This window comes from Pantoea sp. PNA 14-12, assembly GCF_004364735.1.
In the GTDB taxonomy this organism is placed as follows: Bacteria; Pseudomonadota; Gammaproteobacteria; order Enterobacterales; family Enterobacteriaceae; genus Pantoea; species Pantoea stewartii.
This window is the reverse complement of the sequence record NZ_SOAJ01000002.1, coordinates 1-57,671: the sequence shown is the minus strand read 5'-3', so window position 1 is coordinate 57,671 and position 57,671 is coordinate 1. Positions and strand designations below refer to the sequence as shown.

At 54.5% G+C, this 57,671-nt stretch carries 44 protein-coding genes (1 of these 44 running past the window's edge); 41 read left to right on the top strand and 3 right to left on the bottom strand.

What is annotated here, in order from left to right:
- The 5 genes from phnP to phnE (C7434_RS07990) form a co-directional block, all read left to right on the top strand.
- On the top strand, positions 1–561 hold the 3' portion of the coding sequence (phnP, locus tag C7434_RS08010; RefSeq protein ID WP_033739489.1) for a phosphonate metabolism protein PhnP. Its footprint begins 210 nt before the window's first position; the window shows 561 of its 771 coding nt (coding positions 211–771); the start codon falls outside the window, past its left edge; it ends in the stop codon at positions 559–561.
- A 200-nt stretch (positions 562–761) separates the two neighbouring features.
- Positions 762–1,592: a phosphonate ABC transporter ATP-binding protein gene (phnC, locus tag C7434_RS08005; protein WP_006119631.1), complete on the top strand. Its 831-nt coding sequence runs from the start codon at positions 762–764 to the stop codon at positions 1,590–1,592.
- A 25-nt stretch (positions 1,593–1,617) separates the two neighbouring features.
- Positions 1,618–2,547, top strand: coding sequence for a phosphonate ABC transporter substrate-binding protein (gene phnD, locus C7434_RS08000; protein WP_006119630.1), 930 nt, complete (start codon positions 1,618–1,620; stop codon positions 2,545–2,547).
- Positions 2,548–2,666: 119 nt separating this feature from the next.
- Positions 2,667–3,521, top strand: a complete 855-nt coding sequence (gene phnE, locus C7434_RS07995; RefSeq protein WP_033739498.1) for a phosphonate ABC transporter, permease protein PhnE — start codon at positions 2,667–2,669, stop codon at positions 3,519–3,521.
- A gap of 2 nt (positions 3,522–3,523) precedes the next feature.
- Positions 3,524–4,408: a phosphonate ABC transporter, permease protein PhnE gene (gene phnE, locus C7434_RS07990; RefSeq protein ID WP_033739486.1), complete on the top strand. Its 885-nt coding sequence runs from the start codon at positions 3,524–3,526 to the stop codon at positions 4,406–4,408.
- Here the strand turns inward: phnE (C7434_RS07990) and C7434_RS07985 are convergent.
- On the bottom strand, positions 4,362–6,962 hold the full coding sequence (locus C7434_RS07985; protein WP_133745467.1) for an ATP-binding protein: 2,601 nt from the start codon (positions 6,960–6,962) through the stop codon (positions 4,362–4,364). The genes phnE (C7434_RS07990) and C7434_RS07985 overlap by 47 nt on opposite strands.
- 146 nt (positions 6,963–7,108) lie before the next feature.
- Between C7434_RS07985 and C7434_RS07980 the strand changes: the two genes are divergently transcribed.
- From C7434_RS07980 to C7434_RS07955, 6 genes are all read left to right on the top strand, one after another.
- Complete coding sequence (locus C7434_RS07980) at positions 7,109–8,623, top strand: sugar ABC transporter ATP-binding protein (protein ID WP_033739484.1); 1,515 nt, start codon at positions 7,109–7,111, stop codon at positions 8,621–8,623.
- A 10-nt stretch (positions 8,624–8,633) separates the two neighbouring features.
- Positions 8,634–9,614, top strand: a complete 981-nt coding sequence (locus C7434_RS07975; RefSeq protein ID WP_033739482.1) for a ribose ABC transporter permease — start codon at positions 8,634–8,636, stop codon at positions 9,612–9,614.
- Between the two features lie 71 nt (positions 9,615–9,685).
- On the top strand, positions 9,686–10,624 hold the full coding sequence (locus tag C7434_RS07970) for an ABC transporter substrate-binding protein (protein ID WP_133745327.1): 939 nt from the start codon (positions 9,686–9,688) through the stop codon (positions 10,622–10,624).
- Between the two features lie 47 nt (positions 10,625–10,671).
- The gene (locus C7434_RS07965) at positions 10,672–11,364 is read left to right on the top strand and encodes a D-lyxose/D-mannose family sugar isomerase (RefSeq protein ID WP_033739480.1); all 693 of its coding nucleotides are present in this window, start codon (positions 10,672–10,674) and stop codon (positions 11,362–11,364) included.
- Positions 11,364–12,224 carry a ketose 1,6-bisphosphate aldolase gene (locus tag C7434_RS07960; protein WP_033739478.1) on the top strand — a complete coding sequence of 287 codons (861 nt, stop codon included), beginning with the start codon at positions 11,364–11,366 and terminating at the stop codon, positions 12,222–12,224. The genes C7434_RS07965 and C7434_RS07960 overlap by 1 nt, the downstream gene beginning before the upstream one ends.
- On the top strand, positions 12,225–13,277 hold the full coding sequence (locus C7434_RS07955; protein ID WP_133745326.1) for a carbohydrate kinase family protein: 1,053 nt from the start codon (positions 12,225–12,227) through the stop codon (positions 13,275–13,277).
- Here C7434_RS07955 and C7434_RS07950 read toward each other — a convergent pair.
- Positions 13,214–13,957, bottom strand: a complete 744-nt coding sequence (locus tag C7434_RS07950; RefSeq protein ID WP_033739476.1) for a response regulator transcription factor — start codon at positions 13,955–13,957, stop codon at positions 13,214–13,216. The two genes, C7434_RS07955 and C7434_RS07950, sit on opposite strands and share 64 nt — an antisense overlap.
- A 437-nt stretch (positions 13,958–14,394) precedes the next feature.
- Between C7434_RS07950 and C7434_RS07945 the strand changes: the two genes are divergently transcribed.
- Positions 14,395–15,693 carry an NCS2 family permease gene (locus tag C7434_RS07945; protein WP_199227855.1) on the top strand — a complete coding sequence of 433 codons (1,299 nt, stop codon included), beginning with the start codon at positions 14,395–14,397 and terminating at the stop codon, positions 15,691–15,693.
- A 397-nt stretch (positions 15,694–16,090) separates the two neighbouring features.
- A complete protein-coding gene (locus C7434_RS22175; RefSeq protein WP_226374534.1) occupies positions 16,091–17,113 on the top strand; it encodes a hypothetical protein in 1,023 nt (340 codons plus the stop codon).
- Between the two features lie 77 nt (positions 17,114–17,190).
- Here C7434_RS22175 and C7434_RS07935 read toward each other — a convergent pair whose 3' ends face one another.
- A complete protein-coding gene (locus tag C7434_RS07935) occupies positions 17,191–18,645 on the bottom strand; it encodes an AMP nucleosidase (RefSeq protein ID WP_033742179.1) in 1,455 nt (484 codons plus the stop codon).
- A gap of 389 nt (positions 18,646–19,034) precedes the next feature.
- Between C7434_RS07935 and C7434_RS07930 the strand changes: the two genes are divergently transcribed.
- From C7434_RS07930 to C7434_RS07795, 28 genes are all read left to right on the top strand, one after another.
- A complete protein-coding gene (locus tag C7434_RS07930; protein WP_033742240.1) occupies positions 19,035–20,450 on the top strand; it encodes an EmmdR/YeeO family multidrug/toxin efflux MATE transporter in 1,416 nt (471 codons plus the stop codon).
- Positions 20,451–21,528: 1,078 nt separating this feature from the next.
- Positions 21,529–22,125 carry a hypothetical protein gene (locus C7434_RS07925; protein ID WP_033742175.1) on the top strand — a complete coding sequence of 199 codons (597 nt, stop codon included), beginning with the start codon at positions 21,529–21,531 and terminating at the stop codon, positions 22,123–22,125.
- Between the two features lie 23 nt (positions 22,126–22,148).
- Positions 22,149–22,652, top strand: a complete 504-nt coding sequence (gene tssJ, locus C7434_RS07920; protein ID WP_133745325.1) for a type VI secretion system lipoprotein TssJ — start codon at positions 22,149–22,151, stop codon at positions 22,650–22,652.
- A 21-nt stretch (positions 22,653–22,673) separates the two neighbouring features.
- Positions 22,674–24,014 carry a type VI secretion system baseplate subunit TssK gene (gene tssK / locus C7434_RS07915; protein WP_033742173.1) on the top strand — a complete coding sequence of 447 codons (1,341 nt, stop codon included), beginning with the start codon at positions 22,674–22,676 and terminating at the stop codon, positions 24,012–24,014.
- Between the two features lie 16 nt (positions 24,015–24,030).
- A complete protein-coding gene (locus tag C7434_RS07910) occupies positions 24,031–25,278 on the top strand; it encodes a DotU family type VI secretion system protein (RefSeq protein WP_080752842.1) in 1,248 nt (415 codons plus the stop codon).
- Between the two features lie 3 nt (positions 25,279–25,281).
- The gene (tssM, locus tag C7434_RS07905; RefSeq protein WP_033742169.1) at positions 25,282–28,908 is read left to right on the top strand and encodes a type VI secretion system membrane subunit TssM; all 3,627 of its coding nucleotides are present in this window, start codon (positions 25,282–25,284) and stop codon (positions 28,906–28,908) included.
- Between the two features lie 14 nt (positions 28,909–28,922).
- On the top strand, positions 28,923–29,639 hold the full coding sequence (gene tagF / locus C7434_RS07900; RefSeq protein ID WP_033742168.1) for a type VI secretion system-associated protein TagF: 717 nt from the start codon (positions 28,923–28,925) through the stop codon (positions 29,637–29,639).
- Between the two features lie 10 nt (positions 29,640–29,649).
- The gene (gene tssA, locus C7434_RS07895; protein WP_033742167.1) at positions 29,650–30,675 is read left to right on the top strand and encodes a type VI secretion system protein TssA; all 1,026 of its coding nucleotides are present in this window, start codon (positions 29,650–29,652) and stop codon (positions 30,673–30,675) included.
- Positions 30,676–30,755: 80 nt separating this feature from the next.
- Positions 30,756–31,286 carry a type VI secretion system contractile sheath small subunit gene (tssB, locus tag C7434_RS07890; RefSeq protein WP_033742165.1) on the top strand — a complete coding sequence of 177 codons (531 nt, stop codon included), beginning with the start codon at positions 30,756–30,758 and terminating at the stop codon, positions 31,284–31,286.
- Positions 31,286–32,785: a type VI secretion system contractile sheath large subunit gene (tssC, locus tag C7434_RS07885; protein ID WP_033742163.1), complete on the top strand. Its 1,500-nt coding sequence runs from the start codon at positions 31,286–31,288 to the stop codon at positions 32,783–32,785. Before tssB ends, tssC begins: the two co-directional genes overlap by 1 nt.
- Before the next feature lie 540 nt (positions 32,786–33,325).
- Positions 33,326–33,808, top strand: coding sequence for a type VI secretion system tube protein Hcp (locus C7434_RS07880; RefSeq protein WP_033742159.1), 483 nt, complete (start codon positions 33,326–33,328; stop codon positions 33,806–33,808).
- A 121-nt stretch (positions 33,809–33,929) separates the two neighbouring features.
- Positions 33,930–34,805 carry a peptidoglycan-binding protein gene (locus tag C7434_RS07875; protein WP_033742157.1) on the top strand — a complete coding sequence of 292 codons (876 nt, stop codon included), beginning with the start codon at positions 33,930–33,932 and terminating at the stop codon, positions 34,803–34,805.
- Between the two features lie 12 nt (positions 34,806–34,817).
- Complete coding sequence (locus tag C7434_RS07870; protein ID WP_033742155.1) at positions 34,818–35,219, top strand: lysozyme inhibitor LprI family protein; 402 nt, start codon at positions 34,818–34,820, stop codon at positions 35,217–35,219.
- A 628-nt stretch (positions 35,220–35,847) separates the two neighbouring features.
- On the top strand, positions 35,848–37,698 hold the full coding sequence (tagH, locus tag C7434_RS07865; RefSeq protein WP_133745324.1) for a type VI secretion system-associated FHA domain protein TagH: 1,851 nt from the start codon (positions 35,848–35,850) through the stop codon (positions 37,696–37,698).
- Positions 37,695–38,486, top strand: coding sequence for a protein phosphatase 2C domain-containing protein (locus C7434_RS07860; protein ID WP_039338221.1), 792 nt, complete (start codon positions 37,695–37,697; stop codon positions 38,484–38,486). Before tagH ends, C7434_RS07860 begins: the two co-directional genes overlap by 4 nt.
- A gap of 10 nt (positions 38,487–38,496) precedes the next feature.
- A complete protein-coding gene (locus C7434_RS07855; protein WP_033742236.1) occupies positions 38,497–39,501 on the top strand; it encodes a hypothetical protein in 1,005 nt (334 codons plus the stop codon).
- Positions 39,502–39,517: 16 nt separating this feature from the next.
- On the top strand, positions 39,518–40,345 hold the full coding sequence (locus C7434_RS07850; protein WP_033742153.1) for a type VI secretion system accessory protein TagJ: 828 nt from the start codon (positions 39,518–39,520) through the stop codon (positions 40,343–40,345).
- On the top strand, positions 40,335–40,910 hold the full coding sequence (tssE, locus tag C7434_RS07845; RefSeq protein ID WP_033742150.1) for a type VI secretion system baseplate subunit TssE: 576 nt from the start codon (positions 40,335–40,337) through the stop codon (positions 40,908–40,910). Before C7434_RS07850 ends, tssE begins: the two co-directional genes overlap by 11 nt.
- 2 nt (positions 40,911–40,912) lie before the next feature.
- Positions 40,913–42,790 carry a type VI secretion system baseplate subunit TssF gene (gene tssF, locus C7434_RS07840; protein ID WP_033742148.1) on the top strand — a complete coding sequence of 626 codons (1,878 nt, stop codon included), beginning with the start codon at positions 40,913–40,915 and terminating at the stop codon, positions 42,788–42,790.
- On the top strand, positions 42,787–43,833 hold the full coding sequence (gene tssG, locus C7434_RS07835) for a type VI secretion system baseplate subunit TssG (protein WP_033742145.1): 1,047 nt from the start codon (positions 42,787–42,789) through the stop codon (positions 43,831–43,833). Before tssF ends, tssG begins: the two co-directional genes overlap by 4 nt.
- A gap of 55 nt (positions 43,834–43,888) precedes the next feature.
- Complete coding sequence (gene tssH, locus C7434_RS07830) at positions 43,889–46,498, top strand: type VI secretion system ATPase TssH (protein ID WP_033742143.1); 2,610 nt, start codon at positions 43,889–43,891, stop codon at positions 46,496–46,498.
- Between the two features lie 29 nt (positions 46,499–46,527).
- Positions 46,528–48,018: a serine/threonine-protein kinase gene (locus C7434_RS07825; protein ID WP_033742141.1), complete on the top strand. Its 1,491-nt coding sequence runs from the start codon at positions 46,528–46,530 to the stop codon at positions 48,016–48,018.
- A gap of 11 nt (positions 48,019–48,029) precedes the next feature.
- Positions 48,030–50,636: a type VI secretion system tip protein TssI/VgrG gene (gene tssI, locus C7434_RS07820; protein ID WP_033742138.1), complete on the top strand. Its 2,607-nt coding sequence runs from the start codon at positions 48,030–48,032 to the stop codon at positions 50,634–50,636.
- A 2-nt stretch (positions 50,637–50,638) separates the two neighbouring features.
- Positions 50,639–51,409: a hypothetical protein gene (locus C7434_RS07815; RefSeq protein ID WP_133745322.1), complete on the top strand. Its 771-nt coding sequence runs from the start codon at positions 50,639–50,641 to the stop codon at positions 51,407–51,409.
- Positions 51,410–52,138: 729 nt separating this feature from the next.
- Positions 52,139–52,849: a hypothetical protein gene (locus C7434_RS07810; RefSeq protein ID WP_050504997.1), complete on the top strand. Its 711-nt coding sequence runs from the start codon at positions 52,139–52,141 to the stop codon at positions 52,847–52,849.
- A 231-nt stretch (positions 52,850–53,080) separates the two neighbouring features.
- Positions 53,081–53,881 (top strand): hypothetical protein, encoded by an 801-nt coding sequence (locus tag C7434_RS07805; protein WP_226374533.1) that lies wholly within the window; start codon positions 53,081–53,083, stop codon positions 53,879–53,881.
- A gap of 11 nt (positions 53,882–53,892) precedes the next feature.
- Positions 53,893–54,333: a DcrB-related protein gene (locus tag C7434_RS07800; protein WP_033742127.1), complete on the top strand. Its 441-nt coding sequence runs from the start codon at positions 53,893–53,895 to the stop codon at positions 54,331–54,333.
- A 3-nt stretch (positions 54,334–54,336) separates the two neighbouring features.
- Positions 54,337–57,671 (top strand): DUF6531 domain-containing protein (locus C7434_RS07795; RefSeq protein ID WP_133745321.1); only part of this gene is annotated, 3,335 nt, incomplete at its 3' end.

The window sequence follows — 57,671 nt, the reverse complement described above, 5'->3', positions numbered from 1 at the left end:
CTGCTGACGCACTATCATATGGATCATGTGCAGGGCTTATTTACCCTGCGATGGGGCAAAGGGAAACCGATTCCCGTCTGGGGGCCGCCGGATGAAAAGGGCTGTGACGACTTGTTTAAACATCCCGGCTTACTGGATTTCCGGTCCGCGTTAACCCCCTTCGTGGCCCAGTCATTTGGCGACCTGCGGGTGACACCTTTACCGCTGCAGCATTCACGGCTTACGCATGGCTATCTGTTTGACTGGCACGGTGCCCGGCTGGCCTGGCTGTGTGATACCTGCGGTCTGCCGCCGGATACAGCGGATTTCCTTCGTGGACAAACGCTGGACCACCTGGTGGTGGACTGCAACGATCCCCCCGGTCAGGGCGGGCGTAACCATAACGATGTGACCGCGGCCCTGACCATCATCGAGGCACTGAAACCCCACCAGGCCTGGCTGATTCATCTGAGTCACGATATGGACAACTGGCTGGCCGAGCATCCGCTACCGGCCTCGGTGCAGGCGGCGCATGACGGCCTGTCGCTGTCTCTGGACGCCGTTTTGCCTGTCATCGTTTAATCACATAACCGTAATACAGCTTTCATCCCCGGTGTTCTTAATATAGCGGTCTCTCGTCAGGTTCCTGCTGCGTGAGCAGGGCCTGCTGTCCCTGCTGCCAGCAAAGGCACTGAGCAAACAGGTACGGGCCAGACAGGGTAATGAAGCCCCGGATTCAGCGTCGGGTGCACAGAACGTTAACTGGAACAACGGAGAACATCATGGCACAGGCACTGCTGAAAACGGTGGTCGATAACGTCACGTCGTTGACCCACTCCGGCGGGCAAAAAGTGTTATCTGTTCAGGGATTGAGCAAAGCCTACGGTAGCAACAAGGTCCTCGATAATGTCAGTTTCGATTTGCATGCGGGTGAATTAGTGGCGGTGATTGGTCGCTCTGGCGCAGGCAAATCGACATTGCTGCATATGCTGAACGGCACCATTTCGGCCTCGCAGGGCGCAATCATCAGCCTGCATCACGGCGAAGCCGATCGCAATGTGGTCAACCTCAGTAGCCGCCAGATGCGCGAATGGCGTGCGCAGTGCGGCATGATTTTTCAGGATTTCTGCCTGGTGCCGCGTCTTGACGTGCTGACCAACGTGCTGCTGGGTCGTCTCAGCCAGACGTCGACGCTGAAATCGTTTTTCAAAGTCTTCTCTGACGCCGACCGCGCCCGCGCGATTCAACTGCTGGAGTGGATGAACATGCTACCGCAGGCGTTACAGCGTGCCGAAAACCTTTCAGGTGGACAAATGCAGCGCGTGGCGATCTGTCGGGCGCTGATGCAAAACCCCAAAATTCTGCTGGCCGACGAACCGGTTGCCTCTCTCGATCCCAAAAATACCACCCGCATTATGGACGTTCTGCGCCAGGTGAGTGAACAGGGCATCAGCGTGATGGTTAACCTCCACTCGATCGAGCTGGTGAAAAGTTACTGCACCCGCGTCATCGGGATTCAACGCGGTGTGGTGCTCTTTGACGGCCATCCTTCTGACCTGACCGACGGCCTGCTGCATCAGCTGTACGGCGATGAATTCAACCAGATCCACTAACTATCACAGCAAGAGAACAAGGCTAATGAAAATCAAAGCTTTCGCGTTATTGACTACGGCACTGCTTACCTTTGGCGTTAATGCAGCGGATGCACCTAAAGAACTGAATCTGGGCATTTTGGGCGGTCAGAACGCCACCCAGCAGATTGGTGATAACCAGTGTGTGAAATCCTTCTTTGATAAAGAACTGCACGTGGATACCAAAATCCGCAACTCGTCCGACTATTCCGGCGTAATTCAGGGCCTGCTGGGTGGCAAAGTGGATCTGGTGCTGAGCATGTCGCCGTCGTCTTACGCCTCGGTGTATATTCAGGACCCGAAAGCCGTCGATTTAGTCGGCATTGTCGTGGATGACAAAGATCAGTCTCGCGGTTATCACTCTGTCGTGATTGTGAAAGCTGACAGTCCTTACAAAAAGCTGGAAGATCTGAAAGGCAAATCGTTTGGGATGGCCGATCCGGATTCCACGTCAGGCTTCCTGGTACCCAATCAGGCCTTTAAAAAGCTGTTTGGCGGCAACATCGACAACAAATACAACAATTTCTTTTCCAGCGTAACCTTCTCCGGTGGTCATGAGCAGGACATCCTGGGCGTACTGAATAATCAGTTCGACGGCGCCGTCACCTGGACCTCCATGGTGGGGGATTACAATAAGGGCTACACCTCCGGTGCGTTTGGCCGCCTGATCCGTATGGATCATCCTGACCTGATGAAACAGATCCGCATCATCTGGCAGTCACCGTTAATTCCTAACGGGCCTATCCTCGTGAGCAATAAACTGCCCGCCGACTTCAAAGCGAAAGTGATTGCTGCCATCAAAAAACTGGATAAAGACGACCACGCCTGTTTCACCAAAGCCGTAGGCGGCCAGCAGCACATTGGCAAAACCTCTGTGGCTGACTTCCAGAACATCATCGACATGAAGCGCGAGCTGATGAAAGGCGCGCGCGGCTAACGGTACAGCCGTTGGCGTTGAGCCAGCGAGCCGCCCGCTGGGGTGCGGGCGGCCCGTTATCACAGACAGATTTCCCTTTCTCTGCTGACTTTGCCACACATCAATCTGAGAACACCGCCGTGACCGACTTCGAACGCTATTATCAACGCATCCGCCGCCAACAGAAGCGTGACTCGCTCGTCTGGTCACTGGTGCTGGTGGGGCTTTACCTGGCGGCGGCGAATATGGCCGAGTTCAATCTCGTGACCATCTGGCAATCCTTACCGCACTTTTTTGATTACCTGCACGAGATCATGCCCGTATTGCATCTGCCGGTGTTATTTGCGGATGGCAAGACAGAAGGATCGCTGGCTTACTGGGGCTATCGTCTGAATATCCAACTGCCGTTGATATGGGAAACATTGCAGCTGGCGCTGGCCTCCACGCTGATTGCGGTGGTGATAGCGGGCGTGCTGGCCTTCTTTGCGGCCGATAACACACAAACGCCAGCCAGTCTGCGCATGGCGATTCGCGCTTTTGTCGCCTTTCTACGCACCATGCCGGAACTGGCCTGGGCGGTAATGTTTGTGATGGCATTTGGCATCGGAGCGATTCCCGGCTTTCTGGCGCTGGCGCTGCACACCATTGGCAGCCTGACCAAACTGTTTTATGAAGCCATTGAGTCCGCCTCGGATAAACCGGTGCGCGGGCTGGCGGCCTGCGGTGCCAGCAAACTGCAACGGATGCGCTATGCCTTCTGGCCGCAGGTGAAGCCGGTTTTTCTGTCATACAGCTTTATGCGCCTGGAAGTTAATTTCCGTTCGTCGACCATCCTGGGGCTGGTGGGGGCGGGCGGCATTGGTCAGGAGTTAATGACCAATATTAAACTGGATCGCTTTGATCAGGTCAGCATGACGCTGCTGCTGATTTTGATTGTGGTCTCGCTACTGGACACCGTTTCTGGCCGCCTGCGCCGTCGCGTTGTGGAGGAATAACCATGGTTACGCTTGCGCCCGATATCAGCGCGATGAAACAGCAGCATCCCGCGCTGTTTGCTGCACAAAACCGCTATCTGCGTCGCCTTGCCATGCTGGCCCTGGCGCTGGTGCTCTATTATGTCTTTTTCTTTATGGTGTTTGGCATCGAATGGAACCGCCTGCTTACAGGATGCCAGCAACTGGGCCGCTATTTTCTGCGCATGTTTGTCTGGCAGGACTTCGTGAACTGGCCGTTTGGCTACTATTTCTCTCAGGTCGGCATTACGCTGGCGATTGTGTTTGCCGGCACGCTGACCGCCACGCTGCTGGCGCTGCCGCTCTCGTTTCTGGCGGCGCGTAATGTGATGCATGACAAGGTTGCCCGTCCCATTGCGTTTGTTGTGCGTCGCCTGTTCGATATGCTGCGCGGCATTGATATGGCGATCTGGGGCCTGATTTTTGTTCGCGCGGTCGGCATGGGGCCGCTGGCCGGGGTGCTGGCGATTATCCTGCAGGACATTGGTCTGTTAGGTAAGCTCTATTCCGAAGGCCACGAAGCGGTTGAGCGTTCACCCAGTCGCGGCCTGGGCGCGCTGGGCGCCAACAGCCTGCAGAAGCACCGGTTTGGTATTTTCACCCAGTCCTTCCCACAGTTTCTGGCACTGAGCCTGTATCAGATCGAGTCCAATACCCGCTCAGCGGCGGTGCTTGGCTTTGTCGGCGCGGGCGGTGTCGGCCTGGTGTACGCGGAGAACATGCGCCTGTGGAACTGGGATGTGGTGATGTTCCTGACGATTATTCTGGTTGTCGTGGTCATGGTGATGGATGCCATCTCCAGCCGCCTGCGTAAACGTTATATCATCGGGAAGCCGGTGCCGTTGTGGCAGCCTGGCGGGCACGATTAAGCCGCGCGCTGCGCTGCCAGGCGCGCTGAAGCGCCTGCACCAGTTGCGCTGCCTGCCAGGGTTTCGCCAGTCGTTCACACAACGGCAACGTGACGGGCTGGTGACGCAGATCCTGGCCGCTGATGAGCAATGTAGCCAACTGCGGCCACTTTTGCTGTGCCTGACGAATCACCTCCGCACCGTTAATCTCACCCAGCAGCATCAAATCGCTGATCAGCAAATCGATATCCGGCGTCTGGTGCAGCAGCGCCAGCGCCGCTTCGCCCGTGTCACACTCCAGCGTCAGGTAACCCAGTTGGTGCAGATGTTCACACAGGGTTTGCCGCACAGCCGGTTCATCATCCAGCACCAGAACTAACCGGTCCTGCGCGGCATCCGGCTGCGCCGGGTGCGAGGCGACGGATCGGACCGCCGGGACATCGGGCGCGCGGGGCAGCAACAGCCGTACGGTGGTGCCCTGGCCCGGCGCGGTTTCCAGCTCTACCTGTCCGCCCGACTGACGAACAAAACCGTAGACCATCGACAGGCCCAGGCCGCTACCGGTACCGGTTGTTTTGGTGGTAAAGAAGGGTTCAAACACCTGCGCACGCACTTCTTCTGACATGCCGCAACCGTGATCGATGACCTCAATGGTGACCCGGTCTCGCTTTTCACCGCGCTCAGTGCGGCGCTGGTTCCAGATACGCAGACGGATCTCGCCGCTTTGTCCGGCCATCGCATCTCTGGCATTCACCACCAGATTTATGACCGCATTCTCTAACTGACTGGCATCAATCCAGGCAGGCCAGCCGGGCCGTTGGGCATCAATAATCAGGTGTTGACCGGGCAACAGCGAATGTTGCAGCAGCCCCTGCAGGTTTTCCACTAACGACACGACCGACACCGCATGCGGATTCAGGGTTTGCTTACGCGAAAAGGCCAGCAGTCGCTGGGTCAACAGAGCTGCCCGATCCGCCGCCTGGCGGGCGCGTTCTATCCGGCTCGCAAGAGGGCCGGGCGGCAGTTGCCCCTCGGTTAACGCCAGGCTGCCGATAATGACGGCCAGCAGATTGTTGAAATCATGCGCGATGCCGCCGGTCAGCTGACCTACCGCTTTCATTTTCTGGCTGTGTACCAGCGCTTCTTCCAGCACCTTCCGTGAGGTGCGCTCCAGCACCGTATTCACGCTACCGCGCCGGGGGACCGGGCTGAAGCGCAGTTCTACGGTGCGGCCATCGGCCAGCCTGACTTCCTGTGGTTCCGCCAGATCGTGCAGGTGTATATCAAGCTGCGCCAGCAGATGCTGGTAGTGCAGTCCCCGCTGCAAATCCCGCGGTGCGATGCCCAGAAGCTGCGGATACTGATCGTTCCACACCACCAATTCGCCGCTGTTATCAAACAGGGCAAAGCCATCACGCATTGCCAGAAAGGTGGATTCAAGTTGGGTACTTTTCTCTTTTAGCAGACGCGACGTATGGGCCAGCGAGGCGGTATTACGGGCAAACACATTGAAGGCGCGCGCCAGCTCGCCCAGTTCATCCCGGCGCTGAAGGCCCGGCACGCTGACATTGTGTTCCCCCTGGGCCAGCCGGGTCATTGCGGCGGCAATGGCAGTCAGGCTGGACCCCAGGTTGCGGTAGATGTAGTACCCGGTATAGACGGTGATGGCGAGTGCCAACAGGGCAGAAAGCAGGATAAAGCCACTGACCGAATCCCGTTGTCGGTGAGTGGCAATGTTACGCTGATCACTTTGCCGGGCTACCTGCTGAACGTACGCGGTAATGTCATCATTCAGCGCGGCTACGAGCGCCTTGATACGGTAGGTGGCATAGGCGATGGACAGATCGCTCTGTTCCAGCGCTGCCGCCAACGGGATCAGGCTGCGTTGGGTTTCCAGTAACTGCTGCACGTTGTCACCCAACGCCCCCGATGCGACCACGTTGCGCCATTGCGTCATCACCTGCTGCAACTGATCAATGACCGCGGTCGAGGAGGGCGTACGAATCGCAATATCCAGTAGCCTGCCGGTCTGCTGGCGCAACGCGAAATCGGGTGCGCCGGTTCCGTTGCGGTGTGCCAGGTCATTAATGCGTTCCAGCAGCAGCTGTGACTGCCATAACCCGCTGAGCACAAGATTGCGCTGCAAATGACGTTCATGGCCCTTACGCAGCAACAGACTCACAGACTGCTCAAGCATCAGACTGCGTGCACGCAGTCGGGCCACGCGTTCAGGCTCGCGTGCAGCCAGCGGCGTACTGGCCAGCAGGGCGAGTGAATGTTGCAGGGCCTGCTGATTCTGCTGCAGTCGTCGCGATTCGCTCTGATATTCCAGCGCGCCCACGACCTGAGATAACCGCACGGCGGTGATGGCGACATTCGCGGTATTGCGCGCCAGCGCCAGGCTGCCGTTCATATCGGCCAGCGTCTGAGCCTGAGCCTGTTCCTGAAGGCTTCCGGCATGGCGAAAGCTGGTAATGGCTACCACGCTCACCATCAGGGTGACGCACACAACTAATAAATGCGACAGCAACAGGCGACCGCGCGCCCCGACCTGCCACGGCAAACTGCGTTGCATCAATACGCTCTCCGGCCATGCGACGATAGGGCGAGTATAAAAGTGAGTGCGAAGCGGAATATGACAAATATGAATGGCCGCTGACATTATCCATTTATCTTCTCCTGCTTAACTCGCGGCTATCCATAATCAGCAGGAGCGGGGCGATGACAGCTAAGCCGATACTTGAAATGCGTCAGATCACCCGGCGTTTTGGCCACTTCTACGCACTGAAAGGCGTTGACCTGACCGTTTATCCTGGCGAGGTGCATGCGCTGATGGGGGAGAATGGCGCGGGCAAAAGCACCCTGATGAAGATCCTGGCGGGGGCCTATACCGCCACCAGCGGCGAGGTGTTGATCAACGGCGAGCCGTATCCGCTTAAAGGACCGAAAGCGGCATTAGCGGCCGGGATTACGCTGATCTATCAGGAAATCAACCTTGCTCCGAATCTCACCGTGGCAGAAAACATCTTTCTGGGAAGCGAAATCACCCGTGCTGGCATGGTCAGGCGTCACCAGATGGCCCGTGAAGCGCAGCAGGTTATTAACCACTTAGGCGCGCAGTTCAGCGCAACGGACAAAGTCAGCAGGCTGAGCATTGCCGAGCAGCAACAGGTGGAGATTGCGCGCGCCCTGCATCGCAACAGCCGTATTCTGGTGATGGATGAGCCCACCGCCGCCTTATCCAGCCGCGAAACTGAACAACTCTTTGCCCTGATCAAACGGCTGCGCAGCCAGGGAATGGCGATTATCTATATCAGTCATCGCATGGCGGAAGTGTATGAGCTGTCGGATCGCGTCAGCGTACTGCGCGACGGGCAGTACGTCGGCAGTCTGACGCGCGACAACCTTAACGCCAGCGAGCTGGTGCGCATGATGGTGGGACGCCCACTCAGCGATCTGTTCAATAAAGACCGCACCATTCCTCGCGGCGAGGTGCGTCTGGCTCTGCACAACCTGTCCGATGGCGGCAAGGTACAGCCCTGTAGCCTTAACGTGCGGGCAGGCGAAATTGTTGGCCTGGCCGGCCTGGTTGGTGCGGGACGCAGCGAACTGGCCCAGCTGATTTTTGGCGTGCACCGGCTTCAGCAGGGTGAAATCTGGGTGGACGGCCAGAAGGTAGAGATTCACTCCCCAAGAGAAGCGATTGCGCACGGCATTGGCTTCCTGACCGAGAACCGCAAAGAACAGGGATTATTCCTCGAAATGGCTGCACAGGAAAACATCGTGATGGCCACGCTGGAACGGGATGCGCAGTACGGCATGCTGAACCGCCGTCAAGCCAGAAAGATCGCCAGCGAGGCGATTGCCGCGCTCAATATCCGGGTTCCCCACGCGCTGGTGCGGGCAGGAGGCCTGTCCGGTGGCAACCAACAGAAGCTGCTGATTTCCCGCTGGATTGCCATTGGTCCGCGCATTCTCATCCTGGATGAGCCGACGCGCGGCGTGGACGTCGGGGCCAAAAGCGAGATTTACCGCATGATGCAGGATATGGCGCGACAGGGCGTAGCCATTCTGATGATCTCCAGTGAATTACCGGAAGTGGTCGGCATGAGTGACCGGGTTTATGTGATGCATGAAGGCACTATCGCAGGGGAACTGGCAGGTAACGAGATCGGTCAGGAAAACATCATGACGCTGGCAACTGGTGCGTATAGCGCATCACCGCTTGAAGTATGAGGATAAAACCATGACACAAACGGCACGGATTCATCCACCCACGGTCAGACGAGCCCTGATGGGCGACATCATGCAGACCGTCGGCATTTTACCCATTTTGATTTTAATCGTGGCGGTCTTCGGCGTTGTCACACCCAATTTCTTTACCGAAGCCAATTTACTGAATATTACGCGCCAGGCGTCCATCAACATTGTACTGGCCGCAGGCATGACGTTTGTCATTCTTACCGGCGGTATCGATTTATCTGTCGGCTCAATGCTGGGCACGACGGCGGTGGTGGCGTTGCTCACTTCGCTGGATCCGATGCTGGCCTCGCTCACGATTCCGATGGCGCTGGGAGCCGGGCTGGCGATGGGCCTGTTTAACGGCATTCTGGTGGCCTGGGCCGGGCTTCCGCCGTTTATCGTGACGCTGGGCACCTATACCGCACTGCGCGGAGCCGCCTATCTGCTGGCGAACGGCACCACGGTCATCAACGCCGATATCAATTTCGAGTGGATAGGCAATGGCTATCTGGGGCCGGTACCGTGGCTGATTGTTATTGCGTTCGCGGTGATTGCGCTTTGCTGGTTCATCCTGCGCCGCACCACGCTGGGCGTTCACATCTACGCCGTAGGCGGCAATATCCAGGCAGCCCGTCTGACTGGGATCAAAGTCGGGCTGGTACTGCTGTTCGTTTACGGGATGAGCGGCTTACTGTCCGGCCTGGGCGGACTGATGAGCGCTTCACGTCTCTACAGCGCCAACGGCAATCTGGGCATGGGTTACGAGCTGGATGCCATTGCGGCGGTCATTCTGGGCGGCACCAGTTTTGTGGGGGGAATCGGCACCATTACCGGCACGCTGATTGGCGCACTGATTATTGCCACGCTGAACAACGGCATGACATTGATGGGCGTTTCTTATTTCTGGCAGCTGGTGATTAAAGGTGCCGTGATCATCATCGCCGTGCTGATCGACAAATATCGCACGCGTCATCATGTGGGCTGATGTCCCCTATGCAGAGAGTACACAACGCGCCATTCAGCAGTTGGCCGATAAATAACAGCAGGAGAAGATCTATGCGTTTTAATCCGATTGTAACCGGGTTGCTGGCGGCAACGCTGCTCAGCGCCGGTATGGCTCAGGCAAAAGAACTGAAATCGATTGGCGTGACGGTGGGCGATCTGGCTAACCCGTTCTTCGTGCAAATCTCCAAGGGCGCAGAGATGAAGGCGCGCCAGCTGGCTGGCGATAACGTCAAGGTGACGCTGGTGTCGAGTGGCTACGATCTTGGACAGCAGGTAGGGCAGATAGATAACTTCATCGCCGCTAAAGTCGACATGATTATCCTGAATGCCGCGGACTCAAAAGGGATCGCGCCCGCAGTGAAACGCGCACGGGATGCCGGGATTGTGGTGGTGGCTGTCGACGTCGCCGCCGACGGTGCCAACGCGACGATCACCTCGGATAACACTCAGGCCGGTGAAATGGCCTGTAAATATATCGCTGACCGTCTGAAAGACAAAGGCAACGTCGTCATTATCAACGGGCCGCCGGTCTCGGCGGTGCAAAACCGCGTGGAAGGCTGTATGACGGCGCTGAAACGCCATCCTGACATCAAACTGCTTTCTTCTAATCAGAACGCCAAAGGCAGCCGTGAAGGCGGCCTGGAAGTGATGACCGGCCTGCTGTCGGCCAACCCGAAAATTGATGCCGTGTTCGCGATTAACGATCCAACCGCAATTGGCGCGGATTTAGCGGCGAAACAGGCACAGCGTAACGAGTTCTTTATTGTCGGAGTGGACGGTTCACCGGACGGCGAAGAAGCGCTGAAGCGTAAGAACTCGCTCTTTGCCGCCACGCCCGCTCAGGATCCTCAGGTGATGGCCGCGAAAGCCGTCGAAATCGGTTACGACATCCTGCAGGGAAAACCCGCACCGGATAAACCCGTGCTGATCCCGGTGAAGCTGATCGACCGTAATAATGTCGGCAGCTACAAAGGCTGGACCGTGAAATAAACCAGCAGGCGGCATCACAGGGTGCCGCCTTAACGGGAGAGCGGAAGATGAAACGCGCCGACGTGAACAGACAGTTGCAATATACGCGAGACTTTTTCACCCGTCAGGACGTCCCTCTGCCGTCCTGGGCCGATTACGGTCTCCGGCAGTGGCGTCAGCAACAGGAGGACATCACTGAAATCGTTGCCTTACGCCTGGGCTGGGATCTGACCAGTTTTGGTGGCGACGATTTTCTGCAAACCGGCCTGACGTTATTCACACTCCGCAACGGCTCGCCGCACGGAACGCCCTGGCACAAACCTTATGCAGAAAAAGTGATGCACGTGCGTGAAGGGCAGGTAACGCCGATGCATTACCATCCGCGCAAGATGGAAGACATTATTAATCGCGGCGGCGGCAACCTGATTGTCGAGCTGTATAACCGTGAAGGCCATGACAAAGCCGCCACGCCGGTGACGGTTTCCCTGGACGGCATCCGGCAAACCCATTCGGCGGGTTCGCAGATCAGGCTTTCCCCTGGTGAAAGTGTCACGCTCGTCGCGGGCGTCTGGCACAGCTTCTGGGGCGAAAACGGCTTTGGTGACGTTCTGGTGGGGGAAGTCTCCATGCCCAACGATGATGACAACGACAACGTCTTCCTGACGCCGCTGGCGCGTTTCAATGACCTTGACGAGGATGAAGAACCCCAGAGGCTGCTTTGTAACGACTATTCCCGCTGGCTCACCTTGAGGAGTGAATGATGGCTTTGATTTCTCTGGCACAGGGGCTGGCGCATGCCCAGCAACAGGGTTATGCGCTGGGCGCGTTTAATGTCCTGGACAGCCATTTCCTGCGTGCGCTGTTTGATGCGGCAGAGCGACAGCGCTCGCCGTTTATTATCAACATTGCCGAAGTGCATTTTAAGTACGTCACGCTTGATCAGATTACTGAGGCGATCCGTTTTGAAGCCGCGAAGCATACTGTTCCGGTGGTGCTGAACCTGGATCATGGCTTGCACTTTGAGGCGGTAATGCAGGCGATTCGTCTCGGGTTCACCTCGGTGATGTTTGACGGTTCGACCCTGAGCTATGAAGAGAACATTCGCCAGACGCGGGAAGTGGTTCGCGCCGCACATGCCGTCGGCGTTTCCGTTGAGGCAGAGCTGGGCGCAGTCGGGGGTGATGAAGGCGGCGCACTGTTTGGGGAAGCGGACAGCGAGAAATTTACCGATCCGCGACTGGCCGCTGAATTTGTGCGCGAAACCGGCATTGATACGCTGGCGGTCGCCATTGGTAATGCGCACGGCAAATACAAAGGGGAACCCAAACTGGATTTTGACCGGCTGGCGGCGATTCGTCAGCAAACCGGTGTACCGCTGGTGCTGCACGGCGGGTCGGGCATCAGCGACGCGGATTTCCGTCGGGCAATCTCACTCGGTATCCACAAAATTAACTTTTACACCGGCATGTCTCAGGCGGCCCTTGACGCGGTGGAACGCAGCCTGGCCTCGCGCAATACCCGTTATGATGAGTTCGCAGAGTTACTGATGGCGGTGGAAAAGGCGATTTGTGAAACCGTTATGCAGCAGATGAACATTTTCGGCAGCGCAGGCCAGGCGTAAATGGCAACGCGAAGCGGCATTCTGGCCGCAGGTGTCATGCTGGTGGATTATGTGCATCGCATCAGCCACTGGCCGGAACAGGGCTGGCTGACCGAAATACAGCACAGCGAAAAGGCCGCAGGTGGCGCGCCGCTCAATGTTCTGCTCACGCTGTCGCGCATGCAGTGCACACTGCCGCTGGCGGCGATTGGCCTGCTCGGCAATGACGCCGATGGCGATTTTCTGCTGGCTATGATGAAAGCGGCGCAGATTGACTACCGGTTAGTGCAGCGCACCGACGACAAGCCTACAGCGATGACCCAGGTGATGACGACACCGGACGGACAACGGACTTTTTTCTTTTCACCCGGTGCCAACAGCTTACTGGACAGACCGCACTTCGCCGCCGTCGATGACGCACAGCGCATCTTTCATCTGGGGTATTTGCTGCTGCTGGAAACGCTGGATAGCGTGGACAGCGAATTTGGTACCCGCAGCGCCCGGTTGCTGGCACACATGCAGCAGCGGGGCTATTTCACGTCCCTGGATCTGGCTTCCCGCGCGGGCGATTACCGCCCTCAGGTGCTGCCCGCCTTACGCTGGCTGGATTATCTGGTGATTAATGAACTGGAAGCGCAGGCGTTGTCAGGCGTGCTGTTACGTGATGGCCGCGGCATTCAGCCGCCCGCCGCTTTTGCCCGTGCCGCGCAGTGGCTGGCGGAGCAGGGCGTGCGTCAGCGTGTTGTTATCCATGCGCCCGAGGGCGCATGGGGACGTGAAGCGGACGGCGAAGGTGCCTGGCAGCCCGCCTGGCAGCTGGCACCCGACGCCATTGTGGGCAGCGTCGGAGCGGGTGATGCGTTTTGTGCGGGCGTGCTGTTTGCCAGCCATGAAGGCGAGGATATGGTCTCGACGCTGAAACTGGCCCATACCTGCGCCTGTTTTAATCTGCGTGCCGCCAATGCGACAGACGGCATTCGCCCCTTGCGCGACATGCGTGAATGGATGGCTCAGGCGGTTTGTGTGGAAAGTCCCAGCCCTTCAGGTTTGACCACATCGGCAGAAAAAACATAGCCCAGCCCGCGGATAGTGCGGATCAGGCCGGGCTGATGCGGATTGGCTTCAATTTTACGGCGTAACCGCATGATCAGCACATCGATCGTGCGGTCAAAGACATCCATCGTCTCGCTGTGGGTCAGTTCTAATAACTGATCGCGCGTCAGGACCTTGCGTGCATGCCGTACCATGGCGCGTAACAAAGTATATTCCCCCTGCGTCAGGGGAACCGTTTCGCGTTGAGGGTTGAGTAACTGGCAGCGCGCTTCATCAAGCACCCAGCCATTGAAGCGCCAGCCTGACTGCGCGTCATCACTGGTTGCGGCACGTCCGCTGCGTCTGAGGGCGGCGCGTGCGCGGGCCACGACCACGCGGGGATTGAATGGTTTAGCAATATAGTCGTCCGCGCCCATCTCCAGACCCACGACCATCTCCGATTCCGATCCCATGCCGGTCAGCATGATTACGAGGATATCAGGCCGTTGACGCTGCAACTGCTGGAGCACCAGCAATCCATTGGTATCAGGCAACATCATATCCAACATTACCAGCGCGATGTCCGGGTGAGCACTGACCATCGCCAGCGCCTCTTTACCCTGATGACAACGATAAACCCGTAAAGCATGTTCACTGAGCGCGTCCTGCAACAGATCGCAGACCGCAGGATCATCATCCACCACCAGAACTGCTGGCTTCATTGTGTGACCTCAATGTTACTAAAGAGTTAATTTCGAGTTTACACATTCCCCTTTTGCCTGCAGGTTAATGCGGCTGAAACGTGACCAGCGTCGCCTCACAAAGTGTTGAAGCGTGCGTCAGCACCCTTTTTTTGCCTTTTCGGCATCGAAAGGAAAACGTTTGCGCATTTAGGGGGCAATGCACCATAATCGCGCCCTGATTCGGTTCAGAATTCTCTTAAGGCTCGTTTGCGCTTATCCAGGTAATCGATTGCGTGTCGGACTGGCACAGCAATTGCTTAAGCCTTAGCAATTGCTCACATGACAAAGGAAAGCAACCCCGGTTTTTAGCAGGCCTGCAACGGCGCGGGCCAGCCGTCGGCATTACCACAAACAGCATGATAATAACTTTGGCAAGAGAGCACGTACCTGAGTGACGTCTCTATCATCGAGAGATAATGATGTTAGAAAAACTATTTAAATTAAAAGCGCACAACACAACGGTTCGCACCGAAATCATCGCCGGGATCACGACCTTTCTGGCAATGGCTTATATCCTGTTCGTTAACCCCAGTATTTTAGGGGCGACCGGCATGGACAAAGGTGCGGTCTTCGTCGCGACCTGTCTGGCGGCAGCAATTGGTTCTGTGTTGATGGGACTGATTGCCAACTATCCTATCGCCCTGGCACCGGGAATGGGCCTGAATGCGTTCTTCACGTATACCGTTGTGCTGCACATGGGCTACACCTGGCAGATTGCGCTGGGCGCGGTATTCCTGTCTGCGGTTATCTTCTTTGCGTTATCAATCTTTAAAATTCGCGAATGGATTATCAAAAGCATTCCGTTGCCGTTGCGTGCGGGGATTGCCGCCGGTATTGGTCTGTTCCTGGCGATTATTGCGCTGGAAGGGGCGGGAATCGTCGTCGACAATCCGGCCACGCTGGTAGGAATTGGTGATTTGACCAAGCCTGGACCACTGCTGGCGATGTTAGGTTTTATCATCATCGTCGTACTGGAGGCGCGCCGTGTGACGGGCGCGGTTTTGATTGGCATTCTGATCATTACCTTTATCTCCATGGGAATTGGCCTGACGCCGTTTGGCGGCGTATTTTCTGCCCCGCCGTCCATCGCCCCGACGTTTATGCATCTGGATATCGCGGGTGCGTTTAACGTGGGTCTGATTAGCGTGATTTTTGCGTTCCTGTTTGTCGACGTGTTTGATAACACGGGAACGCTGCTGGGCGTGACCAAACGTGCCGGACTGGCTGACGAAGAGGGCAACGTGCCTAAAATGGGGCGCGCGCTTGTGGCGGACAGTGCGGCGGCGCTGTTTGGTTCTCTGCTGGGAACGTCCACGACCACCAGCTATGTCGAATCGGCTGCAGGCGTCAGCGCCGGTGGCCGTACCGGATTAACGGCTGTGGTAGTGGCGGTGCTGTTTTTACTGGCGCTGTTCTTTTCACCCCTGGCTTCCAGCGTGCCGGTTTACGCCACGGCACCCGCACTGCTCTTTGTGGCTGTGCTGATGACCTCAGGCCTGGCCGAGATCGACTGGAAAGACATTACTACTGCGGCTCCTGTTACGGTGACGGCCCTGACCATGCCATTAACGTATTCCATTGCAAACGGTATCGCTTTCGGCTTTATCACCTGGACCGTGGTGAAACTGCTGAGTGGACGGACGAAAGAAATTAATGCGGCGCTGATTATTCTTTCCCTGCTGTTTGTCATTAAGCTCGGCTGGTTGAGTGCATAATTAACTTCACCGTTACAGCATAGTTAATATGCTGTAACGGTTTTAGCGTTATATTTCGCGTCGATGCATCACCATGCTGATTCAGCTTTTTTCAATCGTTGTGCATTCTCTTCCAAAATGAATATGAACTGCCTTTTCTTCACGCCTTTCACCTCTTACTCTTCGACAACACCTTCTGAATAAGGCGGCACGCTGGTTTTATTTTGCGTTCTTATTCAATCAGGTAATGTTTATTGTGCGGGACTTTGCTTCAATAACGTCGAAGCAGGTCGTGAATAACGTTAACGGATGCATGTAATCCGCCTGTCAGGGACCGATAATGGGCAACCTTTGTATAAAACGGGATCGCGGAAAGCCAAACGTAATCGACCGTCATTGCGGGACGGGAGGCAAAACAATGGAAAATTTTGAAAAGCGCTTTGAGCGACTGGAGCAAGACAGCCATCAGATGAAAATTGATCTGGCGCTGTTCAGTGGGCGCGCGACGGCATTTGCGACGAAAACCGATCTTGAAATACTGCGCTCAGAGCAAACGCTGTTTCACGTTGAAATGCTTCAGCGATTCACTAGCCTGGAAGAAAATGTAGAACACGTCGGGAGTCAGTTTGCCGGTATTGAGAACAGGCAGGATCGTATTGACAGCAAAATTTTTGAAATCAATAAGGTATTAGTCGACGTTACTAACCGGTTTAACAGCATTGACGCCAGCTTCTCGGTTGTCATAGCGAAATTTGATGATACTGACAGCCGATTTGATGGGACAGATAAGCGGCTGGACGGACTTGGCTGTCGGTTCGAGGGTATGGACAAGCGGTTCGACGGACTCGACTGTCGACTTGATGGCGTGGACAAGCGGTTCGACGGACTCGACTGTCGGCTTGATGGCGTGGATAAGCGGCTGGACGGACTCGACAGTCGGCTTGATGGCGTGGACAAGCGGTTCGACGGACTCGACAGTCGGCTTGATGGCGTGGATAAGCGGTTCGACGGACTCGACAGTCGGCTTGATGGCGTGGATAAGCGGCTGGACGGACTCGACAGTCGGCTTGATGGCGTGGATAAGCGACTGGACGGACTCGACAGTCGGCTTGATGGTGTGGATAAGCGGCTGGACGGACTCGACAGTCGGCTTGATGGCGTGGATAAGCGGCTGGACGGACTCGACTGTCGGCTCGATGGCGTGGATAAGCGGCTAGACGGAATCGACTATCGCCTTGATGGCATTGATAAACGACTCGACGGAATGGATCGTCGCTTCGACAAGGTGGATCAGCGATTCGACAAGGTGGATGAGCAATTCGATAAGCTGGATGCGCGATTTGAAAGCCTGAATAATCGCCTTATCTGGACATTTATGGTCCCGGCTATTCTGGCTGTGTTTGCCTGGTTTATAAATACTGCCGTACTGAACGCAGCCTGATTCAGCAGAAACGGAGAAGGGATGACGGCATTAATGTGAAAGAGACTCACCCTTAATACCGTCTTTGATTTTACTCTTTAACGGAACGGGGGTTCGTTAAACGTTCGCAGTTTACGCGAATGTAACTTGTCACCCTCAGCCCGTAACAGCTCTACCGCCTGAATCCCAATCTGCAGGTGTTCAGAGATGGCGCCGTCGTAAAAGCGATTCGCCTGACCGGGCAGCTTAATTTCGCCGTGTAACGGTTTATCGGAAACACAGAGTAACGTGCCATAAGGCACCCGGAAGCGGTAACCCTGGGCGGCAATGGTGGCACTTTCCATATCCACCGCCACGGCGCGGCTGAGATTAAAGCGCAGGGCCGAAGCCGAGTAACGTAGCTCCCAGTTACGGTCATCGGTGGTGACAACAGTACCGGTGCGCAGGCGCTCTTTGACTTCTTCGCCGGGCATACCGCTGACCGATTTGGTGGCATCGTAGAGGGCACGCTGAACTTCGGCGATGCTGGGAATCGGGATATCCGGTGGCAGCACGCTGTCCAGTACATGATCGTCACGCAAATACGCATGGGCCAGCACGTAATCCCCAATACGCTGACTTTCGCGCAGACCGCCGCAGTGACCTATCATCAGCCAGGCATGAGGGCGAATGACGGCAAGGTGATCGCAGATGGTTTTGGCATTAGAAGGACCCACACCGATATTGATCAGCGTGATGCCGCGACGATGCGGTGACGTCAGATGCCAGGCAGGCATCTGATGTTTTTTCCAGGCCAGATCGGACAGCATCGCGTCATTGTTTTCCGTGTCAGCCGTCAGGATGACATCTCCGGCGCACACCAGGCTGTCAAACGGGGTTGACGGATCGCGTACCTGTTCGATGGCCCAGCGGACGAATTCATCCACATAACGCGTGTAGTTGGTAAACAACACGAACGGCTGAAAATACTCCACAGCCGTGCCGGTATAGTGGCGCAGGCGTGCCAGCGAAAAGTCGGTGCGCAGCGCATCAAAGTGGGAAAGGGGAAAGGTGGCGTCAGCATGAAACAAGCCATCTGCCGTTTCATCCCCAATCTGCGAGAGTTCAGTCGTGGGAAAATGACGGGCTATGCCGGCGCTCATGGTCCGGTCCAGCGACAGGTCAGAGCCGTCTATTACATACGGGTAGGGAATCTCCTGCTGTGACGGGCCGACTTCGATGTCCACGTCGTACTCTTTTTCCAGCATCGCCAGCTGTTCTGAAATGTAATGACGAAGCAAAGCGGGGCGGGTGACGGTGGTGCTGTAACTGCCTGTATGTGTAAAACGGCCCCATGCACGCGTGCGATTCTGTTGCGGTCCGTCTCCCTGCCAGGTAATGCGTAATTCAGGATAAACAAACAGGCCTTGCTCACGCGCGGCGGGGTCCGGCAGCACGCCTTCTTCCGTGTAGGCCTTGATGGACGCACGAAGCGCATCGACGGCGTCATTGTAAAGTTGCTCAAGCGCATCGAGTGCCTGTTCGCGTGTCAGCTTTTTCCGTTGGGCTGGCATAACTTCTCCTTTCAGGTTCTTACCACAATGCTCCTCAGCTTAGCGGTTTTAACAACGGATTGGGTGAAGAATCTATGATCACGCGCATTTTGCGGCTGCCTGTTATGGGCGAGGCTAGTGGGCATCATGCTGCACTGAGTAAAAAACGGATTAACCCGACAGCATCAGGATGTGCAGGGCAGCAATGGCTTTCGCTAAGGCAAGAGGGTGGACCGGAGCATGGCAGCACCGATTCGGCGCGACTAAAGGCGAGAGCAGAAAAGTGTGTAACGATGATTTAACAGGAATGCAAAACGTTTTGCATATTTCACTTTACGCTACCATCATTAGAGTTCTTTCCCGACATGTTCATATTTGGTACTCCTTTGCAAAATCCCGGCGTAGCAGTGGTGCAGGCGATTAAGCGCACGGCGTGGTATCCGAAACGTCGCGCTTACCGCACGCTGTACTGGCGTGAAATTTCGCCTCTTGCAGTTCCTATCTTTTTTGAAAATGCCTGTGTGCTACTGATGGGCGTGTTAAGTACCTTCCTGGTGAGCTGGCTGGGCAAAGAAGCCATGGCCGGCGTCGGGCTGGCAGACAGCTTCAACATGGTCGTCATCTCCTTTTTTGCCGCCATCGACCTGGGAACCACGGTAGTGGTCGCGTTTAGCCTGGCCAGACGCAATGGTAAACGGGCCCGCGCCGCAACACGGCAGTCGCTGGCAATGATGACGGTATTAGCCCTGGTGCTGGTTATCGCCATTGAGTTCTGGGGGCATCTGATTATTGACGCCATCGCAGGCGCAGCAGAACCGAAAGTGAAAGCGCTGGCACTCAGCTATCTGCAGGTTTCCGCATGGAGTTATCCGGCGGCGGCCATTACGCTGATTGGTAGCGGTGCGCTGCGTGGGGCAGGGAACACGAAAATACCGATGCTGATTAACGGTGGGATGAATATCCTTAACATCGTTATCAGCAGTGTGCTGATTTATGGCTGTTTTTCGTGGAAGGGGCTGGGCTTTGTGGGGGCCGGATTAGGGCTGACAATTACCCGCTACATTGGCGCAATAGCGGTCATCTACGTGTTAATGATTGGCTTCAACGCCTCACTGAGAATTTCGCTGTCCAGCTATTTCAGGCGCTGGAACAGCAGTATTTTATTTGAAGTCTTAAGCATCGGTGTGCCGGCCAGTATTGAATCCGTGCTGTTTAACGGCGGGAAGTTACTGACACAGGTCTTTGTGGCGGGCATGGGCACCAACGAAATTGCCGGCAATTTTATCGCGTTTTCAATCGCCTCACTGATTAACCTGCCTGGTAATGCGCTGGGATCGGCGTCGACCATTATTACGGGAAAACGCTTAGGTAAATACCAGGTTTTTCAGGCAGAGCGGCAAATCAAGCACGTCTATATGTTGGCTACAATCTGTCTGACAGGCGTTGCTGCGCTGACCATACCGCTGGCGGGGCTGCTGGCACGCTTCTACACCAGCGATCCGGAAGTGATTAGCGTCACCAAACACCTTATCTGGCTGAATGCCCTGTTTATGCCGATTTGGGCCGCCTCCTGGGTGCTCCCCGCCGGCCTGAAGGGCGCGCGTGATGCCCGTTATACGATGTATGTATCGATGTTCAGTATGTGGTGCGCAAGGGTTGTTATTGGTTATCTGCTGGGCATTGAACTCGGTATGGGCGTGATTGGTGTCTGGCTGGGCATGTTCCTTGACTGGACGGTGCGCGGCGGATTTTTCTGGTGGCGGCTGAAAAGCGGGAAATGGCTTAATAACTACCGCAAGATGCTCGCCAGGGCAGAATCCACCTGAATACCTTCAGCCACCCGTTTGTGAGAGGGGATGATGCGTGGCAGCTTCGCGCCGCGCATCATCACAGCCTGTTTTAATACTGCCACGCTTTTCATTTACCTGCCTCTACACAGGTTTCGTCATTCGTCAGGACGGTTCTGTGCCCACTTTTCCCGCAAAGCGGACGAAGTGCGTTCGAATCCAGGGCCGCGCGTATCGCCTTCGGGTAGGAATACTCTTAAATTTAACGCCATTGCTTCGTTTAACTCTTTGATTAATATGTGTTATTGATTTTGTTTCAGAAAGACCAGGTGGCCAAATTTGACTTAATTGCTCTTTTCAACTTACGCATCGCGTTTGAGCTGACGGTTTTCTCAGCGTTCAGGGCCATCCGGCACCTTAAAATATTCATCTGGCTTAAGCTTTTATACTAAAGGATAGGGGCGCTGAGACCATAGATGAGTATCAGACGTACGAAATGTGCAGGTTTCACCGTATTGTCATCTGTTTGAGTTAGTAAAAAACATAAATACTATTACTTAGTTACGTAACTGGGAGCTGTATTGAATTTTTCAAGGCAATATGTAAAGCTGTGTAAGATGTTAATAAATGGAAAAGAACTTTACACAGGCGAGCAGGATGTACAGGCTCGTGCGGTAGCTATGGTGCTGCATATTTTTTTGTAACCCATTGATTTATTGCTATTTGTGTGAGATCGACTGGAATTTAAGCAGGATGTTACCATTCTCCCCACACGAATAACGATTAACCAGCCCCGTTAAGTTTAACGATTACCTAACAAAAATCGTGTCTTACCAAAACATAATCTGGCTGCTTTAATACCGTTTGCTTTTAGGAATGGGTCAGTTTGCTGAATGTATTTTGTGAAATTCAGCCGACCCGCTTCTCCGGTCATCAGGTTTTATGAACTGTGCCTATACTGTTCATGCTCATCGTATAAAATTTACACTCAATCAACGCTCCTATTCAGGCAACTTGTATTGTTAATCAATAACTTGGCGTCATCTGGCGTCCAGTTGACGTTGTGCAACAATACGACGCGCTGACCACCGGCCAAAGGCCACTTTTTTGGGTATTAATGGAACTAAATATGAAAAAAATGGTGAACTTTCGAATTGCATTAAGCCTGATGTTTGTTTTTGCTGTTGCAGGCTGTAAAACACCGCCAAAAATGACAGATGACACAATGGTCACCAATACCGTTGATGGCACTACCCTGATTCACCGTCATGCCGTAGCTGCGCCTGCACAGTTCACCGCCGTCAATGAGAGTTACCGTGCCCTGTATCCTGCCTCTGTGATGACACGCCCGGATTTTGGCGGCAAGGTCGTGGAAACGCTGAAAACGGGTGAAACCTATACCGTTGTGGGTCAGGTAGAGAATAACTGGCTGGCACTGGGCGAAGAAGCTGACGCGGTTTCACCACCCGCAACTGACGCGAAAGCCACCGACAGTAAGGGCGCCGCGCCTCAGGCACCGACTAATGCGGTCAAAGTCATTGGCTATGTGCCTTTCCGTGCAGTGGTAAAAAGCGATTTATACGACCAAACCATCAAAGCCGATCAGCCTAAGCGTCGTGCGCGTGCCGCCGCGAAGAAAAAGACCTGCGTCTCTGTTGATGGCAACAGCCAGGCCTGCCAGAACAGCAATAACGGTACCTGGATCATTAACTAAGTCAGGGGCAGGGAGGGGCAGATATGGCACATACCCACTTGCGCGCTGGCCTGAAAAAATGGCTCTGGCCCTTCCTGCTACTTCTGCTGACCGCATGCAGTAGCAGTAAGCCCGATATCGCGCGCTACAACCTGAATTTTCAGGCGCATCCCCCCATCAACGCCGGCGCGCCGCTCAAAGTGCGCGTCATGCTGTTGACGTCGGATGCCGAGTTTATGTCCGCTGATTTCTTCACATTACAGAATCAACCCGCGACAGCATTAGGCAATACGCTGCTTAACAGTCAGCAGTTTTTCCTGATGTCCGGTCAGCTCAGTAAAACGCTGAGTGCGAAAAGCCTGCCTGAGGCACGGTTTATCGGCATCATGGCGGAATATCAAAAGCTGGATGGCAAAGTGTGGCGGCTGGCGCTGCCTTTCCCGGACAGCGACAGCAGTTCATTCTGGCAGTTCTGGAAAAGCAATGATGGTGAGCTAAACGCCAACATTATCGTTGACGATGCCGGTATGCGTCCCATTAAGCAATAACACCGTCTTCAAAGGATGATTATGAACAGAGCCGAAAAGGTTGTTTGGGCGGAAGGGATGTTTTTGCGTCCTCACCATTTCCAGCAGGCAGAAAATTTTCTGCAAAGCTCGCTGCGTGAATGGGGCCAGTCGCAACGTCCTTACATTTGGGGATTTTTCGATCTCGAATTTGATGAAGCGCTGTTACGGCAGGGCAAGCTGGCGCTCAATGCCGCCAGTGGATGTCTGCCGGATGGGACGTTTTTTGCTTTCAGCCAGCCCCAGCAAGGTCCAGCCCCCTTAGACGTGCCCGCGAATATTGACCGGGCGAAAGTGGTGCTGGCCATCCCCGCGCGGCGTAATGGCCGCGAAGCGGTAACGTTTGAAGATGCGCCAGATTCTCTGGCGCGCTACCTCGCCTGGGAAGCGGAAGTCGAAGATGACAACGCGCAGGCTGTTGGCACCGCCACCGTCCAGTTTGGCAAGCTTCGCCTGCGGTTAATGCTGGAGCAGGATCTGACCGCAGAGTGGACGGCCATGGGCGTGGCGCAGATTGTTGAAAAACGCAGTGACAACCACATTCGTTTAGACAATGACTATATCCCTCCTACCTTAACGCTTGCAGGCAGTCGTCCGCTTCAGAGCATGATGACGGATTTGCACGGTATGATTCAGCAGCGCAGCCAGCAACTGAGCCAGCGCGCGCCAGGTACCGGGCGTTTTAACAGTGCAGATATGGTGGATTTCATGCTGCTGGCGCTCCTTAATCGCCAGTTGGGGCTGCACGCTCATCTGCAGCACCTGCCGTTACTGCATCCTGAAACGCTCTACAGCCACTGGTTACAACTGGCCGCGGAACTGGCAACCTGGACGCAGGCCCGTACGCCTGACGCGCTTCCCCTTTACGATCACGATGATCTGCAAGGTTGCTTTTCGCGCCTCACCCTGTTGCTGCGTCAGGGGCTGTCGCAGGTCATGGAAGAGAGCGCCATTCAACTGCCACTGACGCAGCGTTCACACGGCCTGAACGTCGCCACCGTGCCAGACAACAGCATGGTGCGTGAATTTGGCTTTGTGCTGGCCGTCAAGGCAAGCGTTCCCGCCGATGCACTCAAAACCCATTTCCCGGCACAGATGAAGGTCGCGCCTGTGACCAAAATTCGCGATCTCGTGCAGTTGCAGCTTCCGGGGCTGGCTCTGAGAGCCATGCCTGGCGCGCCCCCGCAAATCCCCTGGCACGCCGGATACAGCTATTTTGAGTTGGATAAAAACAGCGAGCTTTGGCAGGAGATGGAACGATCGGGTGCCTTCGCGCTGCACCTTGCCGGTGAGTTTCCGGGCCTGAACATGGAGTTCTGGGCCATTCGCAGTCAGTCAGAATAATTCAAACTGAGCAGGCATGATGCAGGAACAAAACAAACCGAACAGTGATGCTTTTCAGCAGGAGTTAAGTCTGAGCCATCAGAACACGCTGGTGGCCGCAGCTAATCCGCTGATCAACGCCATTCCCCAGATTCGTCACTCGGTATCGCATGACGATCCCGCCCGTTTACGCCAGCAACTTATCGAACAGATTCGTCGTTTCGAGCTGGCCTGTCAGCAGTCGGGTCTGAGCTACGAAGTGATCGTTGGCGCACGTTACTGCCTGTGTACGGCGCTGGACGAAGCCGCTGCGCTGACGCCCTGGGGCAGCCGCGGTGTGTGGACCAGTAATGGCTTGCTGGTAACTTTTCATAATGAAACCTGGGGTGGCGAAAAGTTTTTCCAGCTGCTGGCTAAACTGTCACAAAATCCGCGACAGCATATTCTGTTACTGGAGCTAATTTATTTCTGTCTGGTGCTGGGGTTCGAAGGGCGCTACCGCGTACTCGACAACGGGCGTTCACAACTGGACACCATTAAACAGCGCCTGCTGCAGATGATCCGAAGCGTCAGGGGAAGTTTTGCCGCTGCGCTTTCGCCGCATCCTACCGATCAACCGGTGTTGCGTAAACTGTGGCGACCGATGATTCCGCTGTGGGCCTGCGCCGCGCTGGCGGGCCTGGCGGCCTGCCTGTTCTACATTGTGCTTAACTGGCGGCTGGGGGATTACACCTCGCCGGTGCTGGCCAAAATTTATCAGACGACGCTGCCCGAAGTGCAGATTCGAAATCCGGCACCGCCGCCGCCGCCGTCACTGAACCTGAAGTCCTTCCTCAAACCAGAAATCGATGAAGGCCTGGTCGCGGTGCGTGACGAGGCCGATCAGAGCGTGGTGACGCTGAAAGGAGACGGCTTATTCGCCTCTGGATCAACGGAAGTTCGTGGGCGTTATGATGCGGTGATTCAGCGCATTGCCGAGGCCATGAACAACGTCAGCGGGAAAATCCTGGTCGTGGGATACAGCGATAACGTACCGATTCGCAGTGCACGTTTTGCATCGAATTACGAGCTGTCGCTGGCTCGCGCTCAGTCCGTTCAGAACCTGTTGCAAAAACAGCTGGCCAATCCGTCACGTGTCAAAGCGGAAGGGCGGGGCGAAACGCACCCGCTGGTGCCTAATAACAGTGCAGAGAACCGCGCCCGCAACCGTCGTGTTGAAATCACGCTGCAGGTCGCACCTGACACGACGAAAGCTGAACTTAACGGCCTGGCAAGAGGGAACTAATCCATGCTGAATGTCCTGTTTTCGATACTGACCAGCCGCCTGGCGTGGGGCTTCGTCGGTATCACAGCGTTATCATTTATCATTTGGGTCATCGGCCCGGTGTTCTCGATAGTGGATTCCCGGCCGCTGGAGTCTGAACAGAACCGCATGATCAGTATTGCGCTGCTGTATGTGGTCTGGGGCCTGAGTCAGGCGATTCCACGTCTGTATAACTACTGGCTGAACCGCAAACTGATGTCCAGTCTGGAGACCAGCAAACCTGACGCACCTGAGGAAGAGCGCAAACGCCTGACCAGTGAGGATCAGGTGCTTGCCAGCCGCTTCTCTGAAGCGACAGAAATGCTGAAAAAGGCGCATTTTCAGCGCCAGAGCAGCAAAGGCGCCCCTTTCTGGGCGCAGCGCTTCAGCCATCAGTACCTGTACCAACTGCCGTGGTACATGATTATCGGTGCGCCTGGCGCGGGTAAAACGACGGCGCTGGTGAATTCCGGTTTGCAGTTTCCGCTGGCCGATAAATTTGGCAAAGCGGCCTTACGCGGTATTGGCGGAACACGAAACTGCGACTGGTGGTTTACAAATGAAGCTGTCCTGCTGGATACCGCAGGACGCTATACCACGCAGGAAAGTCAGCAGGAGCGTGATGCCAGTGAATGGCACCATTTTCTGGCGCTGCTGCGCAAATACCGTGGCCGTCAGCCTGTAAACGGCGTCATTGTGACACTGAGCGTGGCTGATCTGTTGTCGCAGTCGCCCGACGCCATGCGTAATCAGGCGATGGCGCTGCGTCAGCGCCTGATGGAACTTCACGATCAACTGGGCATTCGCTTTCCGGTTTATGTGCTGGTCACTAAAGCTGACCTGTTAAAGGGTTTCCGCAGTTATTTTGCCAGCCTGGATAAAACACAGCGCGAACAGATTTGGGGATTTACCTTCCCATGGGCGAAAGCCTCGACAGCGGATTTCGAACTGAGCAGCCAGTTCCAGCAGGAATATGCTCTGTTGCAACAGCGGCTGGATGCCGGGCTGGCGGATGTTCTGCTGGCGGAAAGTGATGCGCAGGCGCGGGCAGAAAGTTATCTGTTCCCACAAGAATTTGCCGCGCTGCGCCCACAGTTGGCTGAAGCGCTGGATATTCTCTTTGCCCGTTCTGATTTCGAAACGCAGTTTGCGCCGCGCGGGATCTATTTCGCCAGCGGCACCCAGGAAGGGCTGCCATTTGACCGTGTGATGGGCGAACTGACACGTGCACTGCACTTGCCGGGCCAGCAGCAGGGCGAGTCAGGTAGCTGGGACAAGGTGGATAAAGAGGCCCCGATTCCGCAGAACAAAGGCCAGAGTTTCTTCCTGAAAGGGGTGCTGGAAAACGTCATCTTTCAGGAGTCGGGCCTGGCGGGCAGCAATCGCTGGTGGGAACTCCGTAATCGCGTAGGGCTCTGGTCGGGCTACCTGGCCTTGCTTATCCTGGTGCTGATTGCGGGGACATTGTGGCTGATCAGCTACAACAAAAATAAAACTTATCTGCAGGAGATGGCGGCCAAAACGCCGCAGGTCGAGCAACTGGGTGACAAACTGCAAAAAGAGGTGAACGGTAACCTGTTTGCGCTGGTCCCTTATCTCAACACGCTGTTGCACCTGCCGGAAAGCGCGTCTTTTTCCCTGGAGCATCCGCCGCTGACGCGTCGCATGGGGCTGTATCGGGGTACCGAAGTGAGTGACGCCACGCAGGCGTTATACGATCGTGCACTTAAACAACTGTTGATGCCACAAGTGGCGCAAAATATTACCCGCTGGTTACGCAATGACAACGGCAGCGATGCCGATTACAGCTATGAAGCCCTGAAGGCTTATCAGATGCTGTATCAGCCAAAGCACTATGACGGTAAGTTTCTTCAGGCGTGGATGATGTTAAATATCTCCCGTGAACTGCCTCAGGATGTGACGCAGGCGGAGGTGAAACAGCTGGCGTGGCACCTGCAGCAGTTGCTGGAAACACAGATCCAGTCCTCACCCTATGCGAAGGATGACGCGCTGGTAAAGCGCGAGCAGGCGCTGATTAGTCAGATGCCGCTGTCACAGCGCGTTTACGGACGCCTGAAACGCCTGCTGGAACGCGATAGTGCATTGTCACCCGTGACCCTGGCTGCACTGGGTGGGCCGCAAAGCGAACTGGTGTTCTCACGTAAAAGCGGTAAATCCGTGAATGAAGGTGTGTCCGGACTTTTCACGCCCGACGGCTACTGGAACCACGTTGATAAAGAGATCGCCCCCGTTACGGATGCCCTCTATAAGGATGATATCTGGGTGCTGGGCGGCGAAACGGCCCATGAAGACAGCAAACAAACCGATATGGCGGTGCGTCAGCTGTATATTCAGGACTATATTCGCCAGTGGGAGCAGTTTCTCAGCGATATCCAGCTCAACAGCAGTGCCGATTTAACGCAGCGTATTAATACCGCACGTCTGTTATCCAGTAACCATTCCCCGCTGCGGCAACTGGTTATTAATTTGAGTAAACAGCTCACGCTGACGCGGGCACAACCTGACGACAAGAGCGCGAAAAATGCCGCAGCCGCATCAGATAACAGTGCCACGCGCACGTTACAGGCACTGTTTACCTCGCCGCGCTCGAATGGTGAACAGGGTGCGGTGCAGCAAACGCCTGAACAAGCGGTAACGGCCCATTTCGCACCGATTATCGAACTGGCACAGCCATTGCAGCAGGGCAGCAAAGTGCTGGCCGTGGATGATTTCCTGAAGCAGATTGACGATCTCTATCGTTACCTCACGGCCGTACAGGACGCGGCGAACAGCGGAATGCCACCGCCCTCCAGTGATGCGATCAGCCGTCTGCAGGCCAGCGCGGGCCGTTTGCCTGGCTCGCTGCAAAATATGGTCTCCGGTATGGCTGTCGGTGCCAGCAGTGATGCACAGCGTCGCGATATGGATAACGTCCGCAAGCGCATTACCATGGAAGTTGGCAGTTTCTGTCGCCAGGCGATTGCCGGCCGCTATCCTTTAGTGCGCAACGCGCGAAGTGAAGTCACGCCTGACGACCTGGCGCGCATGTTTGCGCCAGGCAGCGGACTGATGGACAGCTTCTTCCGGGACAATCTGGCCAGTAAAGTGGATACCACCCGCGCGGCATGGCGTTTCACGCCGGGCATTGATGGTAAAACGTTACCGGGGGGCGAAGCGCTGCTGCGTCCGTTCCAGCAGGCTCAGTCGATTCGCGATGCGTTTTTTGCCAATGGTGCCACCACGCCTTCTTTCCGCGTGACGTTGCGCACGGTAAAAATGGACAACGACATTCTTAATATGACGCTGGACGTGGACGGGCAAATCTTACGCTACAGTCATGGTCCACAGGCGGTGCAGTTAGTCAGCTGGCCCGGTCCGGGGGGAACCAGTCAGGTGCGCATGCAACTGGGCCTGACGAATGGCACGACCTCCACGCTGACCACCAGCGGGCCATGGGCGCTTAATCGCTTCTTTGACCGCGCACAGGTCACCTCGGTCGGCGGACTGACGCGCGAAGCCAGCTTTAATGTGGACGGACATAATGTGACGTTGTCCTTTACGCCGGGCAGCATCAGGAACCCCTTCCAGCTCCCTGCATTTAGCTGTCCCTGAAACAGGATCTGACTATGACTCAATACGCAGCACCTGGCTGGTACGGCAAACTGCCCAGTTCGGGTGATTTCGTAAAACGACGTTTCCCCGATACCCTGCAGCGCCAGTGGTCGAACTGGTTTCAGGTAGGATTGCATCACTGGCAAACCAGTGCGGAAGGCGAGCATTCCGCGTCACGGGCCTTTCTTAAAGCACCCGTGTGGAATTTTGTCATACCGCCCATGTTAGGTACGCAACTGATTCAGATGGGCTGCCTGACCGCCGCCCGCGACAGCGTCGGGCGACATTATCCGCTCTGCGCGTTGCGCTACTTTACGCCAACGGAATGGGCCCCGTTACTGCTGGCCCGCGCCGGTGACTGGTATCACCAGATGGGCAATACCTTATTGCGGGCGGTTCAGGAGGGGGGCACGCCCGAGCAGTTTGATCAGGCGTTGTTAAGTATTCCCCTTCCACAGCCTCAGGAAGGCGAAGCCTCATCGGATATCTTATCGGTGATCGGCAGCGGGGAGAATAATGCCTCCACCCTGAGCTGGAATTTGCCATCACAGAGTTTTGATCCCCAGTTTCAAAGCAGTTTTTGGTGGACCAATCAGAGCGACGGTTTTCCGCTTTATACCCATGTCCACAGCGGCAACCTGACAGCGCAGTTATTTTCGCTGTTATTCGATCCGGCGGGCGGTGCAAAGCCCGGGCGAAATGGACTTTATCCTCCTATGTTTGAATCCTGAGGCGAAACGGATGAGTATTGATATTGACACGTTGCTGATACCGGTAAGCCACGATAATCCCTGCGGGGATAACCTGGAATACGATGCGGATTTTCAGGCGATGGAACAGGCCAGCGTAGGCAAAGCCGAGCAGCAGTTCGGCAATACCATCATTCCGGCCGAACCGGCTGACTGGAACAAGGTCGAAAAGCTGGCACTGGATTTAATGAGCCGCAGCAAAGATTTACGCGTCATGCTCACGCTGACGCACGCCTGGACTCGTCTCAAAGGGTTGCCCGGCTATGCACAGGGGTTGCAACTGATTGAGCAGGCCATGTCGCAGTACTGGGAAACCTTATGGCCACGTCTGGAAGAAGATGGCCAGCCCGATCCCTTTTACCGCATCAATGCCCTGGCCGTGCTGGGCGACCAGTCAGCCCTGGCGGGCGCGGTGCGCCAGTCGTGGTTGCTGCGTTATGCTTCCGACGGGATTACGCTTCGCGATGCCGCTGCATTATGTGACGGCAGTAAAACGGAAGTGCCAGACTACCCTGGCGGCCTGCCGCGTCTTAATGATGAACTGGCGCGAGGCGAGCAACCCGGCGTTGCGGCCATTCAGGACATTGGCGAACGTTTGCAGCGCATTCGTAGCCTGGTGACTGAAAAGCTGGATGAAACGGCCTTACCGGATATGAGTCAGCTTCAGCGCAGCTTCGCCATGCTGAATGAGCGTTGCCAGGCCACCGATATCGGCGCGTTACAGTCTCTGGCAGCGGCCGTACAGTCTGCACCGGAAACCGAAAACCCAACCGCGCCCAGGGCCGCGTCGCGCGCCGCTACAGACTGGCGCAGTGCTCAACTTAACTCGCGTGCTGAAGCGCAGTTAATGCTGGAAAAAGTGAAACAGTACTTTACGCAGCACGAGCCCAGCCATCCGGCACCGTTGATGATTGACCGTGTACAGCGCCTGATCGAACTCGACTTTATGGACATCATTCGCGACCTTGCGCCGGATGGTGTACATCAGTTAGAAAACATTTTTGGACGCCGCGACTAAGCTATCAGTGAAGTCTTAACGCAGCGAGACCTGCGCGCCTCCTGCGAGCCAGTAACCGCGCATTATTTATGGAGAGAACCATGCCAACAATGAAGTCCAGTGGGCAGAAATTTATCGCCCGCAATCGCGCGCCACGCGTTCAGATTGAATATGACGTGGAAGTTTATGGTGCAGAACGAAAAATTCAGTTGCCCTTCATCATGGGCGTACTGGCCGATTTAGCCGGTAAGCCGCTGGAGCCGCAGGCCAGCGTTGACGACCGCAAATTCCTGGAAATCGACATCGATAACTTCGATGAGCGCATGAAAGCCATGAAGCCACGCGCTGCATTCCAGGTCGACAATACGCTGAACGGCGACGGCAAACTGAATATTGACCTGACTTTTGAAAGCATGGACGATTTCTCCCCGGATGCCATTGCCCGTAAAGTCGAACCACTTAACAGCCTGCTGGAAGCACGTACTCAGCTTTCAAATCTGCTGACCTATATGGATGGCAAAAATGGCGCTGAAGAGCTTATCGGCAAAATTCTTCAGGATCCGACCCTGCTGCAGGCGCTGACGCATGTGCCTAAGCAGGCGGATGCCGCAGAAGGGAAGGAGGAGCAATAATGAATCAGACTTCTCAACAACCCCAGTCACAGGGCGATGCCAGTTTTAGTCAGGACGAGTTTAGTGCCTTACTGAACAAAGAGTTTCGTCCAAAGAGTGATCAGGCGCGCGAAGCGGTAGAAAGCGCGGTGAAAACGCTGGCACAGCAGGCGCTGGAAAATACGGTGACCGTTTCCAGCGATGCTTACCGCACCATTCAGGCACTGATTGCTGAGATTGATGAAAAGCTGTCTCAGCAGGTCAATCAGATTATTCACCATGAAGAGTTTCAGAAGCTGGAAAGCGCCTGGCGCGGTCTGAGCTATCTGGTGAATAACACGGAAACCGATGAGATGCTGAAGATTCGTTTCATGAGCATCTCTAAACAGGAGCTGGGCCGCACGCTCAAGCGCTATAAAGGCGTGGGCTGGGATCAAAGTCCGCTGTTTAAGAAAATCTATGAACAGGAATACGGCCAGTTCGGTGGCGAGCCGTTCGGTTGCCTGGTCGGCGATTACTACTTCGACCACAGCCCGCAGGACGTTGAGCTGCTGGGCGAGATGGCCCGCATCGGTGCGGCCGCGCACTGCCCGTTTATCACCGGTACCGCGCCAGGCGTTATGCAGATGGAATCCTGGCAGGAGCTGGCGAATCCACGCGATCTGACCAAAATCTTCCAGAATACCGAATATGCTGCCTGGCGCAGCCTGCGCGAATCGGAAGATGCGCGTTACCTGGGCCTGGTAATGCCGCGCTTCCTGTCTCGTCTGCCTTACGGCATTCGTACCAATCCGGTTGACAGCTTCGATTTTGAAGAGCAGACCGATGGCTCGGATCACAGCAACTACAGCTGGACCAACGCGGCTTATGCGATGGCGGCCAACATCAACCGTTCATTTAAAGAGTACGGCTGGTGTACCTCCATCCGTGGCGTGGAATCAGGTGGCGCAGTGGAAAACCTGCCCTGCCATACGTTCCCCAGCGATGACGGCGGCGTGGACATGAAGTGCCCGACCGAGATCGCCATCAGCGATCGTCGTGAAGCCGAACTGGCGAAAAATGGCTTTATGCCGCTGGTCCACCGTAAAAACTCTGACTTCGCCGCGTTTATTGGCGCACAGTCGCTGCAAAAACCGGCGGAATACCACGATGCGGACGCCACCGCGAATGCTCGTCTGGCTGCCCGTTTGCCGTACCTGTTCGCCTGCTGCCGTTTCGCTCACTACCTGAAGTGCATTGTGCGCGACAAGATTGGTTCATTCCGTGAGCGTGACGATATGGAACGCTGGCTGAATGACTGGATAATGAACTATGTCGATGGTGACCCGGCTAACTCTTCACAGGAAACCAAATCACGCAAGCCACTAGCTGCGGCGGAGGTGAATGTGGAAGAGCAGGAAGACAACCCTGGCTACTATGCAGCGAAATTCTTCCTGCGCCCGCATTATCAGCTGGAAGGATTAACAGTGTCGCTGCGTCTGGTATCGAAGCTCCCTTCGCTGAAGTCGAACGAGAATTAAATTTTTTTGCAATGTAAAGCACGTCCAGGTGGCGTGCTTTTCAGACGATTAAGCATGACTTTTTTCACTTCCAAAATTCTGTTTCCCGTAAAATAAACCTTTTCTGAAAATACTGGCTCCGGTAGAAGGTCTACGGGTTTCGAGCGGGCTATAAAGGTATAATGGCAGGCTGCCCAATCAGATATTTTGCTGTTCCAGGTCGGCCAGATAAATAATTAGCTTAACTGTTCTGTTATCGCTGTGAGAATGGATAGGGGTTAAGTCATCAGCCTGCAACAGAATGAACGACATAATTAAATTTAGCGTATATACGACGGATGCCTTGTGTGCGTCAGCATTCATTTGACATACCGATACGGCAAAAAAAATCTCCTGCTGTGGCAGTTTATTGTAGTGGGACCCTTCGGGAAGCCTGTAGCACTCCCGAAGTCGAGGCAAAAGTAAAATATGGACTGTTTTATTCAGCCCCATGCTTTTCTCTTTGCCATATAGATGCTTTTTCGAAAGCGACAACTTTTTCCATAACGAAGAGTAAATATTATGGCTATTGATATGTATTTGAAGGTAGACGGCATTACGGGTGAATCTAAAGATTCTAACCATACCGGCTGGATTGATATTACCTCTTTCTCCTGGGGCGCTAATCAGCCGGGTAATATGAGCGTGGGCGGCGGTGGCGGTGCTGGTAAAGTTAACTTCAACGACCTGCACATTAATGCCAAAATCGACAAAGCGGTAACTGCATTGCTGAAAAACTGTGCCAGCGGTAAGCACGTTTCTAAGGTTGAAGTGTCAGTTTGTAAAGCGGGCGGCACGCAAATCGAATACACCCGAATTACCCTGGAAGATGTGCTGGTAACCAACGTTCAGTTCGTGGGTTCAGAGCACGATGACACCCTGGGCGTAACTTATGCATTCCAGGCTGCGAAAGTGAAACAGCAGTACTGGGAGCAGAGCTCTTCTGGTGGTAAAGGTGCAGAAACCAGCGCGGGCTGGAACATCAAAGAGAATAAAGAAGCGTAAGAAAAAACGCCTCCTTATCGGGAGGCGTTTCTCGCTAAGTGGTTTTTTCTTTTTATGCGTTAGGCTCCCAGCCAATTTACAAGGATTTCTCTGGATCAGATTCATTGGGTGGAGATAGTAAATGAGTATTACAGGGTCAGTTGGTATAGGTGGCCGTAATAATTACGGCGATGTAAAAACGGTACAACGGCTTTTACAAAATAATGGTTTTCCCCAGCTTCGTGATGACGGCAGAATTGGGCCAAAAACTATCGAAGCTATCAAAAGTTACCAATCACGTTTTATGTCACGGCCAGATGGTTTGGTTGATGTTCATGGAAAGACATGGAGTGCACTCTCTCGCTCAGGTAATAGTACCGGTAAAATTTTACCACCTGGGAAAGTCGATGATCCAAATGTTAATTCTGGCCGTCTTACCGTTAATGCGGGACAAATTACATTTGATGCCGAAGGTAATGACAACATTCATAGTCCTTATTTCAGTAGGCATATACATTGGCCAGGATATAACTCAGGTGTAACCATCGGAAGAGGTTACGACATGGGCGGAAGAAGTTCAGGTGAAATTTATTCTGATCTTTTGATGGTGGGGGTTGAGCAAGAGCAGGCAAGGCGTCTTTCTTTAGGCTCTACAAAAAAAGGAAGTGCGGCACATGCCTGGGTTAAAAAACACAGGGATGAATGCGGCATCATATCACGTGAGTCGCAGGCAAGACTCTTTGAGATCATTTACCCAATCTATGTAAGTCGTGCTAAATCTTCCTATCTATCTAAAACTGCCAGTCATCACGAAAGAACGGATTGGGATAAGCTGAAGCCTGCAATTAAAGATATTATTGTGGATTTAGTTTATCAAGGTGCAGGTTCGACGATAAATATGCAGGCGGCTATGCATAATGACATCGATAAATTGGCAGATTTTATTGATAGCTCAGCATATCTCCAAAAGTTTGAAAAGGGTCGTCATCGTGCTCGTTATCTCAGAAGTAGACGATAAATAAGAGGTTACATGAAAAAGATATTGCTTTCTACTTTGTTCGTAGTTGGTATGCAAGTGCTTAATCCGGTTTATGCTTTAAGTGATTGCTCACAAGGAAATAATGATCAAGAGGTTTACTCCTGTGCAGAAAAGAATAAATCTGAAACAGAAGTGATGTTGAATAAAGAATATAAAGCGGCTAAATCAAGGGTTCAGGAGCTTTATAAAGGCAATGATGAGGAGCTTAATAAGTACATAAGCACGTTAACTGAAGCACAACGGGCATGGTTAAAGTACAGAGAAAATGATTGTGAACTTGCCTCTTTTGCAGCGGATAAAGGTAGTGACGCGAGTCTTTCTTATATCAATATCTGCATGTATGAGCACAATGAACAAAGAATTAAAAAGTTAAAAATGATACCTTATCATTAATTATATTATAACAATCAATTCCTCTGGGGTGCATTTTTATTTTCAGCTGTCGTCAAGTGAATATAGCATAGGATAAGTGATGTCTTTTTAAAAGATCTGACCTTATTAATGCTTAAAAATGGAACGTAAATGTATGCACCTCTTTTTGGCAAGGCAGTGTTGGACGTTTTAGCTCGTATTAAAAATTTTACAGAGGCACTCTTGCAGTTTTTCGATGAGCTCGTTCGTAATTGGCCTGTTATGTTTATGTAATTTAGTATGCTGACATTATTAATGCCATTTATTTTGGCGGGGAGCTTTAGTTGGTATTCGCTTTTTTAAGTTAAATTTTTATTTTAATGGTTTCGCAATTCTTAATGCTGGGACAAGCAGTGATAGTTACAGGCGCACCCGTAGATAGAGCAGCAATGCGCATATCGGATTGACTCACGACTGCGTTGCCTGGCTCAATGAGGCACGTGCTAAAGCATTATCAGAGATGCCCTGCCATGAATTTTTACAGGGTGGATATCCGCAACGCGAGGTTTGCGTTTATCTTTTCTTATCATCCACTAAGCCTCTATATCCCGCCTTTCTCCCCGAGAGACGCGCGATATAGATGTCGAACAGCTAACCGCAGGAATCCGTGATGCGCTTTACGATAATAACCGCTAAACCCGGCCATCAACCGCCGCAAACCAGTTTCGATTTTCTTCCTCCCGGCGGCACAATTGGTCGTGGCGTGGATAACAATCTGGTACTGCCCGACGACGATCGCACGATTTCCCGCCTGCAGGCGATTGTGCATATCACTGCTGAAGGTGAATGCCGCCTGACGAATCGCGGTAACGTGACGCGCGTGCTGTTAAACGATATCCCACTGGAGCGGGGACGCCAGGTGGAATTGCAGGACGGCGACGTGCTGGGTATTGATGACTACCGCCTGCTGGTTAACGATCTTAACGGTGAACAGCAACCACAGCCGTCGCCTGTCGTGATGGCTGCACCAGCTAAAGCGCCGGTCATGAACGATGCGCCACCGGTCGCTGCACCAGTAACTGCCACAGCAAGCACGGCGGCCATTCCGAGTGAAATCTGGGACAGCCTGGCAAAAGAGTTTTCCATTTCGGATGATTTGTCGAAGCGTAAAACGCCGGCCCCCGATATGCCAGATGCCAATCCGTTAACTTCGACGGCGGCGAACCGTAATCCGGAAGATCCGCTGGCACAGTTGATCAGCGATAAGCCGCTGGATATCGGGCAACAGCCTAAAACCAGCAGTCTGTTTGATGAAGGCGATGCGCTCTTTGCGCAGGAAAGCATCTTTGATGATCGTACGCCGAGCACCTTATCAGCCCAGCAAAATGCTCAGGGACAGCCGAAAGTCGAGGCGCCATCGGGCGATCTGGATCCCCTGAATCTGTTTGGCAGTCAGAATACGCCCGACCCACGTCATCATGACGATCCCCTTGGATTAATGATGAGCGGCGCGGTACCACTGGCGCAACCTGAGGTGCCGGTTACACAACCTGAAGCACGGCCAGCCCCGCAGAAACCGGCCCCGCAAACGCCTGAGCCTGCTCCCGAACCGCGTGACAGCGCGCCGGTTGAGCTGGCCGAGTTAAGCAGCTCACCGCTGTTTGATCACACTGAAACGCAGCCCACTCACGATCCCGTATTCGAAACCGAGCCGGAGCCTGCGCCGCCTGAAGGGGCGCAGAGTCCCATTGATTATGGTGGCATTACGTTACCGACGCCGCAGGCGGTTCAGCGTGCACCTTCGCCGACGCCAAAAGGACGACTGCGTATTGATCCGGTTGCCTCGCACAACAATAACGGTGGGGCAGAGCAGACGACAGGAAACAGCAGTAGCGGTGATGCGTTGAAAGGTGAATTGCTGGATGCGCTGCTCGAAGGCATGGGTCTGCAGGATCTGCAACCAACCCCGCAATTCGACCGTGAGCAGATGCGGCAATTTGGCCAGATGCTGAGCATGTTTTCACAGGGAACGGTTGCGCTGCTCTCGTCGCGCTCAATTTTGAAACGCGGCGTGAAGGCGGATATGACGGTGATTCTCGACGACGCGAATAACCCGTTTAAACTGTTGCCCTCGGGCAAAACCGTGCTGATGCAGATGTTTGGAAGCCGCATGCCAGGCTTTATGCCACCACGTCAGGCGGTACGCGATGCGCTGATTGATTTGCAGGCCCATCAGTTGGGTATGATTGCCGGTATTCGTGCGATTATCGCCTCCATGCTGCAATCGTTTAATCCCGATCAGCTGGAAGAAGAGGCGCGTCAGAACGGATCAATCTCACGCATTGGTCTGCTCGGTAATCGCAAAGCCGCGCTGTGGGAACATTTTGTTCAGCGCTATGGCGAAACCGCCGGTGAAATCGAAGATGACTTCCATACCTTGTTTGGCGAAGCCTTCTTGCACGCGTACGACATGGAAGTAAATCAGTATAAAGACTCACAAACCCACACGGATGACGCATGAATATCTCTACTGCTTCCACGTCGAATCAGGGCGACCGCGCCACCAATCAGGATCAAACCGGTGAGCGCATCGGTGAACGTTCGGCCTGCTTTGTGGTGTGCGATGGTGTGGCAGGGTTTCCTGGCGGTGATGTGGCAGCGAAAATTGCGCGCAGCAGCCTGATGGAAGCCTTCGATGGCAATGCGCACCTGGATGCGCAAACTATCCGCGATTACGTCAATTATGCCAACGACGCAATCCGGCAACAGCAAAAAGCCAACAGTCAGCACAGTCGCATGGGCACCACGCTGGTGAGTTTGTTTATCGACAGAGACTATGAGCTGGCTTACTGGGCACACGCAGGCGACAGCCGCCTGTATCTGTTTCGCCGCGGCTATCTCTATCATGTCACCACCGATCACAGCCTGGTGCAGCAAATGAAAGATGCCGGTCATCAGACCGAAGGCATCAACAGTAACCTGCTTTATTTCGCCCTCGGCATGGGCGATGAACAGCGTGATGCCAGCTATAGCGACGTGGTGCCTATTGAAGACGGCGACGCCTTTCTGCTGTGCACGGACGGCTTCTGGCATGGCGTCACGCTGGAACAAATGCAGCAATCGTTGCATATGGTGAACACGCCAGAAGAGTGGCTGACCCTGATGCAACAAATTATCAAAAACAGCCAACCGCAGGGTGGTCAGCAGGACAACTTCAGCGCCATGGCTGTCTGGGTAGGTTCCCCGGAAGACACCACTTTATTGCACTCGCTGTCAGATGCGGCGCAGTTTTTCCCTCTTCGAGATTGAGAACGCCAACATGAAATATGGATTAGTGGGCCTGGCTGCAATGCTGTTGAGTACCCATGCCTTTGCTGAGAACTATCGCATTGTGCAGTCGCCAACTCAGAAACTGGATGTCTGGATTGATGATGTTAAAGATAACCAGCTCGCAAGCTGGTGTAAGAGCACGGTGAACCTGCGCATTGTGACGCACGGGGATAAAGATCCTTCAGTATTAAATGATTTTCTGCCGCGTGTCGCCGGATTAATGGGCTCGCAATGTAAGCCGCTGCAACAACTGCACTGGACATTAACCGATACCGAAGGTGCCCAACTGGGTAACGGCAGTGCGGCAAAAGCGCAGCAGTGGAAAGTGGTTATCACACCGCCGGCAACCTCACAGCCTGCTTCAGCTGCCACTGCACAGCAGCAGGCAGCGGTGACGCAGACGCAACCCGCCGCGCCGGTCGTGCTGAATTCTCCACCCGCCGATACCACGCCATGGCTGCAGTTCAGTTTGCTGGATGGCTGTCATTTCCGGACCTGGTGGCATCAGCCCGCGCAGTCAAGTGCCGTTTTCGTGCCCGCTAAGCAGGGCGTGACCTGTGGCAAAGATGGCTGGCTGAGCGGTCACAGTACCTTAACGGAAGTGGGCAAGGGCCAGAGCAAACCCGTCTCTGTCAGCTTCTTACAGGGTTTCCCGGTGGCGGGCCTGAGCGACAAACAACAGCTTGATGAGCTGACGATTACCACGGTCAACAGCGAGCGCATGGTGCTGAGCGATGAAAAATCGCCAGACAGCTGGCTGGTGCTGCCGTTCAGCCCACAACTCAACGGCTGGCAGGCGGTGAATCAGGTCGTTGTGGCGATGCCTGCCAGCGAAGCCGCAGATGAAAATGCCCTGCGGGCGCGCCTGCAGGAAGTGCGGAAAACCTGGTCACCCTGGCTGAGCAGCCCTGCCTCAATCAAAGTGCAGTTGGTGGAAAAACTCCATCCGGAACTGAAAGATCCGGCCGCCGCCGTCTATCGCACCATCAACTAAGGCATAAGGAGTTTGAATGGATTCTTTACAACAGCGTCTGGCTAACGCCTCTCTGGCAGAAAACCTGGCCAGCATTACCGCGCAAATCCAGGCAAACCCTGCGGATGCCGATTTACGGGCTGCCTTCGTCCAGCTGTTGTGCCTTGCCGGTAACTGGAAGCGGGCACAGACACAACTGAAATCCTGGCTGGCGATGCTGCCGCAGGCGCAGCCCACCGTTACCTTGCTGCAACAGGCAATTGCGGGCGAAGTATTACGTGAGGCTGTCCTGCGCGGCGAGGCCGATCCACAACTGCCTGGCAGTGCCTGGCCCTGGTGCAATCTGATGCTGGCCGCGTTGAAAGCCGATACCGCCGGGGATAGCGTAGCAGGGGCGACACTGCGTGCTCAGGCGCTGGACAGCGCAGAAGCGAGTGCCGGTCGTGCCGTTGCGCAGGAGGGCGAAAGCCCGTTCGCCTGGCTGATGGACGGCGACAGTCGCTTCGGACCGATCTGTGAAGCGATTGCTAATGGTCGCTATTACTGGATCCCGTTTGCGGCGATCGCGGAAATGGAATTCCAGGCACCAGCAAGCGTGACGGATCTGGTCTGGCGTCATACGCGTTTGCAACTGGTGGATGGCAGTGAGCAAATCTGTCAGATCCCGGTTCGTTATCCTCTTCAGGAAGGCGCGGACGAACGCTTCCTGCGTGCCAGTATCACAGAATGGCAGGCACTGGACGGTGACGAAGGGCAGTTCATTGGGCACGGACAAAAAATGTGGCTCAGTGACGAGGCAGACTTTCCCTTACTGACGCTGCAACAGATGATTTTCAACGAAACTGAGTTACCTCATGAGTCGTAACGACAATTCATCCGGTGACGGCTATTCACAGCTGCATGGCGGCTATCGTTCGCGTAAAAATCGCGACACGCTGACCGCGCGCGATAAGCTTCAGTCATCGCTGCTGGACAGACTGACGGATGATGCACCCGAGAAAGCGACAGAATCGGGCAACAGTTCGGTGATTACCCACAGCACGCTGCGACGCAATGTACTGCGCGATCTTCAGTGGCTGTTCAACACCATTAACAACGAAGCACAGCACGATCTTAGCGGGTTGAATGAGGTACAGCGCTCTGTGCTGAACTTTGGCGTCGCGCCGCTGGCCGGACAGAATATTTCTGACATTGAGTGGCAGGATATGCAGCGGAAAATGACCGATGCCATCCTGCATTTCGAACCGCGTATTATACCGCAGGGCCTGCAGGTGCGCTGTGTCAGCGATCTGACCTCCCTCAGCCTGCACAACGTTTTGTCGATCGAGATTAAAGGCCGGTTATGGTGCGTACCTTACCCGCTGGAGTTTCTGTTCCGCACTCAGGTGGATTTAGAGAGCGGCCATTTTGAACTACAGGATGCAGGTTAATCATGGACAGCAAGCTGCTCGATTATTACAACCGTGAACTGGCCTATCTGCGTGAGATGGGCGCGGAATTTGCTGCGCAGTATCCGAAAGTCGCCGGACGGCTCGGGATGCGCGGCATTGACGTTGCCGATCCCTATGTCGAGCGGCTGATGGAAGGTTTTGCTTTCCTGACCTCCCGTGTGCAGCTAAAGATGGATGCGGAGTTTCCGCGCTTTTCGCAGCGCATGCTGGAAATGGTGGCGCCCGGCTATCTGTCTCCCACGCCGTCCATGGCCATCGCGCAACTGACGCCGGACAGCCGGAAAGGTGATATCAGCAATGGTTTTTTAGTGCCGCGCGGCACGATGATGGAAAGCCAGAACCTGAAAAAAACCGGTGTCACCTGTAGCTACAGCACGGCACATGATGTGATGCTGCAGCCGCTGCGCATCAGCGATGTCTCCCTGGGGGGCGTACCGGCGGATATTCCGCTGGGAGAACTGAAGGCACGCGGATCGTCCGGGGCGTCCAGTGCACTGCGCATCCGTATGACCTGCGAAGGCATTTCCTCGCTGAGCCAGCTCAGTCTGGACGACATTATGTTTTTCCTCAGCGGCCCGGATATTCAGGCGCTCAAGCTGATGGAGCTGCTGATGCAGCATCGTAGCGGCATTATTTTGCAGTCTGTGGAAGCGAAACCGCAGCGCCAGTCGCTGCCAGACGATGCGCTGGAGCAGGAAGGCTTTTCGCCGGATCAGGCGCTGCTGCCGGATGACCTGCGTAATTTCGATGGCTATCGTCTGCTACAGGAATATTTCGCTTTCCCGGCACGTTTCCAGTTTGTCAGCCTGCGCCAGCTCGCGCCGTTTTTGCGCCGCTGCGACAACACGCAGTCTTTTGACATCGTTATCCTGCTGGATAAAGCCGATGCCGCGCTGGAAAGCGTGGTCGACAATACGCACCTGGCGCTGCACTGCACGCCGGTGATCAACCTGTTCCCGAAAACGGCTGAGCGACTCAAAGTCAGTGACAGCCAGCATGAATATCATCTGGTGGTCGATAACATCCGCCCACTGGACTATGAAATTCATTCGGTGAAGCGGCTGTTTGCCTCGGTGGAAGGGCAGCGTGAAGAGCAGATTTTCCGTCCCTTCTGGAGCACCTTCAGCCACGATGGCGGCGATTACGGCGCCTATTTCTCGCTGCGTCGCGAACAGCGCACACTGTCCGAACATGCACTGCGCTATGGCACCCGCACAGGCTATATCGGCTCTGAAGTATTTTTGTCGTTGGTCGATCAAAACCACACGCCGTGGAACAGCGATATCCGTTACCTGTCTGCCGAGGTGATGTGTACCAGCCGCGATCTGCCGTTAATGCTGTTACAGCAGGAGCAGGGCAACTTTGTCATGCCCGACTCAATTCCGGTCGGGCAGCTTACCTTATGCAAAGGGCCCACGCCGCCACGTCCCGCGCTGGCAGAAGGGCTGTCAGCCTGGCGGTTAATCAGTCATCTGCAGATGAACTATCTCAGCCTGATGGACAGCAGTGAGGGGGAAGGCGCGGCGGCCTTGCGCCAGATGTTGAGTCTGTATGCGAGCCTGGCGGAAACGCCGCTAACGCGCCAGATCGACGGCATACGGCACTGCAACCTGAAAGCCGTGCACCGTCGCGTACCGGAACCGGGCCCGGTGGTCTTTGCGCGCGGCGTGAGCATCGCGCTGGAAGTCGATGAACAGGCTTTTTCAGGTGCCAGTCCGTGGCTGTTTGGCAGCGTACTGGAGCGCGTCTTCTCTCGCCTCGTGGCGCTGAACAGCTTTACCGAATTCACCCTGAGCAGCCAGCAGCGCGGCGAAGTGGGCTACTGGCCACCGCGCATGGGTAAAAAGGCGCTGCTATGAGTGAAACGGCGCACATCATTCCCTTACAGCGGGCCGTTCGCCTGTCTGATGACTTCTGGCAGGCGGTCATGGCCGCCCCCTGGCGCTATGACCTGTTTCAGCTGTTGCGTAAGCTGGATGCCCAGAGCGGTCAGCGTTATGCCTTAGGTAAAGCGCCGCTGCCAAAATTTGAAGCCGTGCGCATCGGACAAACCCCTTCGCTGGCCTTTGCACCGTCCACCGTGTCACAGGTTAAACCGCGCGAGCAGGACGACCGTTATGACGTGGCCATCTACAGCTTTGGCTTGTTCGGCCCTAACGGCCCGTTACCGACGCACTTAACGGAATACGTTCGTGGCCGCATCGATCACCATCAGGATCACAGCCTGAGCGCCTTTGCCGATCTGTTCCACCATCGCGCCACCTTGCTGTTTTACCGGGCCTGGGCGAATGCTCAGCCCACCAGCTCGCTGGATCGCCGTGATGACCGACGCTTTCAGGATTACCTGGCCTGCGTGGCAGGCATTGGCTTACCGGCTCAGCAACAAGCCAGTTCGCTCAGCCTGCATGCGCGCCTGATGCTGTCCGGCCACCTCAGCCGTCACGGTCATGATGCCGAAGGCCTGGTGCGGATTCTGCGTCATTACTTTGGTGTGCCGGTGATGTTGCAGCAGAACGTGCCGCAATGGTTAGCGCTGGACAGCCGCGATCAGGCGCGGTTGTCAGCAGGACGCCACATGCCGCGGCTGGGTGAGTCCGCTTTCCTTGGCGTAGCCGTGCGTGATGTGCAGCATCGCTTCCGCCTGCGCATCGGGCCACTCAGTGCCGAGCAGTATGAACGTTTTTTACCCAATGCTCAGGGCGCGTGCGAAGTGCGCGACTGGGTACGTCACTATTTAGGGATTGAGATGCAGTGGGATCTCAGCCTGATCCTGGCGGCCGACGCCGTGAAAGGGGTAACCCTGGGCGGTGAGGCGCGGCTGGGCTATACCAGTTGGCTTGGACAGCAACCGCAGCCCATAGATCGTGAAGATTTTGCTTTTGAGGTTGAGGCCATGCCGTAACGGCGCAACCGCTTTCCCCGATATTTAGCCGCTTCTTTCATTAAAGAGAACCGATATGTCAGAAATCAGCCGTGCCGTACTATTTGGCAAACTGGATACGCTGTTATTTACCTCGCTTGAGAGTGCGACCGCCTTCTGCAAACTGCGTGGCAACCCCTACGTGGAGCTGGTGCACTGGCTGCATCAGCTCATGCAGCAGCAGGATGGCGATCTTCAGCAGGTGATTAAGCACTTTTCACTGGATGAAAACGCGCTGACGCGGGATATCGTCGCTGCCCTGGACCGCCTGCCGCGCGGCGCCAGTGCGGTCTCCGATCTCGCAGAACACATCGACAGCGCCGTTGAACGCGCCTGGGTTTATGCGTCGCTGAAATATGGCGCGAACCGCATTCGCGGCGGGCATCTTCTCATCGGGATGTTGAAAACCTTTAATCTGGCCAGCGTGCTGAAAGGCATCTCGCCGCAGTTTTCGCGCATCAATGCAGATGCGTTACTGGCGCAGTTTGATACCTTGCTGGCGAACAGCAAGGAGGTTCAGCAGGCTGTTGTGCCGCCTGCCGGTGAGGCCGCCGCGCCAGCGGCAGCGGGCACCAGTACGCTGTCGCAGTATGCACAGGATCTGACGGCCCGCGCACGGGACGGAAAAATCGATCCGGTCGCAGGCCGTGATGAAGAGATCCGCCAGATGGTGGATATTCTGATGCGCCGCCGCCAGAACAACCCGTTACTCACCGGTGAAGCCGGCGTGGGAAAAACGGCGGTGGTAGAAGGGCTGGCGCTGCGCATCGCGGCCGGTGACGTACCTGCACCGCTGCGCGACGTACAGCTGTGGCTGCTGGATATCGGTATGCTACAGGCTGGTGCGGGCATGAAAGGCGAATTTGAAGCGCGCTTACAGGCGTTGATCAACGAGGTGCAATCCAGTCCCACGCCGATTGTGCTGTTTATTGATGAAATTCATACACTGGTAGGCGCGGGTGGACAACAGGGCACAGGCGATGCCGCCAACCTGTTAAAACCCGCCCTGGCCCGTGGCCAGCTGCGCACGATTGGCGCAACCACCTGGGCCGAATACAAAAAATACATTGAGAAAGATCCCGCGTTAACCCGCCGTTTCCAGACCGTGCAGGTGCAGGAGCCGGATGAAGCGAAAGCGATCCTGATGCTGCGCAGCACCGTCAGTGCTCTGGAGAAACATCACCAGGTACTGCTCCTGGATGAAGCCGTCAGCGCCGCCGTAAAGCTGTCTCACCGCTACATTCCTGCCCGTCAGTTGCCGGATAAAGCCGTGGCGTTACTGGATACCGCCTGCGCCCGCGTGGCCGTCAGCCAGGGCGCTCAGCCGCCTGCGCTGGAAGATTGTCTGCACCGCCTGGCGGCGCTGGACATTGAAGCAGACATTGCGGAACGCGAAGCGAAAGTCGGGCTGGGCGATAAAACCCGTCAGGCCGCCATTGCTGCGCAACGCAGCGCACTGGAGGCCGAGCGTGATGCGCTGGACGCCCGCTGGCAGCAGGAGCGCGAACTGGTCGAAGAGTTGATTGCACTCCGTGCCCGCTGCGTGACGGAAGGAGAAGCCTCGCTGCGTGAGGCGCTGGATCACACCCGGCAGAAGCTGCAGGCGGTACAGGGTGAAGCGCCCCTGCTGTTTGCCGCCGTGGATGCCAGTGTGGTCGCAGCGGTGGTATCTGACTGGACCGGTATCCCACTGGGCCGCATGGTGAAGAACGAAATCGACGCTGTGCTGAATCTGGCCGATACGCTGAACCAGCGCGTGATTGGTCAGCGCCACGGTCTGGATCTGATTGCCAAACGCGTCCGCACCTCGCGCGCCCGTCTGGATAATCCCAACAAACCGGTCGGTGTGTTTATGCTCTGCGGCCCGTCGGGCGTGGGCAAAACCGAAACCGCGCTGGCGCTGGCTGAGTCGCTTTACGGTGGTGAACAAAACATAATCACCATCAACATGAGCGAGTTCCAGGAAGCGCACACCGTATCAACCCTGAAAGGTGCGCCTCCGGGCTACGTCGGTTACGGGGAAGGGGGCGTACTGACGGAAGCCGTCCGCCGTCGCCCTTACAGCGTGGTACTGCTGGATGAGATTGAAAAAGCCCATCCTGACGTGCATGAGTTGTTCTTCCAGGTGTTTGATAAGGGCTGGATGGAAGACGGGGAAGGCCGTCACATCGATTTCCGTAATACCATCATTATTCTGACCTCCAACGTCGGTACAGAACTGATCAGCGCTCTGTGCGCCGATCCGGAACTGATGCCGGAGCCAGAGGCTCTCAGCACCGCGTTACGTAAACCGTTGCTGGAGGTTTTCCCGCCTGCGCTGTTGGGCCGTCTGCTGGTGGTACCGTATTATCCGCTGAGTGATGAGATGCTGGCGGAGATTGTTAAACTTCAGCTGGGACGCATTGTCCGTCGGCTGGAAGAGAATCACGGTATTGAGGCCGTTATTGACGATTCGGTGGTCAGCCAGATCGTGCAGCGTTGTACGGAAGTGGAGTCTGGCGGTCGCATGGTCGACGCCATCCTGACCAATACCCTGTTGCCGCAAATGAGCCAGATACTGCTCAGCGCCCATGCCCGTGACGAACGTTATCGTCGTGTGCAGGTCAGCTGTGAGCAGGGCGAGTTTGTTTGCCAGTTTGCTGTCTAAAGCCGTTCGTTATCAGAGAGCGTTCGAATATGTCGGAACACGATAATCACCAGACTGTACCCAATGCGCTACCGATTGGTTACCGGTTCAATGAGTTTGAAATCAAGGAAGTCATCGGCGGCGGTGGCTTTGGCATCGTCTATCGCGCGTGGGATCACCAGCTGGAACGCGATATCGCCATCAAGGAGTTTATGCCGTCCTCACTGGCTGTGCGCAGCGACGATCTGAATCTGGTACTGCGCAGTGAACGGTTCAGCAAGACGTTCCATGCCGGCCTGAACAGTTTTATTCAGGAAGCCCGTCTGCTGGCGCGTTTTAACCATCCTAATCTGCTGCATGTACTGCGCTTTTGGGTGCAAAACGACACCGCCTACATGGGCACGGTGTTTTACAGCGGGACCACACTGTCAGCCCTGCGTGAGCGCAATCCGCAGCTGATCGATGAGAACTGGATTCGTCGCCTGCTGCCGCCCCTGCTGGGTGCGATTAAGACCATCCATGATGCGGGTTATCTGCATCGGGATATCTCGCTGGATAACATCCAGATTCAGAGTAACGGCGATCCGGTGCTACTGGATTTCGGCTCCGCGCGCAAAACCATCGGTAACCTTTCGGATGAAAGCGAAACCATGCTGCGTCCGGGTTATGCGCCGATTGAGCAATACAGCGACAACGATGAAAGTGAACAGGGCGCGTGGACCGATATCTATGCGCTGGGTGCCGTACTGCACACGCTAATCACTGGCGCACCGCCGCCGGTGAGCGTGGTACGCAGTATTGAAGATAATTATCAACCGCTGGTTCAGCGTGCGCCGGCCGGCTACAGCCAGACCTTGCTGGCGGCAGTCGATCGTGCGCTGGCCCTGAAACCGGAAGATCGTCCGCAAAGCATTGACGCCTTTGCGGCCTCCCTGGTGCTGCCAGAAAAAGCGCCCGAACCGCTGCCGGAAGTGAAAAACACCGGGCCGGGCACGATGCTGGTGCCGGTAGAAGAAAACGACGAGGCCGCTGCACCGGCCACACCGCTGAAGAAACTGATGCGTAACCGCTTTGCGTTACCGGGCCTGGTCGCGGCGGGCGTGCTGGTGGGCGTGTGTGCAGGTTTACTGATGGCGGGCGGCGACAAACAGGACGCTGAACCGGCTGACGTTGCGCAGACGGAAACGGCCCCGGCAGCTTCCTCCGCATCGCAGGCACCGACGGAGCCCTCTGTTACACCGGCTCAAACCCAGACGGCGCCAGCACAAACGCAGACTGCCCAGGCCCAACCGGAAAAAGCGCAGGAGCCGGTGGCACCGCCACCTGCGCCCGTCGCGCAGGTGTATATCAAATTACAGCCCGGCGAGCGCGTTGAGGTGAACGGCCAGCCGCAGGCGGTTGTACCGGCAGCCAATGGTTTTGCCGCACTGCAACTGGCACCAGGCAATTACACGTTTTCAGTGACAGGTCAAAGCGGCGAACGCGAACAGACGTTGACGATTAATCAGGAAGGCGTCTGGTTACTTGATCCTCATATTTAACAGGTATGTCTATGTTTTCACGTATTACTGTACAACTTCCCGCGCAGGGACTGCTGTTCCGTCGTCTGAGCGGCCGCGAGGCGCTGTCTGAAGCGTTCGTGCTGGAAGCGGAGCTGCTTTCCACGGACGCGCGCATTGACCGCCAGTCGCTGCTGGGTAAACCGGTCACCTTCACGCTGCCGACGGACGGCCTGATGAGCGCGCTGAACCCGCGCTATATCAACGGCAAAATAACCCGGATTGGGGTACGCAGCGAGGAGCTGGGCGGTGTGCGCTATGCGGTCTACGGGCTGACGGTGGAGCCGGACCTGTGGCCGATGAAGCGCGACCGCAACCTGCGCATCTTCCAGAGCCAGACGGTGCCGCAGATTGTGCAGACGCTGCTGAAGGAGTATGCGGTAAACGTGGAGACGCGCCTGGCGGGCAGCTACCGGGTGTGGGAATACTGCGTGCAGTATCAGGAGAGCAGCTTCGACTTCATCAGCCGGCTGATGGAGCTGGAGGGCATTTACTACTTCTTCCGCCACGAGGCGGACAAACACACGCTGGTGCTGTGCGACGCGCCGGACCAGCATCAGCCGTTCCCGGGCTACGAGACAATCGCGTACCACGTGACGCCGTCGGGCGGCAGCGTGACGGAGGAGGGCGTGAGCCAGTGGGCGCTGGCGGAGAGCGTGACGCCGGGCATCTACAGCACCGACGACTACGACTTCCGCAAGCCAAACGCGTGGATGCTGCAGGCGCGCCAGAATCCGGTGTCGCCGACGCCGGGCTCAGTGGACGTGTACGACTGGCCTGGCCACTTTGTCGAGCACGGTCACGGCGAATACTACGCGCGCGTCCGCCAGGAGGTGTGGCAGGCAGAGCACCACGAGGTGAGCGGAAGCGGAACGGCGACGGGTATCGCGCCGGGCTACACCTTTGCGCTGCTGAACGCGCCGCACTTCAGCGACAACGGCAAATACCTGGTGACGTCGGCGTACTATGACTTTGAAGAGAACAGCTACGCCAGCGGCGACGTGGGTGCCACGCGCCACAACATCGACTTCACGGTGCTGCCTGCCGCGGTGACCTTCCGTGCGCGCCCGGAAACACCGTGGCCGAAGACGCACGGCCCGCAGACGGCCAGGGTGGTGGGGCCGAAGGGCGAGAGCATCTGGACGGACAAATACGGCCGGGTGAAGGTGAAGTTTCACTGGGACCGTCTGGCGAAGGGTGACGACACGAGTTCATGCTGGGTGCGCGTGTCGAGCGCCTGGGCAGGCCAGGGGTTTGGCGGGGTGCAGATCCCGCGCGTCAACGATGAAGTGGTGGTGGATTTCATCAACGGCGATCCCGACCGTCCATTGATTATCGGCCGGGTTTACAATGAGGCCAGTATGCCGCCGTGGGCACTGCCCGCTGCCGCCACACAGATGGGCTTTCTGAGCCGTTCGAAAGACGGTACGGCGGATACCGCTAACGCATTGCGCTTTGAGGATAAGGCGGGTGAGGAGCATTTGTGGATCCAGGCGCAGAAGAATATGGATACGCATGTTAAAAATGATGCCAGCCATTCCGTTGCCAATAATCACAGCCATTATGCAGGCGGAAATGAACTCTATCGGGTTGAAACCAACCGCGTACATGGCGTTAAAGGTGGTGAAGAGCGTTTAACCGGACAAGGAAAAATCGACAACGTTGTTGAAACCTACGTTCTTGGGTCAGGGACCAGGTTACGCCTTGAATGCGGCGAAAGCGCGATTGAACTTAATGCTAATGGTCATATTAATATTGTCGGTAAGGGTTTTAATCTGTTTGTGAGCGGTGATGGTCACATCACCACATCTGGCGGAAAACTTAATTTAAATACATCGGGTGCGAAGCCAGGCACGGGGGCTCCTGGGCCTGGCCATAAAGGCAATATTACTCAGGCTGTGGAGAGTCTTTTTCCCCCAAAGCAAAAGGGGCAGGCGGCCCCGGCGGCACCTAAAAGTAATCATCAAAAATCCTCTGGAGGGGGCGGACGGGTCAAAAATCAATCAGCGCCCGTTGCTCAGAAAGCACAGTCATCACAGTCCAATAAACTTGATGACAAGATTGTTCGTTCAATTATGAAGTCAGAAGGCGCTACAGGTGAACAAGGCGGCATACCAGAGATGTATGGATTCCGAAAAGGTTTCGGTCCTGCTTATGATGATATCGCGGCAGCGAGAAAGACTTATGGTCAGGGGAGTGAACAAGAGTTCAACATTGTCTCAAAATATATGAACGAGTCAGCCAGAAAGGCGGGAGCGCTCAATTTTACCGATCCCAGTAAACAGGCTGCTGTTATGTCTTTGGCTCACATGAGAGGTGTTGGTGGTTCTCAGGCAATACTGAATTCAATGAGTACAGGAAAAATCGTGAAATCCTCAACTCTGACTAATGACAGTATAAACTATATTGAAAAGATGAGTCCTTCTGATTTCCAGAATGATCTTTTAAGTGCACGTTTGAATTATGACAAAGCGATATATGGTTCAACAACTACTGTAAAAAATGGTGTCGCTCATAACTGGTGGGATTATTATTCGGGCGGTCTGACCAAGCGATACACTAAAGAAGCCGCAGAGTTCCTTAAATTTTCAGGTGAATGAAGATGAAATATAAAGTTAAATTTTTATGCTTCACATTTTTAATGTTAATTTCTTTATGCTTTGCAAACATCGCTAGCGCAGCAATTGATTTGAAAAGTTATAATGATATTAATAAAGTGTCAGGGGTTTTTGAAAATAACGATATAGTGGCAAAGTTGAAATCTTTGCTTAAATCAAACTATGATACTTTTAGCGGAAATTTTGATGTTTTCGGCGCTCCACATCTTACCCGCGATGGCGGACTTTTTGTTGAGGGGTGGCCTAAAGACTTATACCTTGAGCAGGCTTCGGCGTTTGTTATTCAACCAGATGGAAAAGTTTATGCCGCTTGGGTGCAACCAGACGATAATTATATTAGTTATGTAAGCGATGCGTCGAATGAAAAAAGTATACAACCAGATATAGAGCAATGGGCGAAAAGATTTAAGGAGTTGAAATTTAATGCTCATGCTCAAATGAAAGAAGGATCTGAAAACCATAATGAGACTTTCGAAACGGATAAGTTCAAAATAACAATTTCTTTCCTCTGTTCTTCTGCTAACCCCAATTGTAACGATGTTGAATACACAGGTGTAAGAAAATCTGATGGTGCCGTTATGACCTTAAAGGGTAAGGCGGTGAGAAGTGAGTGCAGTAAAGACGTTTGTCCTGCCTTAAGTTATAAATTTAAAAATCACGACACAACTTACATTCTCAATAAGCCAATCAATAACTTAACTGTCATAGTTAATAATAAAGTTGTCTTAAGTCAGGACGGTAAGTGGAGTAACTGATAAGCATATATATTAGCGTATCAACTGAATCTTTTTATATTGGGTGGACAAAATTTGCCTGCAGGTATAGCACTTTGGATCACCCTTATATGCATGATGCTTAGTCAGTGACGTAATGAAAAATACATGAGGTAGGCTATTTTTCAAGGGTAATTCAATAATTGTTGAAAGAGATGTGCCAGAATGCTAATTCGGTCTGAATATTTAAAATTAAGCTTACCCATAAAAAATGGTTACGTTGATAAACGAACGTTGAAATAAAGAAGATTATGATGGTTTTAATATTATGATTCTTCTGTCACTTCCTAATGTCTTTTCAGTTGCTGGTTTTGTGCAAACCTCGATAGTATAGCCTAAAAGAAAAGTATAATTTCAACCATGCTGATAATGATTTCAAAGCCAATGATGTTGTGCGACTGCCGTCTTATTCTTTCCCCTAATAAAACGTGCTCTCTTAAAGGTGTTTTTGTTGTCCCAGGTGACAGACGTTATGCTTATACAGAATAAGAAGGCTACTATTGTTTAATGTATCTAAGTCGAGGCGTTAATGAAGTTAAAGAATAGAGCGAGAAAGACAGGTTGACTCAAGCCCACAAAGGCATCGCGCCGCAGTAATATAAATATACTTCGTTTATTTTTATTGAATATTTCATTTGTAAAGTCCTGAGTCTGCATAATGAGAATTATTAAATTACTCCTTATTTATCGGGTTAGTGTTAGTAAGATATCATGAAGGCAATTTTTGCAGCCTGTCTTTTTTTAACGTTGTATTCATGTCATCTGCCTGCTACGGCGTTTTTTTCGGGGCAATGGGGCGGACAGGAGAAAAATAATGACGGCACATTGTACTCAACGTTAACACTTAAACTGGAACAAAATGGTAACCAAGTTGTTGGAACTTATTGCTATATTACAAGAAATGGGAAGAAAATAGATTGTCCTGAAGATGGAAATAAAAATATCACTGGCACAGCAAAAGGTAATCAGGCCAAGGTCTTTTTTAACACATGTTTAGGTAGAGGAAAAGGAAGTGCGAATCTGATTCGTGAAGGTAATACAGTTGCATGGTTGTTGAATGAAAGCGCTTCGGAAGACGTTGTATATGCGCCTCTGAAATATACTTTGATCAAAGTAAATAGCAGTTATGCAGAAGCGCAAATGAAGACGTTTTCTACACCAGGCTTTACCGTTGTTCTGTTAAACCGCTGCGGGGAATTTTTCAGTGTTTGCGACAGGGTTAAGTACATCGACTTCAGAAATAATGATGAAAACCAAATTATCCTTTCAGGGAAAACCATTAATTCGGAACAGCAGAGAAAAGTCGTAGGGATGATTTTTACAAATGCAGATTTTCAATATCTTATCAACTTTAACTCATTGACATTGAAAGTGATTAAAGCGGGAAAGGTTTTAGTTGCTCAGAAGGGGAAATGGCAATGATGCATTATATAGAAGTCTGTCTTTATTAATATACCAGGCATAATTGAATTTTAAAGATGAGAAGCGAAAATCATAGCGTAAAGAATAATTTGTAGTAGTAACTCTTGAAAAATATTGATGGCAAAATGATGCCAACACCACTTTCATTTGATACTCTTCTGCCTTTACCCTGATAAAAACATCATGTTCATAAATCGTCTTTTCGGCAGCTTTTTGTTTATGGCTGTCCTTATGTTGGTATCGTGCATTGCCAGGGCTGAATCCACTGCAGAAACCGTAGCTCCCGCTTTAAACGAGGGTGATTTTTCCGTTCTGCTCAACGACTACGCTTTCACCCCTGGTGACGCATGGAACAATCAGAGCTTCGTCCGTGCGGGCAAAGCCTTGAGCTCGGTTGTGGCCGGAGAAATGGTCATTGATGAACAGCGATACAACTATTTCCAACACAGCTATGACGGCTTTGCGTTGTTCAGCGCAACGGCGGTGGGAAACGCCAGCCATACCATTCTGGCGGAGATTCTTGTGGACGCTGCCAGCGTGCCGACGGCTCGCAATATTGTGGTGGGCGATAGCGTGGAACAGGTCCGGCAAGCCTATGGCCCAGGCAAAGAAAGTGACAGCGATAATCAACACTGGCTTATCTACAAGCTGGGTGAGAAACAGTTGATGTTCGAAATTGACCAGCAAAAGGTCAGCCATATCATGTTGAATACCACTATGAGTGCCAGGCTGCATGACATCAGCGCAGACCAGGCTGTCAGCGCGGCAACAGAAGCCATTCATAGTTATCACCTGACAACACTCAGCGATCAATGTCTCAGGTATGATGTTGACGACAGCAGTGATAAAAGTTTCTTTATCATTACGGTTCGCGAAGACAACCATGACGTCAGTTGTGGCGGCGATCCGGATATCTCTCCTCGTCTTTTCGACATTAAAGTGGCGCGTGACAACACTCAAATACTTACTAACGCCGATGATGCCGATGGCACATATCGAAGCCTGAATACGTCAGCCACACCCAATCAATAAACGGACACCCTATGAATTATCAGTTCAATGAAGGCGCATTTGCGCTGTTTCCTGCTGCGTGGCAGGACACCACCATGAATATTTTGCGGGATGAGGCCAGTGGGCTGGCATTCGTTGTGAGTCGTGGTGTCATTCCTGAAGGTAGCGATGCGGAGACGGAGTTCCAGCGTCAATGGGATACATTACGCAGTCAGATGGGCGCTATTCAGCAAACAGCGTTTGTACGGGTTATGGCTGGGATTGATAGCGCGCTACAGGCGCTGGAAGTTGAAACCGCCTTCGAACGCAATGGACAAGCTGTGTGGCAGCGGCAGTTGGCTACTCAGGTTCCTGACAGCAACATTTTCATGATTTTTACCCTTTCCGCGATGCGTCCTTTCAATGAAGAAGATGGAGAGCGCTGGAAGAGTTTTAAACACAGTCTGAGTCTGAACAATCCACGGAAAGCATAAGCTATGGATAACCATGCGGCCCGCGTGGGCGATGAGATCATTCACTCCAGCATTTTTGCTGATATCACCAGTATTGTCGCTGAGGGCGCAGCCTACGCCGTGATCGGTGCGGCGGTGGGCGCGGCGGCAACCGCCGCCGCGCCCCTGTTAGGTGCAGGGATGGCCGCGGCCGGTGTGGCCGCTATTGGTTCCAGCTGCCTGCTCAGTGGTATTCTGGGCGGCGTACTGGCCAATGCCGTTGGCCTCTCAGAGGACATCACTAAAGTAGCCGATGGGCTGGGAAACATGCTGTTCCCTCCTTCGCCCGCTGGTGTGATTGCCAGCGGATCAGAAAATGTTCTGGTGAACGGTCTTCTCGCGGCACGTGCGGCGGGCATGCTCGTATCTGGAGAAACTCCACCGCCGGAACCGCAGTCACCCAAAAGCTTTGCCGATTACGGCGGCATGTTGCTCGCTGCAGCCAGCCAGTTTGGCAGTGCGATGTGGCAGCCTACGGTTGCGTCTGCCGATGCCGGAACGTCTCCGCTGGAGCAGGACAAAGTTGTCTGCGAAAAACACGGCGCGCCGCAATATCTGGCCCAGGGTTCTAAGCAGGTTTTTATTAACGGGCAGCCAGCCGTTCGCGCCAAAGACAAAACCACCTGTGAAGCCACGGTAAGTGACGACGTTTCACCCAATGTCATCATTGGCGGTGAAACCGTGACGGTAAGAGAGATCAAAAGCGGTAAAGTACCAGGGCTGGCTTTAGCGATGATCGGCCTGTCCCTGATCCGCGGTCGACCCAGTCAGATTCTGAAAAACATGCCCTGTGCACTCGCCGGTGCGGCCGGGGGGATGATGGCCGATATGGCGATTAATGCGGCCTTTTCGTCGCTGTTTCCGGTTCATGCCTCGACTGGCGTCAAAGTCCTCAATGATGATGCCGAACGTGATTTCTCCCTTCCTGGCCGTTTTCCGCTCAGTTTCCAACGTAGTTACAACAGCCTGACGCAGCGCAGCGGATTATTTGGTCTGGGCTGGGCAACGGTGTTCGACAGCTATTTAGTGCTGGATGGCGCACAGGCAACCTGGTTTGATGACAACGGGCGCGAGCTGCGCTTTGCGGTGCCGGGGGATAAAGAGGTGCTTTACAGCATCAGTGAAGGACTGATGGTGCGCCGTAATGAAATGGGCGATATCGCTATTGCCGATGATGATGGTGCGGTTTGGCGGCTCTATAAACCTACAGCGGCGAATCCTCAGGTACTGCGTCTGGCTTCGCTGAGCGACGAATACGGTAACGCGCTGGAGATGGGCTGGGATGAGCAGGCGCGTCTTGTGCGTATTCATGATGCACCGCTGGCCATCGACGTCACACTGCATTACGGCAACAACCAGCACCCTCAGCGCCCGACCTCCGCCAGTCACTTTGATGGTGAACAGCACTGGCCGCTAGCGCACTGGGATTATACAGAACAGGGCCAGCTTGCCAGCGTCACCGATGCGGCTGGCATTACCTCGCGCCGTTTCCGTTATAACGACGATGGGTTAATGATCTGGCATCAGCTGCCAGGCGGACTGGAAAGTGAATATCGCTGGCAGAAACTGGATCACTGGCGTGTGGTCGAGAACCGCACCAATACCGGTGATGGCTGCCATATGCACTACGATCTGGAAGCAGGCATTACGCGGGTGTCGACCTATGACGGTCAACAGCGCGAACACCACTGGAATGCTGCGGGCCTTATCACCTGTTTCATTGATGAACGGGGCGAGAAGTGGCGTTATGAGTGGAATGAAAACGAACTCATGACGCGCCGCATCGATCCGCTGGGCAATGCGGTGAGCTTCACCTATGACGATCTTGGTAACCGTGTTGAAGAGAAAGATGCGGACGGCGGTGTGCAGGCAGTGCAATGGCTGTCCCACCGTTCTCTGCCAACGGTCGTTGCAGGCGCAGACGGCTCCACAACGAAATACTATTACGATCCCCATCATGGCCTTGAGCGTGTGGTCGATGCGCTCGGGCAAAGTACCGTTTATAAGCGGGATGAGTTTGGGCTGGTTATCGAAGAAATCGATGCGGCAGGCAACAGCTATCGTCGGGAGTTCAACGATGCAGGCCAGGTCATCCGTGAAACAGACTGCTCAGGGCTGACGACGCGCTACCGCTATCATCCGCTGGGCTGGCTCAGTTGTGTGACGGCGCCGGATGGTGAAGAAACCCGTTATCACTATGATGCAGCAGGCCGTCCTGTTTTGCTGGAGCGGGCAGAGGGCTGGGAAGAGCGGTTGCGCTGGAGTGACAACGGCCTGCCGCTGGCCCATGAGTCAGCGGATGGCAAACGCAGTGAATTCCGCTATGACAACGTCGGGCGCTTAATCGCGAACCGCAATGCCCAGGGTGAGACGGTTCAACGCAGCTGGGACAGCCGTAGCCGGTTAACGGCGCTGCAAAACGAGAACGGCGAGCAGTATCAGTTCGAATGGGGCGCAGATTCACTGCTGCTGGCCCAGACTGGACTGGACGGCGTGGCCACGCGTTATGAGTATGATGCTGCGGGCCGCACGTTAGCACGCACTTTTGCCGCCGGGCATCCTCAGGCGATTACCCATCGCTATCACTGGAGTCGAGCCGGACAACTGCTGGCGCGCACGACACCGGAAGGTCAGACGCGCTATCACTACCGTGGTGGTGGTCAGCTAAGTAAAGTGTCACAGCATCTGCCACTGTCTGACACCGAGTGGAGCCAGCAGGCTGAGCAGGAGATTACGTTTACCTATGATGCGCTGGGCCGCATCGTGAGTGAACAGGGGGAGCAGGGCACACTGGCCTGGGAGTACGATGCGCTGGGTAATTGCACAGCCCTAACCCTGCCGGATGGCCGCAACCTGAAGCAGCTTTACTACGGTAGCGGTCATTTACTGAGCATCGCACTCGACAACCTGCCGGTGACCGAGTTTACCCGTGACACATTGCATCGGGAACTCAGCCGCACGCAGGGCGGTCTGACCACGCGCAGTGAATACGATCGTCTTGGCAGACTGCGCCGCCGTGACGTTTTCAGGGGGGAAGCCCAGCGACCTGCACCGCGCGTCTGGTCCCGCCGACGCGACTTCGATTACGGCAACAACCTGATCCGTGAAGAGCGCGACGATAATCCGTTCAGCCAGACATTATGGCACTACGATAACGCTGGTCGTTTGTTGTCCCAGGAAGGCGCGCAGCCTGGTAATGAACACTGGCGCTGGGACGGTGCAGGTAACCCGCTGGATCGCCATGCCGCTTCCCACGTCATGCATAACCGCGTGACCGAACTGAACGGGATTCGCTGGCAGTACGATATCCATGGCCGCAC

What these genes read in the sequence shown, in the direction of transcription:
- C7434_RS07925 (WP_033742175.1), top strand. Translation starts at nt 21,529, where the DNA reads ATGGAACTAAATATGAAAAAAATGGTGAACTTTCGAATTGCATTAAGC.
- tagF (WP_033742168.1), top strand. Translation starts at nt 28,923, where the DNA reads ATGACTCAATACGCAGCACCTGGCTGGTACGGCAAACTGCCCAGTTCG.
- C7434_RS07960 (WP_033739478.1), top strand. Translation starts at nt 11,364, where the DNA reads ATGGCTTTGATTTCTCTGGCACAGGGGCTGGCGCATGCCCAGCAACAG.
- tssH (WP_033742143.1), top strand. Translation starts at nt 43,889, where the DNA reads ATGTCAGAAATCAGCCGTGCCGTACTATTTGGCAAACTGGATACGCTG.
- C7434_RS07805 (WP_226374533.1), top strand. Translation starts at nt 53,081, where the DNA reads ATGTTGGTATCGTGCATTGCCAGGGCTGAATCCACTGCAGAAACCGTA.
- phnC (WP_006119631.1), top strand. Translation starts at nt 762, where the DNA reads ATGGCACAGGCACTGCTGAAAACGGTGGTCGATAACGTCACGTCGTTG.
- C7434_RS07970 (WP_133745327.1), top strand. Translation starts at nt 9,686, where the DNA reads ATGCGTTTTAATCCGATTGTAACCGGGTTGCTGGCGGCAACGCTGCTC.
- C7434_RS07855 (WP_033742236.1), top strand. Translation starts at nt 38,497, where the DNA reads ATGAAATATGGATTAGTGGGCCTGGCTGCAATGCTGTTGAGTACCCAT.
- tagH (WP_133745324.1), top strand. Translation starts at nt 35,848, where the DNA reads ATGCGCTTTACGATAATAACCGCTAAACCCGGCCATCAACCGCCGCAA.
- C7434_RS07825 (WP_033742141.1), top strand. Translation starts at nt 46,528, where the DNA reads ATGTCGGAACACGATAATCACCAGACTGTACCCAATGCGCTACCGATT.
- C7434_RS07965 (WP_033739480.1), top strand. Translation starts at nt 10,672, where the DNA reads ATGAAACGCGCCGACGTGAACAGACAGTTGCAATATACGCGAGACTTT.
- C7434_RS07815 (WP_133745322.1), top strand. Translation starts at nt 50,639, where the DNA reads ATGAAATATAAAGTTAAATTTTTATGCTTCACATTTTTAATGTTAATT.
- C7434_RS07910 (WP_080752842.1), top strand. Translation starts at nt 24,031, where the DNA reads ATGATGCAGGAACAAAACAAACCGAACAGTGATGCTTTTCAGCAGGAG.
- tssB (WP_033742165.1), top strand. Translation starts at nt 30,756, where the DNA reads ATGCCAACAATGAAGTCCAGTGGGCAGAAATTTATCGCCCGCAATCGC.
- C7434_RS07980 (WP_033739484.1), top strand. Translation starts at nt 7,109, where the DNA reads ATGACAGCTAAGCCGATACTTGAAATGCGTCAGATCACCCGGCGTTTT.
- tssM (WP_033742169.1), top strand. Translation starts at nt 25,282, where the DNA reads ATGCTGAATGTCCTGTTTTCGATACTGACCAGCCGCCTGGCGTGGGGC.
- phnD (WP_006119630.1), top strand. Translation starts at nt 1,618, where the DNA reads ATGAAAATCAAAGCTTTCGCGTTATTGACTACGGCACTGCTTACCTTT.
- C7434_RS07860 (WP_039338221.1), top strand. Translation starts at nt 37,695, where the DNA reads ATGAATATCTCTACTGCTTCCACGTCGAATCAGGGCGACCGCGCCACC.
- C7434_RS07945 (WP_199227855.1), top strand. Translation starts at nt 14,395, where the DNA reads ATGATGTTAGAAAAACTATTTAAATTAAAAGCGCACAACACAACGGTT.
- tssE (WP_033742150.1), top strand. Translation starts at nt 40,335, where the DNA reads ATGAGTCGTAACGACAATTCATCCGGTGACGGCTATTCACAGCTGCAT.
- C7434_RS07870 (WP_033742155.1), top strand. Translation starts at nt 34,818, where the DNA reads ATGAAAAAGATATTGCTTTCTACTTTGTTCGTAGTTGGTATGCAAGTG.
- C7434_RS22175 (WP_226374534.1), top strand. Translation starts at nt 16,091, where the DNA reads ATGGAAAATTTTGAAAAGCGCTTTGAGCGACTGGAGCAAGACAGCCAT.
- C7434_RS07935 (WP_033742179.1), bottom strand. Translation starts at nt 18,645, where the DNA reads ATGCCAGCCCAACGGAAAAAGCTGACACGCGAACAGGCACTCGATGCG.
- C7434_RS07975 (WP_033739482.1), top strand. Translation starts at nt 8,634, where the DNA reads ATGACACAAACGGCACGGATTCATCCACCCACGGTCAGACGAGCCCTG.
- tssK (WP_033742173.1), top strand. Translation starts at nt 22,674, where the DNA reads ATGAACAGAGCCGAAAAGGTTGTTTGGGCGGAAGGGATGTTTTTGCGT.
- C7434_RS07875 (WP_033742157.1), top strand. Translation starts at nt 33,930, where the DNA reads ATGAGTATTACAGGGTCAGTTGGTATAGGTGGCCGTAATAATTACGGC.
- C7434_RS07800 (WP_033742127.1), top strand. Translation starts at nt 53,893, where the DNA reads ATGAATTATCAGTTCAATGAAGGCGCATTTGCGCTGTTTCCTGCTGCG.
- C7434_RS07850 (WP_033742153.1), top strand. Translation starts at nt 39,518, where the DNA reads ATGGATTCTTTACAACAGCGTCTGGCTAACGCCTCTCTGGCAGAAAAC.
- C7434_RS07985 (WP_133745467.1), bottom strand. Translation starts at nt 6,962, where the DNA reads ATGCAACGCAGTTTGCCGTGGCAGGTCGGGGCGCGCGGTCGCCTGTTG.
- tssF (WP_033742148.1), top strand. Translation starts at nt 40,913, where the DNA reads ATGGACAGCAAGCTGCTCGATTATTACAACCGTGAACTGGCCTATCTG.
- tssG (WP_033742145.1), top strand. Translation starts at nt 42,787, where the DNA reads ATGAGTGAAACGGCGCACATCATTCCCTTACAGCGGGCCGTTCGCCTG.
- C7434_RS07955 (WP_133745326.1), top strand. Translation starts at nt 12,225, where the DNA reads ATGGCAACGCGAAGCGGCATTCTGGCCGCAGGTGTCATGCTGGTGGAT.
- tssI (WP_033742138.1), top strand. Translation starts at nt 48,030, where the DNA reads ATGTTTTCACGTATTACTGTACAACTTCCCGCGCAGGGACTGCTGTTC.
- C7434_RS07880 (WP_033742159.1), top strand. Translation starts at nt 33,326, where the DNA reads ATGGCTATTGATATGTATTTGAAGGTAGACGGCATTACGGGTGAATCT.
- tssA (WP_033742167.1), top strand. Translation starts at nt 29,650, where the DNA reads ATGAGTATTGATATTGACACGTTGCTGATACCGGTAAGCCACGATAAT.
- C7434_RS07810 (WP_050504997.1), top strand. Translation starts at nt 52,139, where the DNA reads ATGAAGGCAATTTTTGCAGCCTGTCTTTTTTTAACGTTGTATTCATGT.
- phnE (WP_033739486.1), top strand. Translation starts at nt 3,524, where the DNA reads ATGGTTACGCTTGCGCCCGATATCAGCGCGATGAAACAGCAGCATCCC.
- tssJ (WP_133745325.1), top strand. Translation starts at nt 22,149, where the DNA reads ATGGCACATACCCACTTGCGCGCTGGCCTGAAAAAATGGCTCTGGCCC.
- tssC (WP_033742163.1), top strand. Translation starts at nt 31,286, where the DNA reads ATGAATCAGACTTCTCAACAACCCCAGTCACAGGGCGATGCCAGTTTT.
- C7434_RS07950 (WP_033739476.1), bottom strand. Translation starts at nt 13,957, where the DNA reads ATGAAGCCAGCAGTTCTGGTGGTGGATGATGATCCTGCGGTCTGCGAT.